Origin of the sequence: Streptomyces canarius, assembly GCF_014650735.1 — a bacterium.
Lineage (GTDB): Bacteria > Actinomycetota > Actinomycetes > Streptomycetales > Streptomycetaceae > Streptomyces > Streptomyces olivaceoviridis.
The window spans coordinates 113,099-170,769 of record NZ_BMVN01000013.1 but is presented as its reverse complement, the minus strand read 5'-3'; the positions used below and the strand labels follow the sequence as shown (position 1 = coordinate 170,769).

Sequence of the window (57,671 nt, the reverse complement as noted above, 5' to 3'; positions counted from 1 at the left end):
CCTCCAGCTCATGCAGGAAGAAGAAGGCGTCGTCCTCCGGGTTCTCCCCCCGGGAATGGACGTCCGGCCCCTTATAGCCGGGCAATGCTTGGAGCAGGCCCTCGCGCAGGGTGCGAAAGAATCTTTCGACTGGCCCTTTGTCGCGGCCCGTCCGTAGCCTCGCAGGCTGGATCGAGATGCCCATCCGCCGGCAGACGCTGGTCAGATGCTCGGAGTCGTACTGCTTTCCGTGGTCGATGACCAGGGTTTCCGGAACCAGAATGGGTCCAGCTGCACCAGCCCCTTCGGCGACAGCCGTATCCACGAGGACCGTCCGAGGGATGCCGTGCTCGGGCCAGACCGCGTAGCGCGGCCAGTCCTTCCCAGCCGGCCTGGGCCGGAACGACTGGTAGAGCACCGCGCTGACGTCCACCGCCTTCGTCGACACCGGGGTGAGGCGGATGCCGGTGATGCAGCGGGTGTACCAGTCCATACCGACGCTGAGCTCAGCCTGCACCCATCGAAGCGTGAACGGGTCGAAGGCGAAAACGTCCAGCCGGGTGGAGTCCATCAGGAGGTACTCGCCCGGCCTGGTCGGCCGCAACTTGCCATAAGGCTCACTTGGCCGGCCAGCGATGTCCCGGTTCCGCTTCGCACTCAGCCGGAAGAGCGGGTGCTGGTCCTCCAACTCCTCAAGCAGCCGGAAGGCCGTAGCCCGGCTGGGTTGCGGGACGACATCCGGGCCGAACCGTGCGACCACCCGTGCTCGGGTCCGCTCGATCACCAGCGTGCGGGACGGCTTGGACTCCTTGGCGTGCTCGACCATAACCTCCGTGGCTGTCTCCACCCACCGGTCATCCAGTTTCGTGACCCGCCCACGTGCGGGTCGCCCGGCAGCCGCCAAGCCCGCCTCGCCGCCACGGCGAAAGTCCCGAACCCAGCGCTCGACGGTACGAACGGTGATGCCGAGTTCAGCGGCCTTGCTCGCGTAGCGCTCGCCGAGCGAGAGGTCAGGCGAGTATTCCGGCCTCGGCTCGCCTTCCGCTGCCAGCTCGGGAGCACCCGAACGGTAACCAGTGAGGACCTCCCGGACATGGCCTGCCCGCACTCGTAGTCCGTCTTGCTCGGCTTTCGACAGCTGGCTCAGCACGACACCAGCGACGTCTTCGTCGTCGTCACCGGACGGGCCCGGAGCATCCGGGATCACACGAACTCGATCAGACAGCAGCAGCTCCTTCACTGCCAGTCTCAGCAGCTTCCCGCGGCCGTTCTTCAGTACCGCCTCGTTGCCGTTCGCGGTGATCGCCAGCTCGATGACCTCAACGGTCTCGCCGTCATAGCGGAACCGTGTACCAACCCCCACGCGGACTCCGGCCCAGCTCACTTCGAAGCCTTCAGAACGTGATGACCGCTGAGCGGGGTAGTCAAGTCGGTGACCAGCTCACCACGCCAGAGAAGGTGAAGGACCCCAGCACGGACCTCCTCCGGTTCCCGTCCGGCGAGTGCGTCATCGAGTTCGCCAAGTGTCCGGCAATCCAGCTCCATCGCTCGAAGTTCGTCGAGCAGGAGACCATCGAAAAGCCAGTCACGTCGGTACCCGGCGAGGAACCGAAGGTTCTCGAGTTCCGCCGGCGCAGGTTCGCTCCACACGACGTATCGCCATCCGCGTGTCTCCACCAGCCGCCGCGTCCAGTCGAAAGTGAACGCCACCTCTGGCTTGGCCACCCGGTGCCTCGGCTTGACGTCGACCACGACCGGACCGTCCTCGCTGATCAGCAGATAGTCCGGAATGTGTTTGCGAGCCTTGCCTTCCACCTCGGCTTTCAGCAGGAAGGGCTGAGCAAGGATGCGGCGGACGGATGGGTCGAAGTCGTCAAACAGCAGTCGAGCAAGTTCAAGCCGCGACTCGTAGATCACGTGGTCACGCATGGTCGAGGACCAGTAGGTGCCCGAGTAGTGCTTCTGGCCGTCGTACCACCGGAATGTCCGCCATGGAGACGCTGTCGCTAACGTCGCGCTGCTGACGCTCTCCCATGGCTCGTCTTCGAACCCTCGGCCCGATGTACGGAAACACACCACTGCCGACTCAACTGGCACGAGCACCCCCACTCCCGCAGCATCAGGTTCGATGCGATCAAGCAGTCGGTGACAGCCTGGGCCGTACGGCAGTACATGCACCAAGAGAGCTTGGAACGTCCACACGTTTGAGCGAATTCGACCTCAAGAGCCTGGCCAATCTCACGGCAATGTCGTATCCGACATCCATCCGACATCGATCGTGAGATTCCGACACGGGAAATGAGGCCCTACAGCCCGGTGGATCAGGTCTGGGCCATGTCCACGAAGCGCGAGTAGTGGCCCTGGAAGGCGACCGTGATCGTCGCCGTCGGGCCGTTTCGGTGCTTGGCGACGATCAGGTCCGCCTCGCCCGCGCGCGGCGACTCCTTCTCGTACGCGTCCTCACGGTGCAGCAGGATGACCATGTCGGCGTCCTGCTCGATGGAGCCGGACTCACGCAGGTCGGAGACCATCGGCTTCTTGTCGGTGCGCTGCTCGGGACCACGGTTGAGCTGCGAGAGCGCGATGACCGGGATCTCCAGCTCCTTCGCGAGCAGCTTGAGGTTACGGGACATGTCCGAGACCTCCTGCTGACGGCTCTCGGCGCGCTTGGAGCCACCGGACTGCATCAGCTGGAGGTAGTCGATGACGACCAGCTTCAGGTCGTTGCGCTGCTTCAGGCGCCGGCATTTGGCTCGGATCTCCATCATCGACAGGTTCGGGGAGTCGTCGATGTACAGCGGCGCGGCCGACACGTCCGGCATGCGGCGGGCGAGCCGCGTCCAGTCCTCGTCGGTCATCGTGCCGGACCGCATGTGGTGCAGGGCGACCCGGGCCTCGGCGGACAGCAGGCGCATCGCGATCTCGTTGCGGCCCATTTCGAGCGAGAAGATGACGCTCGGGAGGTTGTGCTTGATGGAGGCGGCCCGCGCGAAGTCCAGGGCGAGGGTCGACTTGCCCATGGCGGGGCGGGCCGCGATGACGATCATCTGGCCCGGGTGGAGGCCGTTCGTCAGCGAGTCGAAGTCCGTGAAGCCTGTGGGCACACCTGTCATCTCGCCGCTGCGCGAACCGATCGCCTCGATCTCGTCGAGGGCGCCTTCCATGATGTCGCCGAGCGGGAGGTAGTCCTCGCTGGTGCGTTGCTCGGTGACGGCGTAGATCTCGGCCTGAGCACGGTTGACGATCTCGTCCACGTCTCCGTCGGCCGCGTATCCCATCTGCGTGATGCGCGTACCGGCCTCGACCAGGCGGCGCAGGACGGCCCGCTCGTGGACGATCTCCGCGTAGTACTCCGCGTTGGCAGCCGTCGGCACGGTCTGGACGAGGCTGTGCAGATACGCGGCGCCGCCGACCTTGTTGATCTCACCACGCTTGGTGAGTTCGGCGGCGATGGTGATCGGGTCCGCCGGCTCGCCCTTGGCGTAGACGTCCAGGATGGCCTGGTAGATCGTCTCGTGCGCGGGCTTGTAGAAGTCGTGGCCCTTGAGGATCTCGACGACATCGGCGATGGCGTCCTTGGACAGCAGCATGCCACCCAGCACGGACTGCTCGGCGTCCAGATCCTGTGGCGGCACCCGCTCGAAGGACGAACCCCCGCCGTCCCAGGCGCCGTTCTCCCGGCCTCGGTCGTGCTGCTCGTCACGCCCCCGGCCGACGTCAGCGCGCCGGCGGGAGGCCGGCAGACGATCACTGGGCCCGCTGTCGGCCCATGGATCGTCCAAGGGCTCGGAAATGCTCACCGAGCCACCTCCTCCCGTCCGCACGGCGGACCTCGCCGTGTCCTCTTTTGTACGGCACGGCACTGACAAACAAGACGCCCAACTCCGGTTCTCGCGCGTCGGGTTTGTGACGGTTCCCCGGCCCGAAGAAGGACGTCTTCGGGGCCCGGCGAGGGAGCGGGCGCCGGACCACCGTAGGCCCGTCGGCACCGTCAGCCAATCTGGTTATCCACAGGCCATGTGGACGACGGCCCGGATGCTGTGGAGAACTCGCCGAAACCTGTGCACGACCCGGTGGAAAGCCCTGTGAACAAGCCCTCGATCCCCTCAAGACCAAGCCTGTGACCTGCACATTTATGATCCACCGGCTGTGCAGAGAAAAAACTTCCCCAGTCGGGCCAAGATCGCTTCGAACGGCATCCGAAAGGACACGGCTCGCGATCAAAAGTAAGGACTGCAGGCCGCTTGCATCTCTTACCTGTGGACGATTACATTGATGCCCATGACACAGGCTCCAGAGATCCCCAAGGCCACCCTGCGTCGGCACGACCGAGAAATCGTCGCGCTGGCCGTCCCGGCCTTCGGCGCCCTCGTCGCCGAGCCTCTCTTCGTCATGGCGGACAGTGCGATCGTCGGCCATCTCGGGACCGCTCAACTCGCCGGTCTCGCCGTCGCTTCGGCGCTCCTCACCACCGCCGTGAGTGTCTTCGTCTTCCTCGCCTACGCCACCACGGCCGGCGTGTCCCGCCACGTCGGCGCCGGTGATCTCCCGGCAGCCATCCGTCAGGGCATGGACGGCATCTGGCTGGCGCTCTTGCTCGGCATCGCCGTCATCGCCGTCGTCCTGCCCCTCGCACCCGGCATCGTGGACCTCTTCGGCGCCTCCCCGACCGCGGCCCCCTACGCCATCACCTATCTGCGCGTCTCCGCACTGGGCATCCCGGCCATGCTCATCGTCCTGGCCGCGACCGGAGTGCTGCGCGGCCTCCAGGACACCAGGACCCCGCTCTACGTCGCCGTCGCGGGATTCGTCGCCAACGCCGCGCTCAACGTGGGGCTCGTCTACGGTGCCGGGCTCGGTATCGCCGGTTCGGCCTGGGGCACGGTCATCGCACAGTGCGGCATGGCGGCCGTCTACCTGACCGTCGTCGTCCGTGGGGCCCATCGGCACGGCGCCTCTCTCCGGCCGGATGCCGCCGGCATCCGGGCCTCGGCTCAGGCCGGCGTCCCTCTGCTGGTCCGCACACTGTCCCTGCGGGCGATCCTCATGATCGCCACAGCGGTCGCGGCCCGTCTCGGCGACGCCGACATCGCCGGGCACCAGATCGTCCTGTCCCTGTGGAGCCTGTTGTCCTTCGCCCTCGACGCGATAGCGATCGCGGGACAGGCCATCATCGGCCGCTACCTCGGAGCGGACGACGCCCAGGGAGCCCGTGAAGCCTGCCGTCGCATGGTCCACTGGGGCGTCGCGACCGGAGTCCTGCTGGGCCTCCTCGTGGTGGCCGCACGACCGCTCTTCCTGCCACTGTTCACCAGCGACTCCCTGGTGAAGGACGCCGCTCTGCCGGCCCTGCTGCTCGTGGCGCTGTCGCAGCCCGTCTGCGGCATCGTCTTCGTCCTCGACGGGGTCCTCATGGGCGCGGGGGACGGCCCGTATCTGGCCTGGGCCATGGTCGTCACCCTGTTGGTGTTCGCTCCCGCGGCCCTGCTCGTTCCCACGTTCGGCGGCGGACTCACCGCCCTTTGGGCTGCGATGACGTTGATGATGGCGGTCCGGATGCTGACCCTGTGGCTGCGGACCCGCTCGGGCCGATGGGTCGTGACGGGCGCGACCCGCTGACCGTTTCACGTGAAACATGCCACCGTCCCGGTGACGGTAGCCCGGTCGTGGAAGCCCGGTCTGGAGAGCCCTGGACAGGGGAAAGGGGCCGCGCCCAATGAAGGGTGCGGCCCCTTTACCGGCTCAAGCGAGCACGGCGATCACGCGGCGATCAGGCCGCGACGACCTCGACGTTGACCTTGGCGGCAACCTCGGGGTGCAGACGCACGGACGTCTCGTGGGCGCCCAGGGTCTTGATCGGAGCGGACAGCTCGATGCGGCGCTTGTCGACCTCGGGGCCACCGGAAGCCTTGATCGCGGACGCGATGTCGGCCGGGGTGACGGAACCGAAGAGACGGCCGGCGTCGCCGGAGCGGACGGCCAGACGGACCTTCACGCCCTCGAGCTGGGCCTTGACCTGGTTGGCCTGCTCGATGGTCTGGATCTCGTGGATCTTGCGAGCACGGCGGATCTGCTCGACGTCCTTCTCGCCACCCTTGGTCCAGCGGATAGCGAACTTCCGCGGGATCAGGTAGTTGCGAGCGTAACCGTCCTTGACGTCGACGACGTCGCCCGCGGCACCGAGGCCGGTGACCTCGTGGGTGAGGATGATCTTCATGAGTCGGTCACCCTTCCCTTATCGCGCGGTGGACGTGTAGGGCAGCAGCGCCATCTCACGGCTGTTCTTGACGGCCGTGGCGACGTCACGCTGGTGCTGCGTGCAGTTGCCGGTCACGCGGCGGGCACGGATCTTGCCGCGGTCGGAAATGAACTTCCGCAGCATGTTCGTGTCCTTGTAGTCCACGTACGTGACCTTGTCCTTGCAGAAAGCGCAGACCTTCTTCTTCGGCTTGCGCACAGGCGGCTTCGCCATGGTGTTTCTCCTGTGTGATCAAGAAGTTGGGATACGACCCGCCCTCGACCCGGACCGGCCCGGAAGGCCTGGCCCGAAGGCTTAGAAGGGGGGCTCGTCCGAGTAGCCGCCACCGCCGCCGGAGCCTCCGCCCCAGCCGCCGCCACCCTGGTTGCCACCGGCGGGAGCGCCGGTCGCCCACGGGTCGTCAGCCGGAGCGCCGCCGCCCTGCTGGCCGCCACCGGGGCCACCGCCCCAGCCGCCGCCAGCCTGGCCGCCACCGCCGCCGTAACCGCCCTGGCCACCGCGAGCGCCACCGGCGGTCTTGGTGACCTTGGCCGTGGCGTTGCGCAGGCTGGGGCCGACTTCCTCGACGTCCAGCTCGTAGACCGTGCGCTTGACGCCCTCACGGTCCTCGTAGGACCGCTGCTTCAGCCGGCCCTGCACGATGACGCGCATGCCTCGCTGGAGCGACTCGGCGACGTTCTCCGCCGCCTGGCGCCAGACCGAGCAGGTCAGGAAGAGGCTCTCGCCGTCCTTCCACTCGTTCGTCTGGCGGTCGAAGGTGCGGGGAGTGGACGCGACGCGGAACTTCGCGACCGCCGCACCGGACGGGGTGAAGCGCAGCTCGGGGTCGTCGACAAGATTGCCGATGACCGTGATGACGGTCTCGCCTGCCATGGGGGAACCTCTCGGCGGGTTTGCTGCTCTGGCTGCTTGTTGCTGCTACTCGAATCCCGAGATCAGCTGAGCGGGGAAGCTCAGTGGGTCTCGGGGCGGAGGACCTTGGTCCGGAGGACCGACTCGTTCAGGTTCATCTGGCGGTCGAGCTCCTTGACGACCGCAGGCTCGGCCTGCAGGTCGATGACCGAGTAGATGCCCTCGGGCTTCTTCTTGATCTCGTAGGCGAGACGACGACGGCCCCAGGTGTCGACCTTCTCAACCTTGCCGCCGCCGTCACGGACGACGGACAGGAAGTTCTCGATCAGCGGGGAGACAGCGCGCTCCTCGAGATCGGGGTCGAGGATGACCATCACCTCGTAGTGACGCATGTGGAACCCACCTCCTTTGGACTCAGCGGCCACGGTCGTTCCGTGGCAGGAGGGTTGTGATGCGTACGCAACGGTATCGGCCGCCACTGACAATCGGGTTCCTTCAGGGAAGCCGGCAGTGTGACCCGGGCAGGTCTGGGCAGACACCAGTGCAGACGGTACAGACTACCCGCACCCACGCTTCCGGTTGAAATCCGGCCGTCGACCCCGACAATCTGTACACATCGGGTGTGTACGGCGCTACGATGCGCCGCCTTCCGCAGGAGGTGCCCATGGCACAGGCATTGCGACCCAACACCGCCGGTTCCCTCTTCGCCACGGACGGCAAGCCCCATCCCCTTCAGGACACCCTGATGGCGGTGACGTTCGCCCTCGGCCTGCTGTCCTTCATCACGTCCTTCTTCCACAGCCTTCACCTGTTGACCTCGTGGGCAGGCCTGGTGGCACTGGCCACGGGCGTGTACGGACAGTGGATCTCGGTGACCACGCGGCAGCGGTTCGGCCTGATCCTGGGTCTCGGCGCCGCCGGAGTCGGTTTCCTGATCGGCATGGCCCACGGCGGCCTGTTCGGCGGGATCATCAGCTGACTCCACCGGGCTCAAAGCCCCGTACGCCCAGTCGGGGCGCTCGCAAGGCGCAGTAGGCTTCGGCGCGAGAGCCGGAGCCCCTGTACCCATGGGGACACACCAGCCCGAGGAGCGCCCCGAATGAGCCTGACCCTGAGGACCATCAGTCGCGAGCAGCATCTGGCCTTCATCCAGAGCCTGCCGGCGGCGAGCCACATGCAGGTCCCGGCCTGGGCAGATGTGAAGGCGGAGTGGCGCTCGGAGAACCTGGGCTGGTTCGACAAAAGCGGCCAGATGGTCGGCGTGGGCCTGGTCCTCTACCGCCAGCTGCCCAAGATCAAGCGCTACCTCGCCTATCTGCCCGAGGGTCCGGTCATCAACTGGTACGCGCCGAACCTGGACGACTGGATCCAGCCGATGCTGGCGCATCTGAAGCAGCAGGGCGCCTTCTCCGTGAAGATGGGCCCGCCGGTGATCATCCGCCGCTGGAACGCTGACACGATCAAGAGGGGCATCCAGGACCCGGACGTCAAGCGTCTGCGCGACCTGGAGGCCGACTTCATCGAGCCGCGCGCCTTCGAGGTGGCCGACAAGCTGCGCCGCATGGGCTGGCAGCAGGGTGAGGACGGCGGCGCCGGCTTCGGCGACGTGCAGCCCCGCTACGTCTACCAGGTGCCGCTGGCGAACCGCTCCCTGGAAGAGGTCCACAAGAACTTCAACCAGCTGTGGCGCCGCAACATCAAGAAGGCCGAGAAGGCCGGCGTCGAGGTCGTCCAGGGCGGCTACCAGGACCTGCCCGAGTGGCAGCGGCTGTACGAGATCACGGCCGTCCGCGACCACTTCCGGCCCCGCCCGCTGTCGTACTTCCAGCGCATGTGGACGGCCCTCAACACCGAGGACCCCAACCGCATGCGGCTGTACTTCGCCCGCCACAACGGGGTGAACCTCTCGGCGGCGACGATGCTGATCGTCGGCGGGCACGTCTGGTACTCCTACGGCGCCTCCGACAACATCGGCCGCGAGGTCCGGCCGTCCAACGCCATGCAGTGGCGGATGCTGCGCGACGCCTACGCGCTCGGCGCCACCGTCTACGACCTGCGCGGCATCTCTGACTCGCTGGACGAGACCGACCACCTCTTCGGCCTCATCCAGTTCAAGGTCGGCACCGGCGGCCAGGCCGCCGAGTACCTCGGCGAGTGGGACTTCCCGCTGAACAAGCTGCTCCACAAGGCGCTCGACATCTACATGTCGCGACGCTGAGCCGCGCGGGCGTTTGATTCCATAGCCTTCGCAGCTCTCACACCTCTGATCCACCGCAGCTACGAGAAAGGTTCCGGGTCCGGCCATGGCGCTCACGCTCTACGTCGACACCGCGCGCTGGCGGGCGCACCACAAGCACGTGCAGGAACAGTTCCCGGGACTCGTCCCGGTCTGCAAGGGCAACGGCTACGGCTTCGGGCACGAACGGCTGTCGGAGGAGGCCACACGGCTCGGTGCCGACCTGCTCGCCGTCGGCACGACCTACGAGGCCGCGCGCATCAAGGACTTCTTCAGCGGTGACCTCCTGGTGCTCACGCCGTACCGGCGTGGCGAGGAGCCCGTGCCGCTGCCCGACCGGGTCGTCCGCTCGGTGTCGTCGATCGACGGCGTGTACGGCCTCGTGGGTGCCCGTGTCGTCATCGAGGTGATGTCCTCGATGAAGCGGCACGGCATCAGCGAGCACGATCTGCCCCAGCTGCACCAGGCCATAGAGAACGTCCGGCTGGAGGGCTTCGCCATCCACCTGCCGCTGGACCGCACCGACGGCTCGGACGCCGTCGAGGAGGTCATCGGCTGGATGGACCGGCTGCGCGCGGCACGGCTGCCGCTGCACACGATGTTCGTCAGCCACCTCAAGGCGGACGATCTGGCCCGGCTCCAGCAGCAGTTCCCGCAGACCCGGTTCCGCGCCCGCATCGGCACGCGGCTGTGGCTGGGGGACCACGATGCCACCGAGTACCGCGGTGCCGTCCTGGACGTCACGCGTGTGGCGAAGGGCGACCGGTTCGGCTACCGGCAGCAGAAGGCGGCCTCGGACGGCTTCCTGGTGGTCGTGGCGGGCGGAACGTCGCACGGCGTGGGTCTGGAGGCCCCGAAGGCCCTGCACGGCGTCATGCCGCGCGCCAAGGGCGTCGCCCGGGCCGGGCTCGCCACGGTCAACCGGAATCTCTCCCCGTTCGTCTGGGGCGGCAAGCAGCGCTGGTTCGCCGAGCCGCCGCACATGCAGGTGTCGATCCTGTTCGTGCCCTCGGACGCCCCCGAGCCGAAGGTCGGCGACGAACTGGTGGCCCATCTGCGGCACACCACGACCCAGTTCGACCGTCTCGTGGACCGCTGAGCCCAGAACGCCGAGAAGGCCGTATCCGGTACTCCCGGACACGGCCTTCTGTGTGCACCGCCTGCCGCGTGCCTATGAGGCGTGCCGCGTACGGAGGAGGCGTGGCGCGTGTTCGCTCAGAGCGAACGATCGTCGTGGGGCAGCGTCTCCGGCCGGCCCCAGTCCACCTGAGGCCCCTCGAAGTCGGCGGCGTCGCGCGGCGTATGGGCTCCCGCGCCGAGCACGAACACGTCCTCCGCGCCGTCGAGCACTCCGCCCGACGGGTCGTCGTCACCGGACCGGCGCACCACGTCCCGCTCCGGCATGAGGATGTCCCGTACGACGACGGCGCACAGGTACAACGTGCCCAGCAGGTGCACGACGATCGCCCAGTGGTAGCCCTGCGTGGGCAGGCCCTTGTGGGCATCTCCGCTGGTCGTGTAGGCGAGGTACAGCCAGATCCCCAGGAAGTACGCCACCTCGCACGCCTGCCAGATCAGGAAGTCCCGCCACTTGGGCCGGGCGAGGACCACCAGCGGCACCAGCCACAGGACGTACTGCGGGGAGTAGACCTTGTTGGTGAGGATGAAGGCGGCCACCATCAGGAAGGCCAGCTGGGCGAAGCGCGGCCGGCGCGGGGCGACGAACGTCAGCGCGGCGATGCCGAGGAAACACAGCACCACGAGCACCGTGGCCGCGGTGTTGACGAACTCGGTGGTGGGCGGGTTGCTGGAGTTCTGCGCCCAGATCAGCCAGAAGGAGCCGAAGTCGACACCGCGTTCCTTGCTGAAGGTGTAGAACTTCGCCCAGCCCTCACGGATGTGGAAGCCCGTCGCGTCGTGCGTGATCATCACGGGCAGGTTCACCACGAGCCAGGCGACCACCGCGCCGCAGACGGCCTGGAAGAACGCGCGCCACTTGCCCGCCCGCCAGCACAGCACCAGCAGCGGCCCCAGCAGCAGGACGGGATACAGCTTGGCGGCCGTGGCGAGGCCCAGGAGGACACCGAAGGCGAGGGCGCGGCCCCGGGACCACATGAGCATCGCGGCGGCCGTCAGCGCGACGGCCAGCAGGTCCCAGTTGATGGTCGCGGTCAGCGCGAGGGCGGGCGCCAGGGCGACCAGGAGACCGTCCCAGGGGCGCCGGCGGTGGGTGCGGGCCACGCACACGGCGATGACGGCGGCGCACACCATCAGCATCCCTGCGTTGACGAACCAGTACCACTGCTCCTGGTGCTGGATGCTGCCGCTGTGCGGGGTCAGCCAGGAGGCCACCTCCATGAACACGCCGGTGAGCACCGGGTATTCGAGGTAGTCCATGTCGCCGGGAAGCTTGTCGAAGTACGGCACGAGATGGTCGGCGAACCCGCGGCCCTGGTAGAGGTGCGGGATGTCCGAGTAGCAGGCGTGCGTGTACTGACTGCTCGCTCCGAAGAACCAGCCGCTGTGGTAGCAGGGCGCCTTCTGGACCAGGCCGAGGGCGAACATGCCGATCGCCACGAGCGCCACGATCCGCACGGGGGTCCACCAGGAGGTTCCCAGCAGGGCGTGCCGCCCCAGAGGACCGCCGATCAGCTCACTGCCGGCGGCGGCGACCTCGTCCTCCCTGGTCGGCTGCACCGGCTCGGCCACGGCGGATCGCACGGACTCGGGCTCGTGCATGCTCGCGGGCGTCATCTCTGCACTGGGCATGGGACACATCCTGCCGTACCCGGCTGGGAAAACACCGAGGGCCGCCGCACCCGGTGGGTGCGGCGGCCCATGTTTCACGTGAAACACCCTCGGTGGGCGATATGGTCGCCAACCGGTCGGATCGCCGGGCTAGCCGGTCTGGCTCCCGAAGAAGCCCCCGTTCCCGTTCCCGTTCCCGTTGCCCCGGGTGTCACCGGTCCCGGTCGTGTCCGTGACCGAGGGTGACGGCGACTCGCCTCCGCCCCCGTCGACACCACCTGTGTCCACGCCTCCGGCGCCATTGCCGTTGGCCCCGCCATTGCCGTTGCAGTTCGGGTCCCAGCCGAGCTGGCAGGACTCGCTCACCGACGGAGACGGTGAGGTGGTCGTCTTGCTCGGCGTCGGGCTCGGCGTGTCACTGGGCGTCGGGCTCGGCGTGATGGTGACGCTCGGGGTCGGGGAGGGAGCACCCACCTCGTCCTGGACCTTGCCGATCTCGGTGGGGTCCGGGAAGCCCGGGTCGTTCTTGCCCTTGAGCGCGTCCTTCATGTACTCGGTCCACACCTGGGTCGGGATGTCACCACCGTGGATGGAGTCCACGCCCGCCGTACCGTTCATGGACAGCAGCTCGTGGTCCTTGGGGTTCTCGCGGAACATCGCGACCGAGGTCGACAGCTGCTGGGTGTAGCCGACGAACCAGGCCGACTTGTTGCTGTCGGTGGTACCGGTCTTGCCGGCCGCGGTACGTCCCAGGGCCTTGGCGTTCTGACCGGTACCGTTCTGGATCACGTTCTCCAGGGTGTCCGTGACGTTGTTGGCCACGTTCTCCGGCATCGCCTGCTTCCGCTCGGGCTTGGTGAAGCCCGGCAGTTCCTGGCCGTCCTTCTTGACGCTCGTCACCGAGTACGGATCCGCGTGCTGGCCGGAGCCGGCGAACGTCGCGTAGGCGTCCGCCATGCGGATCGCGCTCGGCGTCGAGGTGCCGATGGCGAAGGACGGGTTGAGGTCGGCGAAGCTTGCGTCGAGGATGCCGGAGGCCTTCGCGACCTCTCGGACCTTCGACATCCCCACGTCCATGCCGAGCTGCACGAACGGGGTGTTGATGGACTGCTCCATGGCCTTGCGCAGCGTGATGTAGCCCCATGGCTTGGGGCCCTCGTTGCGCTGGTAGAAGACCGAGCCGTCCTTCTTCAGGACGTAGCTTCCGTCCTGGTTCCTCACCTTGAGCTTGTCGTTGCCGTTGTACTTGCTCAGCGGCGAGATGCCCTCACCGTCAGACTTGTAGGTGCCGTACTCCATCGCCGCGGCCAGGACGAACGGCTTCCACGTCGAGCCGACGGGGACACCGGAAGTGTCGGCGTTGTTGGTGAAGTGTCCGTTCTCGTAACCGTCACCGCCGTAGAGCGCGACGATCGCACCGTCCTTCGGCCTCACCGATGCCGCGCCGAACTGGACGTACTTATCCAGATCGCGATGCTTCGGGTCGAGACGCTCCTTCTCGACCTTCTTCACGGCGGCACTCAGGGCGTTCACGCTCTTCTTGTCGAAGGTCGTGTAGATCTGGTACCCGCCCTGGTCGAACTGCGCCTCGGTGATTTTGGAGTGGTTCAGGACGTACTTCTTGGCCGTGTCGACGAGGTAGCTGATCTGGCCGGTCATGCCCTTGGTCGCCTTGCGGTCCTGGGGCTTGGGGTACTCCTTGATGGCTTCCTGGTACTGGACGTCCGAGAGGTGCTTGTCGTTGTGCATCTCGCCGAGAATCCAGCGCCAGCGCTTCTCGGAACGCTCCCGGTTGTCCTTCGCGTTCGCCGAGGGGTCGAGGTCCGCGTTGCCGGCCGGGTCGTAGTACGTCGGACCCTTCAGCAGCGCCGCCAGGAAGGCGCACTCACTCGGCTTGAGGTCGAGCGCGTCCTTGCCGTAGTAGGTGCGCGCGGCGGCCTGGATGCCGTAGGCGCCACGGCCGTAGTACGAGGTGTTCAGATAGCCCTGAAGGATCTCCTTCTTGTCGAGCCTCGTCCCCACCTTTATGGAGATGAACATCTCCTTGAACTTGCGGGTGACGGTCTGTTCCTGGCTCAGGTAGGTGTTCTTCACGAACTGCTGGGTGATCGTCGAGCCACCCTGCGTCTGACCGCCCCGGGCCATGTTGCCCAGGGCTCGGGCGATACCCATCGGGTCGACGCCCGAGTCCTGGTAGAAGCTCTTGTTCTCCGCCGAGATCACCGCCCACTGCATGGCCTCGGGGATCTTGTCGATGGTGACGTTCTGCCGGTTCACCCCGGTGCCCGTCGCCACCATCTGGCTGCCGTCGGCCCAGTAGTAGACGTTGTTCTGCGACCTGGCCGCGTCGTTCTCGTTCGGGATCGAGACCATCGCGTAGCCGACGCCGACCATCACCACCAGGCTGCCGACGAAGCCGATGAACAGCCCGCTGACCAGCTTCCAGGACGGCACCCAGCGCTGCCAGCCGTACTTGCCGGCCCTCGGGTAGTCGATGAACCGCTTCTTGCCGGGTGCGGTCGACGCGCGACCGCCGCCGCGCCCGGGACCGGTCGGGCCGCCCGGGCCGCCGCGCCGGCCGCCGGCGTTGTCGGCCGCTCTGCGTCGGCCGCCTCTCTGCGCGGCACGGCGGGCCTCGGCACGGCCGCCGTAGGAACGCTCCTCACCTCCCGGGTCCGTGGACTCCGACCCCGGGGAACGGGACCCATAAGAGTCGGCAGGGGACCCGGTGGCGCCTCGCGGTGCCGCACGGCGGCCGGAGGACGAGCCGGACTGGCCGCGTCGGGCCGCGGCACGTCCGCCTCCCTGCGGCTGCGGCGGTTTGCGACGGTGCTCGCTCATCGAACGATTACTCCTCGGGCAGGCGCACCCGTGCGCGCCTGGAACGGCGGCTGATTTCCGGTCCCCCCGAAGTACGGATGTGGTCGGTCCTGCATTCACCCGTACTGCACCAGGGACGAAGACGCTCCCCAGGCATCACGCGGTTCCCGGTGGTGTCATGCCGCACAGACTACGCACCACCAAAACGCGCCGAGCCCCGAAGTTCACCCCAAAACAGGCAAGTTGCCTCCAATGAAACGGTGATGTGATCCCGTTCACCACTGCCCCTCTTGTCGCGTGCGGTAGGCCGTTCTATCGTGCTGATGTATCGAGTCGATACATCAGCACGAGATAAAGACGCCGCCGAGCGGTGCGAGACCTGCGGGACGGTCCTGCGGGGCCGAGAGGAGGCGACGATGAGCCGGCGCTCCGGCATCCTTGAGTTCGCCGTGCTCGGCCTGCTCCGGGAGTCCCCGATGCACGGCTACGAGCTGCGCAAACGACTCAACACGTCACTGGGTGTGTTCCGCGCGTTCAGCTACGGGACGCTGTACCCCTGCCTCAAGACGCTGGTCGCCAACGGCTGGCTGATCGAGGAACCCGGGAACACCCACGACGACGCACTCGCCGCTCCCCTCGCCGGACGCCGCGCCAAGATCGTTTACCGGCTGACCGCGGAAGGCAAGGAGCACTTCGAGGAACTGCTCTCGCAGACCGGTCCCGACGCGTACGAGGACGAGCACTTCGCCGCACGGTTCGCCTTCTTCGGGCAGACCTCGCGCGATGTGCGCATGCGCGTCCTGGAGGGCCGGCGCAGCCGCCTGGAGGAACGCCTGGAGAAGATGCGCGCCTCCCTGGCGCGCACCCGGGAGCGCCTCGACGACTACACGCTTGAGCTCCAGCGCCACGGGATGGAGTCCGTGGAGCGCGAAGTGCGCTGGCTGAACGAGCTCATCGAGAGCGAGCGGGCCGGGCGGGACCTGAGGGGTTCCGAGTCCGGGGGGTCCGCTCAGCAGGACACCACCACTGGATCGACGGGCGGCCTGCCCCGTCCCGGGGACACCCCGCGGACGGATACGCCCGACGACACCGCCACGTGAGTCCCAGTCAGGGCCTCACTCGTACACACAGGGAGCAACCGGAATGGGTTCGGTTCGCGTAGCCATCGTCGGCGTGGGCAACTGCGCCGCGTCGCTGGTGCAGGGAGTCGAGTACTACAAGGACGCCGACCCGGCGTCCAAGGTCCCCGGCCTGATGCACGTGCAGTTCGGTGACTACCACGTCCGCGACGTCGAGTTCGTCGCCGCGTTCGACGTCGACGCCAAGAAGGTCGGCCTTGACCTCGCGGACGCCATCGGCGCCTCCGAGAACAACACGATCAAGATCTGCGACGTGCCCACCACCGGTGTCACCGTCCAGCGCGGCCACACCCTCGACGGCCTCGGCAAGTACTACCGCGCCACCATCGAGGAGTCGGACGCCGAGCCGGTCGACGTCGTCCAGATCCTGAAGGACAAGCAGGTCGACGTCCTGGTCTGCTACCTGCCCGTCGGTTCCGAGGACGCGGCGAAGTTCTACGCCCAGTGCGCCATCGACGCCAAGGTCGCCTTCGTCAACGCCCTCCCGGTCTTCATCGCCGGCACCAAGGAGTGGGCGGACAAGTTCACCGAGGCCGGTGTGCCGATCGTCGGTGACGACATCAAGTCCCAGGTCGGCGCCACCATCACGCACCGCGTCATGGCGAAGCTGTTCGAGGACCGCGGTGTCATCCTCGACCGCACGATGCAGCTGAACGTCGGCGGCAACATGGACTTCAAGAACATGCTGGAGCGCGAGCGCCTGGAGTCCAAGAAGATCTCCAAGACGCAGGCCGTCACCTCCCAGATCCCCGACCGGGACCTCGGCGAGAAGAACGTCCACATCGGCCCGTCCGACTACGTGGCCTGGCTGGACGACCGCAAGTGGGCCTACGTCCGACTGGAGGGTCGCGCCTTCGGCGACGTCCCGCTGAACCTGGAGTACAAGCTGGAGGTCTGGGACTCCCCGAACTCCGCCGGTGTCATCATCGACGCGCTGCGCGCCGCGAAGATCGCCAAGGACCGCGGCATCGGTGGCCCGATCCTGTCCGCCTCCTCGTACTTCATGAAGTCCCCGCCGGTCCAGTACTTCGACGACGAGGCCCGCGAGAACGTCGAGAAGTTCATCCGCGGCGAGGTCGAGCGCTAAGACGCCCGGCGCCGCTCGCACGAGAACGCTCCTGCCAGGGCTGTGAAGGTCCCCGGGTCCCGCGACCCGGGGACCTTCCGCATGTGTGAGGGTGTGATCCATGCCCGTCGTCCGTGACCTGCGCGTCCTGCTGCGCCTGGGGAACTTCCGGCGCCTGCTGTACGTCCGCCTCCTGTCCCAGGGCGCCGACGGCGTCTACCAGGTCGCACTCGCCGCATACGTCGTCTTCTCCCCGGAGAAGCAGACCTCGGCCGCCGCGATCGCCTCGGCGATGGCGGTCCTGCTGCTCCCCTATTCACTGGTCGGACCGTTCGCCGGTGTCCTGCTGGACCGCTGGCGACGCCGGCAGGTCTTCGTGTACGGCAATCTGCTGCGCGCCCTGCTGGCCGCGGTCACCGCCGCACTGATGCTCGGCCACGCTCCGGACTGGCTCTTCTACGTGTCCGCGCTGTGCGTCACGGCCGTCAACCGCTTCGTCCTCGCGGGGCTGTCCGCCGCTCTGCCACGGGTCGTCGACACCGAGCGCCTGGTACTGGCCAACTCCCTCTCCCCGACCGCCGGCACCCTCGCCGCGACGATCGGCGGAGCCCTGGCCTTCGGCGTGCGGATCGTGGCATCGGACTCCGACGCGGCGGTGGTGGTACTCGGCGCCTTCCTGTACCTGTGCGCGAGTCTCGCGTCCCTCCGCATGGCACCCGGCCTGCTCGGCCCCGACCGGCACCCGGGCCGGCCTCGTCTCGGCGTGGCGCTCGCCACGACGGCACGCGAGCTGCTGGCGGCCATGGTGCACCTGGCCGCGCCGAGGCGCCGGGAAGCGGCCTGGGCTCTGGGCGCGATGACGCTGATGCGCTTCTGTTACGGCGCCCTCCTCGTCCTGCTGCTCATGCTCTGCCGCTACGCCCTGGCCGACACCCCCGAGGAAGGGCTGCGCCTCCTCGGGCCGGCGCTGGCATTGTCCGGCGCGGGATTCTTCGCGGCGGCCGTGGTGACGCCGTGGGCGGCGGGGCGGCTCGGCCCCATCCGCTGGATCATGGTGTGCTCGGGCGCGGCCATGGTGCTGGAACCCGCCCTGGGCCTGCCCTTCGCCACCGGCCCGCTCATGGTCGCGGCCTTCGTTCTCGGCCTGATCACCCAGGGCGCGAAGATCGCCACGGACACGATCGTCCAGTCCTGCGTCGAGGACGGCTTCCGTGGCCGGGTCTTCTCCGTGTACGACGTGCTCTTCAACGTCGCTTTCGTCGGTGCCGCGGGAGTGGCGGCCCTGATGCTTCCACCAGACGGCCGCTCGACCGTGCTGGTGACTCTCGTCGCCGTCATCTATGGCGTGATCGCCGCCGGACTGGCTCGCTTCGCGCGCCGCTAGTACAGAACAAGGGGCGATGTTTCACGTGAAACATCGCCCCTCAGTGTCTCCGTCCCCGACGACTGTTTCACGTGAAACATCGTCCGGACCGACTCAGCTCTGCTCGGCCCACCACTCCTTGAGCGCCGCCACCGCAGTGTCGCGCTCCATCGGCCCGTTCTCCAGGCGCAGCTCCAGCATGTGCTTGTACGCCTTGCCGACGGCCGGGCCGGGACCGATCCCCAGGATCTCCATGATCTGGTTGCCGTCGAGGTCGGGGCGGATCGCGTCGAGCTCCTCCTGCTCCTGAAGCTGGGCGATCCGCTCCTCCAGGCCGTCGTAGGCCCGGGACAGTACCACCGCCTTGCGCTTGTTGCGCGTGGTGCAGTCGGAACGGGTCAGCTTGTGCAGGCGGTCCAGCAGCGGGCCCGCGTCACGGACGTACCGGCGGACCGCCGAGTCCGTCCACTCCCCGGTTCCGTAGCCGTGGAAGCGCAGGTGAAGTTCGACCAGCCGTGAGACGTCCTTCACCAGCTCGTTGGAGTACTTCAAGGCGGTCATGCGCTTCTTGGTCATCTTGGCGCCGACCACCTCGTGGTGGTGGAAGGAGACCCGGCCGTCCTGCTCGAAGCGGCGGGTGCGCGGCTTGCCGATGTCGTGCAGCAGCGCGGCCAGACGGAGGGTGAGATCCGGGCCGTCCTCCTCCAGTGCGATCGCCTGCTCCAGGACGATCAGCGTGTGCTCGTAGACGTCCTTGTGCCGGTGATGCTCGTCCCTCTCCAGCCGCAGCGCCGGCAGCTCGGGCAGGACATGCCCGGCGAGCCCGGTGTCGACGAGCAGGCTCAGACCCTTGCGCGGGTGCGCGGAGAGGATCAGCTTGTTCAGTTCGTCCCGGACCCGCTCGGCCGAGACGATCTCGATCCGACCGGCCATCTCCGTCATGGCGGTGACGACCTCGGGGGCGACCTCGAAGTCCAGCTGGGCAGCGAACCGGGCGGCCCGCATCATGCGCAGGGGATCGTCCGAGAACGACTCCTCGGGCGTACCCGGCGTCCGCAGGACACGCGCCGCGAGATCTTCCAGTCCGCCATGCGGGTCGATGAACTCCTTCGCCGGCAGCGCCACGGCCATCGCGTTGACCGTGAAGTCGCGGCGGACCAGATCCTCCTCGATGGAGTCGCCGTACGACACCTCCGGCTTGCGCGAGGTGCGGTCGTAGGCCTCGGACCGGTAGGTGGTGATCTCGATCTGGTAGCCGCCCTTGTGCGCGCCGACCGTGCCGAAGGCGATGCCCACCTCCCAGACGGCGTCCGCCCAGGGCCGGACGATCTTCAGTACGTCCTCGGGACGGGCGTCGGTGGTGAAGTCCAGGTCGTTGCCGAGCCGGCCGAGCAACGCGTCGCGGACCGATCCGCCGACCAGGGCGAGCGAGAAGCCCGCTTCCTGGAATCGGCGGGCGAGGTCGTCGGCGACCGGGGCCACCCGCAGCAGCTCGGCGACCGCGCGCTGCTGCGCCTGGCTCAGGGCGGAGGGAGTGTCTTCGTTCGGGTTCGGCACAACAGAAGAGGGTACGTGCCCCGCGCGACCAGAGGCGCCCCCATAACGGTGCGGACACCTCCCGCCATACACGTGCAAGCGCTGCTCTTGCGGCGTACGGCCGCTCTCCCCTCGATACTGGATATAGGGGACGGGTCACGGTTGTCCTTCGATCTTGTGGAGGAGACCGCGGCACTTCCCTTCAGCGCGCATCGTTACCATGCGTGGACGCACATTCCGACGACCACTGACGACGACGAGGGACGGGCGAGCGCGTGGCCGAGGCGGCTGACTTCCAGGGGACCAGTGCCTCACCTGCCCGCCGGTGGCTGCGGCGCGCCGGAACACTGCTCGCCGGGGCACCACTGCTGGCCGGTCTGCTCCAGCTGCCCGCCGCCGGGCCCGCGCAGGCCGACTCGTCCGGCACGGTGTCCGTCTCCCTGGACTCGCTCAGCCCCAGTGCCCCCACGGACGGCGACACGGTGACCGTCTCGGGCACGGTGACGAACAACGGCAAGCAGGCCGTCACCGACGCCCATGTGGGTCTGCGGGTCGGCCCCCAGCTGACGAGCCGCTCGGAGATCGATTCCGTCGCCCGGCACTCCGACGAGCCGCAGAGCGGCACCGGCACGGAGGTCGGCGACAAGTACGAGGAGAAGTTCGACAAGCTGGCCCCCGGGGTCGCCGAGCACTTCACGATCTCCGTGCCCGTGGACAAGCTCGACCTCGGCGACGACGGGGTCTACGAGTTCGACGTCACCCTGTCCGGCCAAACCTCCGCCCAGGCGTGGGACCAGGTGCTCGGCATCCAGCGGACGTTCCTGCCGTGGCAGCCGTCGGAGGCCGACACCAAGACCAAGACGTCGTTCCTGTGGCCGCTGATCTCCACGGCCCACCTGACGGCGAAGACGGGCGCGGGCGAGCTACAGACGCCGGAGTTCCTCGACGACGACCTCGCCAAGGAGCTGGCCCCCGGTGGCCGGCTGGCCCAGATGGTGGACCTGGGCAAGGACCTCGACGTCACCTGGGTGATCGACCCCGACCTGCTCGCCTCGGTCGACGCGATGGCCGCGGGCAACTACCGGCTCCAGGCGGCCGACGGCACCAGCACGCCCGGCCCGCGCGAACACCAGGCGGTCGCCAAGCAGTGGCTGGCGGCCCTCCAGAAGGCGGTGGCCGGCAAGGAGGTCGTCGCCCTGCCGTTCGGCGACCCGGACCTGGCCTCGCTGGCGCACAACGGCACCAGCGTCACCGGCTCGCTCAGCCACCTCAAGGACGCCACCGACGTCGCCGCGATCACCGTGAAGACCGTGCTCCATGTCACACCGAGCACCGACTTCGCCTGGCCGGTGGACGGCGCCGTGGACCCGTCGATCATGAAGGTGGCGACCTCCGCCGGCGCCGACCGGGTGATCGCCCGCAGCGACAGCCTCCAGGAGACCGGCGGACTGCCGTACACGCCGTCCGCCGCCCGCCCGGTCGGCGGAGGCACCACGGCGGTCGTCGCCGACGCCCGGCTGTCCACGGCGTTCGAGGGCGACCTCACGAAGGCGGGCGCGGCCACCCTCGCCGTCCAGCGGTTCCTGGCCCAGAGCCTGTCGCTGAACGCACAGACGGACAAGCAGCGCAGCATCGTCGTCGCCCCGCAGCGCATGCCCACGGCGAGCCAGGCGCAGGCGATGGCGACGGCGCTGAAGGCGCTCCAGGGCGGCACCTGGTCCCAGTCACAGGACCTCTCCGCGGCGGCCAAGGACAAGCCCGACCCGGGCGCCACCACGCGCATCCCCCCGCGGTCCGCCTACCCCTCCTCGCTGCGCCGGCAGGAACTGCCGAAGGCGGTCTTCGACCAGATCGCCCGCACCCAGGACAAGCTCGACAACTTCCGGGTGATCCTCTCCGACCAGTCCCGCGTGGTCACGCCCTTCGGGCGGGCCATAAACCGCGAGATGTCCACGTCCTGGCGGGGCAGGCGCGGCGAGGCGGTCGGCTATCGCGACGGCGTGGAGGCCTGGATCGACGACCTGACCGAACAGGTCAAGCTGATCGACAAGTCCGAGACCAAGCTCTCGGGGCGGAGCGCCACCATCCCGGTGACCGTCCAGAACAACCTCGTCCAGCCCGTGGGTCACCTGGTGCTGCGCCTCACCTCGACCATGCCGACCCGCCTGAAGATCGGTGGCAAGGCCTACGACGAGCAGCCCGTGGAAGTCTCCGGCGGGCACAGCCAGTCGGTGAAGTTCACCACCTCGGCCAACGCCAACGGCCGGGTGACGGTCCTCGCCCAGCTGTACACCGAGGACGGCCAGCCCTACGGCGACGCCGTCAGCTTCGACGTGAAGGTCACCGAGGTCACGCCCACCGTGATGCTGGTCATCGGCGGCGGCGTCCTGCTCCTGGTGCTCGCCGGCTTCCGCATGTACACCCAGCGCAAGCGCGCGGCCGCCCGGCAGGCCGACGAGGACGGCCCCGGAACAGCGGGGGAGGACACGGGCGAGCCCGGGAACCCGGAGGCGCCCGGCGACCGTCTCCCGGAAGAGTCCGACTCCACCCCCAGGGCAGACGGTCCCGAGCAGCCGAGTGACCCTGCACCGGACACCGCACCGGAAAGCGCCGACCCGTCCGGGACGGGTGAGAGAGTGGACCGTTGAGCGATGTCGTGGCCGGTGGGCCCGGGACGATGAGGTGGGGTAAGCATGAACGCGCCGTACGACGGTGACCGCGGTCAGGGCGCGGCCGGCTCGGGCTACCCCGAGCCGCCGCCCGAGCCCGGCCAGGTGCCGCCGCAGCACGCGGCGGACATGTATCTCCAGGACGCCTACGAGCAGGACCCCTACCGGGCGCACGACCTGGCCGCCCAGGACCCGGTCGCCGAGGCACTGTACGACCGTGCCGCGCACCCGCCGCCGCCCCCCGGCACGTACGACCAGCAGCAGCCGCTGTACGCCCCGCCCGCCCAGTCGCCCTACGCGCCCGACCCCAACGTGTGGGCGCAGACCCCGGCGCCTGAGCCGGGGAACACGACCCCGTACCTGCCGTACGGCGAAGACCCGCGCACGACCCGGTTCGTGGGCGTGGACGATCTGGTCACGCACTCCGGCGAGGAGTACCACGAGCCGGACGCCTTCGCGCACCTCTTCAAGGACCAGCAGCACAGCGGCGCCCACACGCCCATGGATCCCCCGGCCGTTCCGGGACCTGCCGCGGCGCCGGGCGGTGGTTACGGCCCTGCCGGCCAGTACCCGCCCCCGCACGGTCACAGCCCGCAGCAGGGCCACCCGTACGCCGGCGCCGGGTACCCGGCCGGCCCGTCCGCCACCGGATACGCGGCACATTCCCAGGTCCCCGCTCCGGCCGCCGCTCCGGGCCCCGCAGGCCCGCCCGGGGTCATCGAGCCGGAAGCCACCACGGCCGGCGACACGGCCGCTCCCGCCAAGAAGGGCGGGCGGGCCGCCGGGCTGCTGAAGTCCAGTGCGGTCATGGCGGCGGGCACGATGGTCTCCCGTCTCACCGGCTTCGTCCGCTCCGCGCTGATCGCCGCCTCGCTGGGCCTCGGCTTCCTCGCCGACTCCTTCCAGGTGGCCTACCAGCTGCCGACGATGATCTACATCCTCACCGTCGGCGGCGGCCTGAACTCCGTGTTCGTGCCCCAGCTGGTGCGCTCCATGAAGGAGGACGAGGACGGCGGCGAGGCCTTCGCCAACCGGCTGCTGACCCTCGTGATGGTGGCCCTGGCCGCCCTGACCGGACTCGCGCTGTTCGCCGCGCCGCTGCTGGTGCGCCTGCTGGCCGCCCCGGTGGCCGACGACCCGGCGGCGAACGAGGTCGCGGTCACCTTCACCCGTTACTTCCTGCCCTCGATCTTCTTCATGGGTATCCATGTGGTGATGGGTCAGATCCTCAACGCGCGCGGGAAGTTCGGCGCGATGATGTGGACCCCGGTCCTGAACAACATCGTCATCATCGTGACGCTCGGCATGTTCATCTGGGTCTACGGCACCGCCGCGAACTCGCACATGACGGTCCAGAACATCCCGCCGGAGGGCCAGCGCCTGCTCGGCGTCGGCGTGCTGCTCGGCCTGGTCGTCCAGGCCCTGGCGATGATCCCCTACCTGCGCGAGACCGGCTTCCGGGTCCGGCTGCGCTTCGACTGGCGGGGTCACGGCCTGGGCAAGGCCGCGATGCTCGCCAAGTGGACGGTCCTGTTCGTCCTCGCCAACCAGGCGGGCGCCATGGTCGTCACCCAGTTGTCCACCGCCGCCGGCAAGGACTCCGGGGTCAAGGGCACCGGCTTCGCCGCCTACGCCAACGCCCAGCTGATCTGGGGCCTGCCGCAGGCCATCATCACCGTCTCCCTGATGGCCGCCCTGCTGCCGCGCATCTCGCGCTCGGCCGCCGAGGGCGACGCGGGCGCCGTCCGCGACGACATCTCCCAGGGGCTGCGCACCACCGCGGTCGCCATCGTGCCGATCGCCTTCGGGTTCGTCTCGCTCGGCATCCCGATGTGCACGCTGATCTTCGGCTCCGCCGGTACCGGCGCGGCCACCAACATGGGCTACATGCTGATGGCCTTCGCCCTCGGTCTGATCCCCTACTCCGTGCAGTACGTCGTCCTGCGCGCCTTCTACGCCTACGAGGACACCCGCACCCCCTTCTACAACACGGTCATCGTGGCCGTGGTCAACGCCGGAGCCTCGGCCCTGTGCTACTTCCTGCTGCCGTCGCGCTGGGCCGTCGCCGGCATGGCCGCCGCCTACGGCCTCGCCTACGCCATCGGGGTGGGCGTCGCCTGGCGCCGACTGCGCCAGCGGCTGGGCGGGGACCTGGACGGCTCCCGCGTGCTGCGCACCTACGCGCGACTGGGTATCGCCTCGGTTCCGGCGGCCCTCCTCAGCGGCGCGGCCTGCTACGGCATCGGACACACCCTCGGCCTGGGCGTCGTCGGCTCCTTCGCCGCGCTGCTCGCCGGTGGTGTCGTTCTGTTCGGCGTCTTCTTCCTCGCCGCCCGCCGGATGCGCATCGAGGAACTCAACTCGCTCGTCGGTATGGTGCGCGGGCGTCTGGGGCGTTGAGGCGAGGGTAGGCGCACAACCATCGTCCGCCGCTGTGTGTCGTGCATAGCGGCGGACTGTGGGCACAATTGGTTTCGGCGTCGGACAGCGTGCAACGGATGGGGAGGCAGGGACGACGGTGGCGGAACGGAGCACGGCTGCCGTCGACGTGGCAGACAACAGCGGTGAGCAGCCGCTGACCGCCAAGGCGGACCAGTCCACGGCCGACGGGGTGGCCAAGAACCCGGAGCGGGACACGGACAGCGTGGAGGCACAGGGGAGCGGCGGAACCGAAGGTCCCGGACGGAAGGCCTCGCCTCCGGAGTTGCACAGCGGTCACAAGCTCGCCAGACGCTACCGACTGGAGGAGTGCGTCACCCGTCTGGACGGATTCAGCAGTTGGCGTGCGGTCGACGAGAAACTCCGTCGTGCCGTCGGCGTCCACGTACTGCCCGCGGACCACCCCCGGGCCCGTTCCGTCCTCGCCGCCGCCCGTTCCTCGGCGCTCCTCGGCGATCCGCGCTTCGTACAGGTCCTCGACGCCGTCGAGGAGAACGACCTCGTCTACGTCGTCCACGAGTGGCTGCCCGACGCCACCGAACTCTCCACGTTGCTCGCCGTCGGCCCGCTGGAGCCGCACGACGCCTACCAGATGGTCAGTCAGGTTGCCTCCGCCATGGCCGCCGCGCACCGGGAGGGTCTCGCCCATCTGCGGCTGAACCCGAATGCCGTGCTGCGCGCCTCCACCGGCCAGTGGCGCATCCGTGGTCTCGCCGTGAACGCCGCCTTGCGGGGCATCACCTCCGACACCCCGCAGCGCACCGACACCGAGGCGATCGGCGCCCTGCTGTACGCGGCGCTGACCCAGCGCTGGCCCTACGAGAGCGACGCCTACGGTCTGTCCGGTCTCCCCAAGGACATCGGCCTCATCCCTCCGGACCAGGTGCGCGCCGGTGTGCACCGCGGCCTGTCCGAACTCGCCATGCGCGCCCTCGTCAACGACGGTGCCACGGCGTCCCGTCACGAGGCTCCGTGCACCACGCCGGAGGAGCTGGTGAAGGCGATCGGTGAGATGCCGCGCATCCGCCCGCCCGAGCCGGCGTTCACGGCCCCGCCGGAGTACCAGCGCACGACCTATCAGCAGGGCACCTACGGCCGCCCGGCCCCGCACCCGGGGGGCACGCAGCCGATCGCTCCCCCGCCGCCCCCGCTCCAGAGCCGCACCGGGAAGGCCCTGAAGTGGGCGGTCTCGGCCCTGCTCATCGCCGCACTGGGACTGGGCAGCTGGCAGCTGGCGGACGCTCTGATGGACCGGAACGGGAAGTCGGACGACACCAACAAGAGCCAGACGACGGACGGCGGCGACAAGAACGCCGTGAAGCCGAAGCCGACTCCGATAAAGATCCAGAACGGCCAGGAGTTCGTCGCGAAGGGCGACGCCCAGAGTCCCGGTAACGTCGCCAAGACGTACGACGGCGACGCCTCGACGTACTGGAAGACCAAGAGCTTCAACGAAGGTCCGACGATCGCGCCGTTCAAGCCGGGCGTCGGCATCGTGTACGACCTCGGCTCGGCCAAGGAGCTCGGCGCGGCCACCATCGACCTCCGCTACGGCGGTGACCACACGACGGTCGAGCTGTACGCCGCGGATTCGCTGTCCCCGGCCTCGCTGGATTCCATGACGAAGATCGGCAGCGTCACGACGACGGGCACCACGGCCACGGTGAAGGTCAGCAAGCCGGTCAAGACGCAGTACGTTCTCGTCTGGCTGACGGCCGTGCCCAACTCGGGGTACGACTCCACCCTGTACGCCAGCGCCGGCTACAAGCAGGCCATCGGCGAAGTGAAGTTCACGGGCTGACGTCTCACCCGGACCGGAGGGGCAGATGGCGGAGGGTGCCGGATACGACGGAGTGGGCGACCGCGACCTGCTCGCTCGCCACGTGGAAGGCGACCCCGAGGCCTTCGGTGAGATCGTGCGGCGCCACCGGGGCCGGCTCTGGGCGGTCGCCCTGCGGACCCTGGGGGACCGCGAGGAGGCCGCTGACGCGGTCCAGGACGCCCTGGTGTCGGCCTACCGGGCCGCCCACACCTTCCGGGGACAGTCGGCCGTCACGACGTGGCTGCACCGGATCACGGTGAACGCCTGCCTGGACCGGGCCCGTAAGGCGGCCTCGCGGAAGACGGCTCCGGTCGACGACACCGAGCGGCTGGAGCAGTTGCTGGAGCCGTACGAGTCCGCCTCGGCGCCGGCCGAGCGGAAGGACGTGCACCGACAGCTCCTCGAAGCGCTCGGCACCCTTCCGCCCGAGCAGCGGGCCGCTCTGGTCCTGGTGGACATGCAGGGCTACCCGGTGGCGGAGGCCGCGCGAATCCTCGATGTCCCGACGGGAACGGTGAAGAGCCGGTGCGCCCGGGGCAGGGCAAGGCTGCTGCCCCTGCTCACGCATCTACGGCCCGAAGGCACTCCGGCGGCGCGATCGGCCGGTGCCCCAGGCGGGAAAGAGAGCGGCCCGGAACGGAACCGGGGGCAGGGGTCATCCGTCCCACCGGCGACGGGGTCCCCGAGTGGACCTCCCAGGGACGCGGGACCGAGCGATACAGCCGTAGTGAAGGGCGGAGGTGGGCGAGCGTGACTTCCACGACAGACACGGCCGGGCACCCGGACGTCGCGGAGATCTCCGACCTCACCGAGGGCCTCCTTCCGCCGGATCGCAGCACCGACGTACGGAGCCATCTGGACGTGTGCGAGGCGTGCGCGGACGTTTATACGTCACTGGAGGAGATCCGGGGCCTGCTCGGATCGGTGCCGGCGCCGGAGCGCATGCCGGACGATGTGGTCGAGCGCATCGACGTCGCCCTCGCAGCCGAGGCACCACTGAACGCGGACGGCGAGGACGTCGCAGGCGATGTTTCACGTGAAACGTCGCCCCTTACTGCCCCTCCCGGTGCACACCCTGCCGTCCACTCCACTGTTCCTGCCACTGATCACCCCGCCGACCGCCCCGCAGGGCGCCCGCGCGCGGGGACCGGGCCCGGACGCAAGGGGGCACAGCATGGGCGACGCCGTGGCCGGCTCGTCCTGGGCGCCGTTCTCACCGCCGCGGTACTGGGGGCCGGAGGGCTGATCGTGAAGTCGCTCGGGGGCACCGCCGACCACACGGCCGCCCACGGGACACCGACCGCCTCCGCCGACACCTTCTCCGGCGACAGCGTGCAGAACCAGGTGCACGCCCTCCTCACCACCAAGAAAAGTCTGCTGACGGACAGCGCGAAGCCTCGGCTGGAAGGTGACGGCGGGTCGGACACGCCCGGCTCGACCGGGGGCCCCAACACACTCCTCCAGACCACGGTTCCGGTCCCCGACTGTGTCCGGCAAGTGCTCAACCAGGGCGCCGACGTCCTGGGCGCCAAGACGGGAACGTACGCGGGGAAGCCCGCCTATCTCGTCGTCGTGGCCGACACACACGACAGCAAGCGGGTCACCGCCTATGTGGTCGACGCGGCCTGTGTGCACCAGCAGACGGCTTCGGCCGGCACGGTCCTGCTGAAGCAGTCCGTCGCGCGTCACTGAGCCGGCTGGAACACTCCTTCGGTCGTTCCTGGGCATGCGTGTGCCGGGGCACACCGGGAATGCAGGGCCCGTAGGATCCGTTGGGTGGGGTGAGAGTCCCGAAAGGGGCTCTCACCGGTCGACTGACGCAGACCAGAGACGAGGAATCAAGCCGTGAGCGACGTCCGTAACGTGATCATCATCGGCTCCGGGCCCGCAGGCTACACGGCGGCGCTCTACACCGCCCGTGCGTCGCTGAAGCCCCTGGTGTTCGAAGGCGCCGTCACCGCAGGTGGCGCGCTGATGAACACCACCGAGGTGGAGAACTTCCCGGGCTTCCGCGACGGCATCATGGGCCCCGAGCTCATGGACAACATGCGCGCCCAGGCCGAACGATTCGGTGCCGAGCTGATCCCGGACGACATCGTCTCCGTCGACCTGACCGGTGAGATCAAGACCGTCACCGACACCGCGGGCACGGTCCACCGGGCGAAGGCCGTCATCGTCACCACCGGCTCCCAGCACCGGAAGCTGGGCCTGCCGAACGAGGACACGCTCTCCGGCCGTGGCGTCTCCTGGTGCGCCACCTGTGACGGGTTCTTCTTCAAGGACCAGGACATCGTCGTGATCGGCGGTGGCGACACCGCGATGGAGGAGGCCACCTTCCTCTCGCGGTTCGCCAGGTCCGTGACGATCGTCCACCGCCGGGACACCCTGCGCGCCTCCAAGGCGATGCAGGAGCGCGCCTTCGGTGACCCGAAGATCAAGTTCGTCTGGGACAGCGAGGTCGCCGAGATCCAGGGCGACCAGAAGCTCTCCGGCCTGAAGCTGCGGAACGTCAAGACCGGCGAGCTGTCCGACCTGCCCGCGACGGGCCTGTTCATCGCGATCGGCCACGACCCGCGCACCGAGTTGTTCAAGGGCCAGCTGGACCTGGACGAGGAGGGCTACCTGAAGGTCGACTCCCCGTCCACCCGCACCAACGTGACCGGTGTCTTCGCCGCCGGTGACGTGGTGGACCACACCTACCGCCAGGCGATCACCGCGGCCGGGACCGGCTGCTCCGCCGCCCTGGACGCCGAGCGCTTCCTCGCCGCCCTCGCGGACGAGGAGAAGGCGGAGCCCGAGAAGACCGCCGTCTGACCTTCCCTCTCCCTCACCCCACCGCACGACCAAGGTAAGGAGCCCACCGTGGCCGGCAACCTGAAGACTGTGACCGACGACTCCTTCGATCAGGAGGTCCTCAAGAGCGACAAGCCCGTCCTCGTGGACTTCTGGGCGGCGTGGTGCGGCCCGTGCCGTCAGATCGCCCCGTCCCTGGAGGCGATCGCCGCCGAGCACGGCGACAAGATCGAGATCGTCAAGCTCAACATCGATGAGAACCCGGGCACGGCCGCCAAGTACGGCGTCATGTCCATCCCGACCCTGAACGTCTACCAGGGCGGCGAGGTTGCCAAGACCATCGTCGGCGCCAAGCCCAAGGCCGCGCTTCTCCGTGACCTCGAAGAGTTCATCACCAAGTGACGTTTCACGTGAAACATGAAGGGGCCGACCCGCAATGGTCGGCCCCTTCATGTTGAGCCCTCTCCACTACAGCGGCCTCAGCGCGGGTTCCTTCTGGACCGCCCCCAGGAGCCGGTCGAGCGCCATCTCCACGTCTTCCTTCCAGGAGAGCGTGGACCGCAACTCCAGCCGCAGCCGGGGATGCGTGGGGTGCTGCCGGACCGTCTTGAAGCCCACGGCCAGCAGATGCTCGGCGGGCAACAGACAGGCGGGCTCCTTCCAGCGGGAGTCGCCGAACGCCTCGATCGCCCTGAAGCCCCGGCGCAGCAGATCCTTGGCGACCGTCTGCACCAGCACCCGGCCCAACCCCTGCCCCTGGTATCCCGGCATGACGAAGCCGGTCATCAGCTGGACGGCGTCCGGCGAGACCGGGCTCGTGGGGAAGGCCGTCGAACGAGGGACATAGGCCGGCGGGGCGTACAGCACGAAGCCCGCCGGTACGTCATCGACGTACACCACCCGGCCGCACGAACCCCAGTCCAGCAGGACGGCCGAGATCCAGGACTCCTTCTCCAGCGCGGCCCTGCCCGTCTTCACAGCCTCTTCGCCGCTGACAGGGTCCAGCTCCCAGAAGACACACGAACGACAACGGTGGGGAAGGTCCTGAAGGTTGTCCAGTGTGAGCGGCACGAGCCGACGCCCCATGAAGGCTGATCCTCGCTTCCTTCGCCCGCCGCATCGCGAGCGGCTGCCCCCGTCTCTCCACTCACAGATGCAGACGCTGTCCGGTGGATGCTCTATCTGATCGCATCGTATCCACGATCGGATTCACTCGATACCGCCTCAAAGCAAAGAGCGGACCGTGTTCCGGTACACACCGGACACGGTCCGCTCCGCTGCTCCACGGGACGGCATCGCCCGAGGATCAGTCCTGCGTCTCCTCGCCGTCGCTCTCCAGAAGGCTCTTCTGGAGAGCCAGCTTCTCGCCCGGGGCGAGCGTGCTGAGGATCCTCTCCAGATCATCCGCGGAGGCGAACTCCACGGTGATCTTGCCCTTCTTCTGGCCCAGCTCGACCTTTACCCGCGTCTCGAAGCGGTCCGAGAGCCGCGTGGCCAGTTCGCTCAGCGCCGGCGAAGGCACCGACCCGGCCCGGGGCCCCCGGGAGCGCGAGGCCTTCTGAGGCCGCGAGCCCATCAGCGTCACGATCTCTTCCACGGAGCGGACCGACAGTCCCTCGGCCACGATCCGGTGCGCCAGCCGGTCCTGCTCCTCAGAGTCCTCGACGGCCAGCAGCGCCCGCGCGTGGCCGGCCGAGAGCACTCCGGCCGCCACCCGCTTCTGGACGGTCGGCGACAGCTTCAGCAGACGCAGAGTGTTGGAGACCTGCGGACGGGACCGACCGATCCGGTCGGCCAGCTGGTCGTGCGTGCAGTTGAAGTCCTTCAGCAGCTGATCGTAGGCAGCGGCCTCTTCGATCGGGTTCAGCTGCGCGCGGTGCAGGTTCTCCAGCAGCGCGTCCAGGAGGAGCTTCTCGTCGTCCGTGGCCCGGACGATGGCCGGGATGGCTTCCAGGCCGGCCTCACGGCAGGCGCGCCAGCGCCGCTCGCCCATGATCAGCTCATAGCGACCGGGACCCAGCTGCCGCACCACGACGGGCTGGAGGAGACCGACCTCCTTGATGGAGGTGACCAGTTCCTGGAGCGCGTCCTCGTCGAAGATCTCACGCGGCTGGCGTGGGTTCGGCGTGATGGCGTCGAGGGGGATCTCGGCGAAGTGGGCCCCCATCGGGGGCGCGGGCACCTCGACGGCCGGGTTCGCCGGAGCCACCTCGGTCTCCTGTGCAACCGGCGGCAGCGTGGCCACCTTCGCCGCTGCCACCCCGCGGTCGGTCGTCAGCACCGGAACGGCTCCGGGGGAGCTGGTTCCTCCGCCCCCCATCGCCGCCGGAGCCGGCGCCTTCTCCGTCGGGGCAGCAGGGATCAGTGCGCCGAGACCACGGCCCAGACCCCTCCGTCGCTCGCTCACTGGATCCCCTCCACCATGCTCTGGTCTTTCTGAGCGCCGATATGGGCCTGGCTCGCGTCATAGCTGACGCCGATGCCCTTCAGCGCGATTTCTCGGGCGGCCTCAAGATACGAGAGGGCGCCGCTCGATCCTGGATCGTAAGTCAGCACCGTCTGCCCGTAACTCGGTGCCTCGGAGATACGGACGGAGCGGGGAATGCTCGTCCGTAGCACCTCGTCACCGAAGTGGCTGCGCACCTCCTCCGCGACCTGGGAAGCAAGGCGCGTCCGGCCGTCGTACATGGTGAGCAGGATGGTCGACACATGCAGGGCGGGGTTGAGGTGCCCCCGCACCAGGTCGACGTTGCGCAGGAGTTGGCCGAGTCCCTCCAGCGCGTAGTACTCGCACTGGATCGGGATGAGTACCTCGGCACCCGCGACAAGCGCGTTGACCGTCAACAGGCCGAGCGAGGGCGGGCAGTCGATGAGGATGTAGTCCAACGGCTGCTCATACGCCTGGATGGCCCGCTGGAGCCGGCTCTCGCGGGCCACCAGGGACACCAACTCGATCTCCGCACCGGCGAGATCGATGGTGGCGGGGGCGCAGAAGAGACCTTCGACATCTACGACGGGCTGGACGACCTCAGCGAGAGGCTTGCTTTCGACCAGCACATCGTAGATGGAAGGAACGTCGGCGTGGTGGTCGATCCCGAGGGCTGTCGATGCGTTGCCCTGCGGGTCGAGGTCGATCACCAGGACGCGGGCACCGTGCAGAGCCAGCGAAGCGGCAAGGTTGACGGTCGTCGTCGTCTTGCCCACGCCACCCTTCTGGTTGGCGACCACGATGACTCTGGTCTGCTCCGGTCGAGGCAGGCCTTCGCCGGCGCGGCCGAGAGCCTCCACCGCCAGTTGGGCCGCACGACCGATGGGAGTGTCGTCCATCGGAGGCGGTGTTTCACGTGAAACATCCGCCCCCATCGACTCGGTGCGGGGACCGGGGACCGGATCGGTCATCGGTCCCGCGATGTTGGCGTCGGACCGCAAGGATTCACTCTCCTCGACTTCAGGCTCGCAATGAACAGAGCCTCCCATGTCTTCGGGGTCATGAACCAGTGAGGCCGGGTCTTCTGTGGAGAAATCCACCTCTGTGGACAACTCCGTGCCCCTGGAGGGGGACGGAGTTGTCGGGGATGGGGCCGGAGTGTCCGGGGCGGGGACCTCTCCGAGGGAACCGAGAGGCTTTCGGTCGCGCGGTTCGGCCGCAGCGCGGCCACGACTGATGATGCCGTGCAACAGTGAGCGACGTTTCACGTGAAACACGATGCACAGCGGCTGGGACCGGATCGTCGCGACACTCCGGCTTGCGCGGGTTTGGCAGCTTGTGTGGAGTACGTCTCGTCGTCAGGACGGATCAGCGGCGTCGGCGCGCCCGTCCCGTCCGGGCCGCCTTCGCCCGCTTGGCGGCGAAGCGCACACCGCCCGGGCTCTCACCGACCTCAACCCGCACCACCGTCGACAGCGGATCCACAATGCCCTCACCCACGTGGAGGATGGACGTCTCCACCGCGCCGAGCTTGCTGAGCGCGGCAGCGGATGCCTTCAGCTCCTCCTCGGCGGTGTCGCCCTTGAGCGCGAGCATCTCGCCGTACGGCCGCAGCAGCGGAATGCCCCAGGCGGCCAGGCGGTCGAGCGGAGCCACGGCCCGGGCGGTCACCACATGGACCGGCGGGAGCTTGCCCAGGACCTCCTCGGCACGGCCGCGCACCACGGTGACGTGGTCCAGGCCGAGCAGTTCGACGACCTCCGTGAGGAAGTTGGTGCGCCGCAGCAAGGGCTCCAGCAGCGTGATGTTCAGGTCGTCGCGGACCAGGGCCAGCGGGATGCCCGGCAGCCCGGCGCCGGAGCCGACATCGCAGACCGTCACTGCCTCGGGGACGGCCTCGGAGAGCACCGCGCAGTTCAGGATGTGCCGCTCCCACAGACGGGGCACTTCCCGCGGGCCGATCAGGCCGCGCTGCACGCCCGCCTCGGCGAGCAGTTCCGCATAGCGGACCGCATCGGCGAAGCGATCACCAAACACTTCGCGCGCCTGCTCGGGCGCGGGGGGAAGCTCCGCTGCCTCCGTCACGGGGACCGTCCTTCCGTACAGCGCCGGCGCTTCGCGCACCGGCCACCAGAACTACCAGGCTGACAAAGTTCGGCCCCGCCTGCTCAACAGACGGGGCCGGTGGAATGGGAGAGCCGATCAGGCGGGCAGCACGACGACGAAGCGCTGCGGCTCCTCGCCCTCGGACTCGCTGCGCAGCCCTGCGGCCTTGACCGCGTCGTGCACGACCTTGCGCTCGAACGGGGTCATCGGCTTCAGCTTCACGGGCTCGCCGGTGCTCTTGACGTCGGCGGCGGCCTTGGCGCCCAGCTCGGACAGCTCGGACCGCTTCTTCGCCCGGTACCCCGCGATGTCCAGCATCAGCCGGCTGCGGTCGCCGGTCTCCCGGTGCACCGCCAGGCGCGTCAGCTCCTGGAGCGCCTCCAGCACCTCGCCGTCCCGGCCGACCAGCTTCTGAAGGTCGCGCCCGCCGGTGTCGCTGATGATCGACACGGAGGCGCGGTCGGCCTCGACGTCCATGTCGATGTCGCCGTCGAGGTCGGCGATGTCCAGCAGACCCTCCAGGTAGTCCGCCGCGATCTCACCCTCCTGCTCCAGGCGGGTGAGGGTGTCTGCACCCTCGGCAGCGGCGGAGGTGGTGCCTTCCGTCACGGGATGGGCTCCTTCTTACTTCTTGGACGGGGACTTGGGCCGCTGCGGGCCACCCTTGCGCTGGCCGGACTGGGCCTTGCTGCGGGTGCCGGAGCCGGGCTTCTGGGGCTGTTTGGCAGCGGCGGGCTTGGCGTCCTGCGGCTCGTCGGACTTCTCCAGCGAGGTGGGCTCACCCGCCTGCTTGGGCCCGGACTGGCGCTGGGCCTTGGTCTGACGCTTGGGCTGCTGGCGCCGGGCGGCGGCGGCTGCGGTGGTGTCGACGGGCGCACCGTCCTCGGTCTGCGCCGCGGCCTGGACCGTGCTCTTCACCACGGTGCCGTCGCTCTGGGCGGAGAGGCCGGCCTTGGTCAGCGCGTTGATGAACTTGCGCTCGAACTCGTTGCGGTCGCGTCCCTTGGCGACGATCGCCTTGACGATGGTCTTCTCGCTCCGGCGGCTGACCTTGCCGTGGTGCGTGACGTGCTTGGTCAGACGCTCCAGGTAGGCGGCCTGGGCCTTGGAACCCGGAGTCGGGTTGTTGTGGATGACGTACATCTGCTGGCCCATGGTCCACACGTTGGTGGTCAGCCAGTAGACGAGGACACCGACCGGGAAGTTGATACCGAAGACGGCGAACATGATGGGGAAGACGTACATCAGCATCTTCTGCTGCTGCATGAACGGCGTCTTCACCGTCGTGTCGACGTTCTTCGTCATCAGCTGGCGCTGCGTGTAGAACTGCGACGCCGACATCAGGACGATCATGATCACGGTCACGACACGGACGTCGGTGACCGAGGCGCCCAGGGCGTGGATCGTGTCGGAGCCGTCCTTGAACTTCGCGGCGAGCGGGGCCCCGAAGATGTGCGCCTTACGGGCACTGGCCAGCAGCGAGTCGTTGATGACGCCGATGGTGTGGCCCGACGCGATGCCGTTGAGCACGTGGTACAGGGCGAAGAAGAACGGGGACTGCGCCAGGATGGGAAGGCACGAGGAGAGCGGGTTGGTGCCCGACTCCTTGTACAGCTTCATCATCTCTTCGGACTGACGCTGCTTGTCGTTCTTGTAGCGCTCCTGGATCTTCTTCATCTCGGGCTGGAGCGTCTGCATGGCCCGGGTCGCCTTGATCTGCTTCACGAAGAGCGGGATCAGGCAGATGCGGATCAGGATCACCAGGGACACGATGGACAGGCCCCAGGCCCACCCGGTGTCAGGGCCGAAGAGGGCGCCGTAGACCGTGTGGAACTGGACGATGACCCATGAGACGGGTGTTGTGATGAAGCTGAAGAGGCTGGCAATCGTGTCCACTAATCATGCTCCTTGGGCATGGGACGAGGTCTCTGCGGCCGGGCTCGGAGGAAGCTCGGAAGCAGGCTTCTCGGGCTTCGCTTCGGTGGCCGGTTCGGCGGCGGAGGGCCCGCCCCTGCGTGCGCGCCACGCGTTGCGCAGCATTTCGTGCCACCGCGGGCGCTTACGCGGCGGAACATGGTCCACACCGCCCAGCGACCACGGATTGCACCGGAGGATGCGCCAGGCGGTGAGTGCCGTTCCCTTGATCGCACCGTGCCGGTCGATGGCCGTGTAGCCGTAGTGGGAGCACGACGGGTAGTACTTGCACACCGGCCCCAGCAGCGGACTGATCGTCCACTGGTAGAGCTTGATCAGAGCCAGCAGCGGGTACTTCATCGCGCGCCCCCTCCCAGCAGCCGCTGAAGGGCGGCATCCAGGTCTCGGGCCAGCTGTGCGTGGTCGGCGTCGCCCGCTCCGGGCAGCGCTCGTACGACTACCAGGCTACCGGGGGGAAACAGGGCGACCCGGTCACGCATCAGATGGCGCAGTCTGCGCTTCACTGTGTTGCGCACGACCGCGCCACCCACGGCCTTGCTCACGACGAAACCCGCACGCGTCGGGGGAGCGCTCTCCCCAGGCGCGTGCGGGTCCGTTGCACCGCTTCGAAGGTGGACGACGAGGGTCGGGCGTCCGGCCCGACGACCTCGTCGTACCGCGGTCGCGAAGTCCTCGCGCCGCCTCAGCCGGTTCTCGGTGGGCAGCACGACGTCATGACCTGATCGGGATCAGGCGGACAGGCGGGCGCGACCCTTGCTACGGCGGGACGCGAGAATCGCGCGGCCGGCACGGGTGCGCATACGCAGCCGGAAGCCGTGGGTCTTCGCGCGACGACGGTTGTTCGGCTGGAAGGTGCGCTTGCTCACTCGGGGGCTCCAGAAGAAATCGGTAGTGGCGGGGTGCCGTCCTGGCTGTCACCGTGCGCCCACGAGTAGCTCGCGTCACGCCCGAGTGCACCGCTTCCCGATCACCTGAAGTGATCTGTGCCCATCGGAGGCAGGCGGCAGCAGCCATCGACAACTCGACCTGGTTACGGTACGCGGGGCTGAGCCATCCGGTCAAACCGAGGGTCGCCGAGGGACACTATCCACAGGCTGGGGACAACAACTTGAACCGCACCCGCCGCGCTGACTACCGTGGCTGAACTCCGATTCGTTCCCTTATCCCCGCCCGACCTGATTTTCATCCCGACCCGTCCCTGAACCACACGTTCGTGGGACCTGTGAGAGAGCGTGCCCTGTGGCTGACGTACCTGCCGATCTTGCCGCAGTGTGGCCACGAGTACTGGAGCAGCTCCTCGGAGAGGGCCGCGGACAGGGTGTGGAGGCGAAGGACGAGCACTGGATCCGGCGCTGCCAGCCGCTCGCGCTGGTCGCGGACACCGCCCTGCTCGCCGTGCCGAACGAATTCGCGAAGGGCGTCCTGGAAGGCCGCCTGGCACCGATCGTCAGCGAGACACTGAGCCGGGAGTGCGGCCGCCCCATCCGGATCGCGATCACCGTGGACGACTCGGCGGGCGAGCCGCCGGCACCGACCGCGCCCCCCGCGCAGCAGACCCCGAAGCCGCGCTACGAGGAACCGGAACTTCCCGCGGGGCCCTATGAGGGCTACGGCCGCCACCGCGGCGACCGCCCGGGCGGCGACCCGCGCGAGCAGCTGCCGCCCGCCCGCCCGGACCAGCTCCCCACCGCCCGCCCGGCCTACCCGTCCGAGTACCAGCGCCCCGAGCCCGGCGCCTGGCCGCGCCCCGGCCAGGACGAGTACGGCTGGCAGCAGCCCCGGCTCGGCTTCCCCGAGCGGGACCCGTACGCCTCGCCGTCGTCCCAGGACGGCTACGGCTCCGGCGCGGACGCGTACGGCTCGCCGTCGCAGGACTACCGCCCGCAGGGCATGGACCGGCCTCCGTACGAGCAGCAGCGCGGCGACTACGACAGCCCGCGCGCGGACTACGAGCCGTCCCGCCCGGACTACGACTCCCCGCGCGCGGACTACGAACCGTCCCGGCCCGAGTACGACCAGCGTGAACCGGTCCGCCGTGAGCTGCACGAGCCGCCGGTGCACCGCGGCGGTCACGGCCGCCCGGACGTGCCCTCGGCGGGCGCCCCCGGACCGCTGGCCGCGCAGCCCGCGCCGACGAGCGGCCCCGGTGAGCCGACCGCCCGGCTGAACCCGAAGTACCTGTTCGACACGTTCGTCATCGGCGCCTCCAACCGGTTCGCGCACGCGGCGGCGGTCGCGGTCGCCGAGGCTCCGGCGAAGGCCTACAACCCCCTGTTCATCTACGGGGAGTCGGGGCTCGGCAAGACGCACCTGCTGCACGCCATCGGGCACTACGCGCGCAGCCTCTACCCGGGCACGCGCGTGCGGTACGTGAGCTCGGAGGAGTTCACCAACGAGTTCATCAACTCCATCCGCGACGGCAAGGGCGACAGCTTCCGCAAGCGCTACCGGGAGATGGACATCCTGCTCGTCGACGACATCCAGTTCCTCGCGGACAAGGAGTCGACGCAGGAGGAGTTCTTCCACACCTTCAACACGCTCCACAACGCCAACAAGCAGATCGTGCTCTCCAGCGACCGGCCGCCCAAGCAGCTGGTCACGCTGGAGGACCGGCTGCGGAACCGGTTCGAGTGGGGCCTCATCACCGACGTCCAGCCGCCCGAGCTGGAGACGCGCATCGCGATCCTCCGGAAGAAGGCGGTGCAGGAGCAGCTCAACGCCCCGCCGGAGGTGCTGGAGTTCATCGCCTCCCGGATCTCACGGAACATCCGTGAGCTGGAGGGCGCGCTGATCCGGGTGACGGCGTTCGCCTCGCTCAACCGGCAGCCGGTGGACCTGGGCCTGACGGAGATCGTCCTGAAGGACCTGATCCCCGGGGGCGAGGACTCGACGCCGGAGATCACCGCGCCGGCCATCATGGCGGCAACGGCGGACTACTTCGGGCTCACGGTCGAGGACCTGTGCGGCAGCTCGCGAGGCCGTCAGCTGGTCACCGCGCGGCAGATCGCAATGTACCTGTGCCGGGAGCTGACGGATCTGTCGCTGCCGAAGATCGGGGCGCAGTTCGGTGGGCGGGACCACACGACCGTCATGCACGCCGACCGCAAGATCCGGGCGCTGATGGCCGAGCGGCGGTCGATCTACAACCAGGTGACCGAGCTGACCAACCGGATCAAGAACGGCTGACCGGCGGCCCACGCCGGCCGTACGCGGCACCGAGGCGCCTTCGGGACGGAGATCCCGGGGGCGCCTCTTCGCGTCCCCGTCGGCCGTTCCCCGCTTCCGGTGGACGGGCTGAGCGGGCGGGTGGGATCACCCTCCGCCGCCGACGGCACGGCTCCCGGGAGGCCGACGGTGCGGCCTGCGGTGGCCATGCGGGCACGGCCGCCCGCCATCCGGTGTTCGATTACTCGCCTGGTTACGGCCACTCTCCACAGATTCGGTGACTTTCTTCCGTCCACATCCTGGGGACTGCGGAGTTGTCCCGAACTGTGTCCACAGGCACGCCTCGTCCACGGCTTCCGCCCAGCTCAGAGGCCTGTGGAATCGTGGACGAACGATCTCCACAGACTGTGGACAACGCGGAGATCCACAGCCTGTGCACGGAGTTGTCCACCGGCGACCCACAGGCTGGGGGCAGTTGTCCCCAGCGATCCCCAGCTTCTCCACAGCGCTGTCCACTGTTCGGCAACCCGGCGCACCCGCTCACCGCGTCGAGTGAAAGCCGTCACAGGAAGCTGCCGGATTGGGGTGTGGGAAACCTGGGTATTCCTGGGGACACAGCTGGGGAGAACTGCCCTCAGCCTGTGGGCGACGTGTGCAGAACTTTCCGTTCTCCACAGACAGCCCCGGTTGTCCACTGCCTCCACCCACAGGACCGGTGGACAAAATATCCGCGCTGAGCTGGGCAAACGTGGTTATCCACGGTATCCACAGGCCCTACTACTACTCCCGACTAGAGAGAGCTCGGCAATCGTTTCGAAGCGGGGCCTGTGCACAACTCGCTGTCTCGGGCCCGGCTGCCCCTCGGTCGGACTTGACCCCAACGGGCACCTACTGTCAGTGCCGTGCGTCAGACTGGTTCCGGTGTCCTTCCCGTCGCAGAGGGCGGTGACACCGAGTCGGAGGACTCAGCAGCAACGGCAGCATCAGGAGGCGGCTTACGGTGAAGATCCGGGTGGAACGCGACGTACTCGCGGAGGCAGTGGCGTGGGCCGCACGCAGCCTCCCGGCCCGTCCGCCGGCGCCTGTCCTCGCCGGCCTGCTGCTGAAGGCCGAGGACGGCCAGCTCAGCCTGTCCAGCTTCGACTACGAGGTCTCCGCGCGGGTGAGCGTCGAGGCGGAGGTCGAGGAGGAGGGCACCGTCCTCGTCTCCGGCCGGCTGCTCGCCGACATCTCCCGCGCCCTGCCCAACCGGCCGGTGGAGATTTCCACAGACGGTGTACGGGTCACCGTGACGTGCGGCTCCTCCCGGTTCACCCTCCACACCCTGCCTGTGGAGGAGTACCCGTCGCTGCCGCAGATGCCGAACGCGACCGGCACCGTCCCCGGTGAGGTCTTCGCCGCCGCCGTCTCCCAGGTGGCCATCGCGGCCGGCCGGGACGACACGCTCCCGGTGCTCACCGGTGTGCGCATCGAGATCGAGGGCGACACGGTCACCCTGGCCTCCACCGACCGCTACCGCTTCGCGGTCCGCGAGTTCCTGTGGAAGCCGGAGAACCCCGACGCGTCCGCGGTCGCCCTGGTCCCGGCGAAGACGCTGCTGGACACCGCGAAGTCGCTGGGCGCCGGGGACAGCGTCACGCTGGCGCTGTCCGGGTCCGGTGCCGGTGAGGGCCTGATCGGTTTCGAGGGCGCCGGGCGGCGGACGACCACGCGCCTGCTCGAAGGCGACCTGCCCAAGTACCGCACGCTGTTCCCGACCGAGTTCAACTCCATCGCCGTGATCGAGACCGCGCCGTTCGTGGAGGCCGTCAAGCGCGTGGCGCTGGTCGCCGAGCGGAACACCCCGGTGCGGCTCAGCTTCGAGCAGGGTGTGCTGATCCTGGAGGCCGGGTCGAGCGACGACGCACAGGCTGTGGAAAGGGTGGACGCCCAGCTGGACGGCGATGACATCTCCATCGCCTTCAACCCGACGTTCCTGCTGGACGGTCTGAGCGCGATCGACTCGCCGGTGGCGCAGCTGTCGTTCACCACGTCCACGAAGCCGGCGCTGCTGAGCGGCAAGCCGGCGGTGGACGCGGAGGCCGACGAGGCGTACAAGTACCTGATCATGCCGGTGCGGCTCAGCGGCTGACCGCTGTCCGCAGCTGTGCACGGTGCCGGGTGCCGCAGGGGCGCCCGGCACCGCGGTCGGCCGGACGGGTGGGCGCCGGCCGCGCGGCTACGGCGGCACGAATCCGTGGACGAGGCCGTTCTCGCAGGTGAGCGGCTATGCCCACAGCTGTGCATGAGCGTCCGGGTTTAGGCTCGGCTCGGCATCTCCGGTGCCTCTCACGCCACACAGCGACCTAAGGAACACAACTGATGGAGCTCGGTCTCGTCGGCCTCGGCAAGATGGGCGGCAACATGCGCGAGCGGATCCGCCGCGCGGGCCACACCGTCATCGGATACGACCGCAACGCGGACCTCGCGGATGTCCACAGCCTGGAAGAGCTCGTGGGCAAGCTCAAGGGCCCGCGCGTGGTCTGGGTGATGGTCCCGGCCGGTGAGCCCACCCAGTCGACCATCGACCAGCTGGCCGAGTTGCTGGAGCCCGGCGACGTGGTCGTGGACGGCGGCAACTCCCGCTGGACGGACGACGAGAGGCACGCCGAGGAACTGGCCGCCAAGGGCATAGGCTTCGTCGACTGCGGTGTCTCCGGGGGCGTGTGGGGCCTGGAGAACGGGTACGCGCTGATGTACGGCGGCGACGCCGAGAACGTCGCCAAGGTGCAGCCGGTCTTCGACGCGCTGAAGCCGGAGGGCGACTTCGGTTCGGTGCACGCGGGCAAGGTCGGTGCGGGCCACTTCGCGAAGATGGTCCACAACGGCATCGAGTACGCCATGATGCAGGCCTACGCCGAGGGCTGGGAGCTGCTGGAGAAGGTCGACTCCGTCACGGACGTCCGTGAGGTCTTCCGCTCCTGGCAGGAGGGCACGGTCATCCGCTCCTGGCTGCTGGACCTCGCGGTGAACGCCCTCGACGAGGACGAGCACCTGGACGGTCTGCGCGGTTACGCGCAGGACTCGGGTGAGGGACGCTGGACCGTGGAGGCCGCGATCGACAACGCGGTGCCGCTGCCGGCGATCACCGCGTCGCTGTTCGCGCGGTTCGCCTCCCGCCAGGAGGACTCGCCGCAGATGAAGATGATCGCCGCGCTGCGCAACCAGTTCGGCGGTCACGCGGTGGAGAAGAAGTAATCCACAGGGTCGCTCCGCGATCCACAAGCCTGAGGGAGGTCGGCGGTCCCGCCATGCACGTCACGCATCTGTCGCTCGCCGACTTCCGCTCGTACGCCCGGGCCGAGGTCCCGCTCGACCCGGGCGTCACCGCCTTCGTCGGCCCCAACGGACAGGGCAAGACCAACCTCGTGGAGGCGGTCGGATACCTGGCGACCCTCGGCAGCCACCGGGTGGCCTCCGACGCCCCCCTGGTCCGCATGGGCGCCGAGCGGGCGGTGGTGCGGGCGCAGGTCCGGCAGGGCGACCGGCAGCAGCTCATCGAGCTGGAGGTGAACCCGGGCAAGGCCAACCGCGCCCGCATCAACCGGTCCTCGCAGGTCAGACCGCGGGATGTGCTGGGGATCGTCCGGACCGTGCTGTTCGCGCCCGAGGACCTCGCGCTCGTCAAGGGCGACCCGGGCGAGCGGCGGCGGTTCCTCGACGAGCTGATCACCGCGCGGTCCCCGCGGATGGCGGGTGTGCGCTCGGACTACGAGCGGGTGCTCAAGCAGCGCAACACCCTGTTGAAGACGGCCGCGCTGGCCCGCCGGCACGGTGGGCGGTCCATGGATCTGTCCACGCTCGACGTGTGGGACCAGCATCTCGCGCGCGCGGGCGCGGAGCTGCTCGCCCAGCGGATGGATCTCATCGCCGCGCTGTGCCCGCTCGCCGACAAGGCGTACGAACAGCTCGCTCCCGGCGGTGGTCCGGTCGCGCTGGAGTACAAGCCGTCGGCGCCCGGTGAGGCGCACACGCGCGAGGACCTCTACGCCCAGCTGACGGCGGCCCTCTCCCAGGCGCGCAAGCAGGAGATCGAGCGGGGCGTCACCCTGGTGGGACCGCACCGGGACGATCTGCTCCTCAAACTCGGTCAGCTGCCCGCCAAGGGCTACGCCTCGCACGGCGAGTCCTGGTCCTACGCGCTCGCGCTGCGGCTGGCCTCCTACGACCTGCTGCGCGCCGAGGGCAACGAGCCGGTGCTGATCCTGGACGACGTCTTCGCCGAGCTGGACGCCCGCCGCCGGGAGCGGCTGGCGGAGCTGGTCGCGCCCGGTGAGCAGGTGCTGGTCACCGCCGCCGTGGACGACGACGTACCCGCTGTGCTGGCCGGCGCGCGGTACGCGGTGGCCGGCGGGACGGTGGAGCGCGTATGAGCACCGAAGAGCCGGGCCCGAGCACCCCGAACCCCCGGAAGACGGGTGCCCGGGGCGGCGACGAGCCCTCCGGCGTCGACCTCGCGCGCGTGGCGTTGCGCGCGGCGAAGGAGCAGGCACGCGCGCGGGGGGACGCGGCGCGGCAGAAGAAGCAGGCGCGGCGCGGCGGCGGCCTGCGCTCCGGGGCACGCGCCGACGGGCGCGACCCGATGGCGCTGGGCGCGGCGATCAACCGGCTGATCACCGAGCGCGGCTGGGAGAAGCCGGCCGCGGTGGGCGGGGTGATGGGCCGCTGGCCGCAGATCGTCGGCGAGGACCTGGCCAAGCACTGCGTGCCGCAGCGGTACGACGAGGACGAGCGGGTGCTGACCGTCCAGTGCGACTCGACGGCCTGGGCGACCCAGCTCCGGGTGCTCGCCCCCACCCTGGTCGCGCGGATCAACGAGGACCTCGGGCACGGCAGCGTACGGATCATCAAGGTGCTGAATCCGGGCGGCCAGGCCCGCCGCTACGGCCCGCTGCGGGCTCCGGGGAGCACCGGACCCGGCGACACCTACGGGTGATGTACCTCACGTCGGGCGTCCGGCCCGGCGTGCCGCCGTACCCCCGTCCACAGGTGTGGATCACCGCTGCGGGGTGCCCCGGAACCCCCGGCGACCGGCCTCGGATCGCCATCTGACCCGTCGGTAGCCACGGGTTGACGGCTCGAAGCGCTGAGTGCCGCTGTGAGCCGCTTGGAGCCCCCTTCCGTATATCGGTACCCGGCGGAGACCGGTTGAGGGCGGCACATGGGAGCTCAGGTGCCCGCAAACCCCCATCGATGTCAGTGCTACCGGTAGACTGGAAGACAATCCCGCCCCAACGTGGGGACCGCCCGGGAAAAGCTGAGCAACGCTGATCAAGGCTTACCAACGCAACATGCCGCAGCCGCTCCGGCAACCTGCCGACGAGCCCGGCTCGTGCTGTGCCAGAAAGGGCGCTTCGTGGCCGATTCCGGCAACCCCAACGAGAACATCCCGTCCACCGATGCCGGCGTGAACGCCGAGGCCACGGAGTCCGCCGCGGCCTCCGCGTCCTACGACGCCAGCGCCATCACCGTGCTCGAAGGGCTGGACGCGGTCCGCAAGCGGCCCGGCATGTACATCGGCTCCACGGGCGAGCGCGGACTGCACCACCTGGTGTACGAGGTCGTCGACAACTCGGTCGACGAGGCGCTGGCCGGTTACGCGGACACCATCGACGTGACGATCCTCGCCGACGGCGGCGTGCGCGTCGTCGACAACGGCCGTGGCATCCCGGTGGGCATCGTGCCCTCCGAGGGCAAGCCGGCCGTCGAGGTCGTGCTCACCGTGCTGCACGCGGGCGGCAAGTTCGGCGGCGGCGGGTACGCCGTCTCCGGCGGTCTGCACGGTGTCGGTGTGTCCGTCGTCAACGCGCTGTCCACCAAGGTCGCCGTCGAGGTGAGGACCGACGGCCACCGCTGGACGCAGGACTACAAGATGGGCGTCCCGACGGCGCCGCTGGTCAAGCACGAGGCGGTGCAGGAGACCGGTACGTCGGTCACCTTCTGGGCCGACCCGGAGATCTTCGAGACCACCGAGTACTCCTTCGAGACGCTGTCCCGGCGTTTCCAGGAGATGGCGTTCCTCAACAAGGGCCTGACGATCCGGCTCACCGACGAGCGCGAGTCGGCGAAGGCCACGAGCGGCGCGGACGAGGCGGGTGCGGACGAGAAGGCCGAGGTCAAGACCGTCACGTACCACTACGAGGGCGGCATCGTCGACTTCGTGAAGTACCTCAACTCCCGCAAGGGAGAGGCGGTGCACCCCACGGTCGTCTCGCTGGAGGCCGAGGACAAGGACAAGAGCCTGTCCCTCGAGGTCGCCATGCAGTGGAACAGCGGCTACACCGAGGGCGTGTACTCCTTCGCGAACATCATCCACACCCACGAGGGCGGCACGCACGAGGAGGGCTTCCGCGCGGCCCTCACCAGCCTCATCAACAAGTACGCGCGCGACAAGAAGCTGCTGCGCGAGAAGGACGACAACCTCACCGGTGACGACATCCGTGAGGGTCTGACCGCGATCATCTCGGTCAAGCTGAGCGAGCCGCAGTTCGAGGGCCAGACGAAGACCAAGCTGGGCAACACGGAGGCGAAGACCTTCGTGCAGAAGGCGGTCTACGAGCACCTCAACGACTGGCTGGACCGTAACCCGGTCGAGGCCGCGGACATCATCCGCAAGGGCATCCAGGCGGCCACCGCGCGCGTGGCGGCCCGCAAGGCCCGTGACCTGACCCGGCGCAAGGGGCTGCTGGAGTCGGCGTCGCTGCCGGGCAAGCTGGCCGACTGCCAGTCCAACGACCCGGCCAAGTGCGAGATCTTCATCGTCGAGGGCGACTCCGCCGGCGGCTCGGCCAAGTCCGGCCGGAACCCGCAGTACCAGGCGATCCTCCCGATCCGCGGCAAGATCCTGAACGTGGAGAAGGCCCGGATCGACAAGATCCTCCAGAACCAGGAGATCCAGGCGCTGATCTCGGCCTTCGGCACGGGTGTGCACGAGGACTTCGACATCGAGAAGCTCCGCTACCACAAGATCATCCTGATGGCGGACGCCGACGTCGATGGCCAGCACATCAGCACCCTGCTGCTGACCTTCCTGTTCCGCTTCATGCGGCCGCTGGTCGAGGCCGGGCACGTGTACCTGTCCCGCCCCCCGCTGTACAAGATCAAGTGGGGCCGTGACGACGTGGAGTACGCCTACTCGGACCGCGAGCGCGACGCGCTGATCGAGATGGGCCGCCAGCGTGGCAAGCGCGTCCGCGAGGACTCGATCCAGCGCTTCAAGGGTCTCGGCGAGATGAACGCCGAGGAGCTGCGCGTGACCACCATGGACCAGGAGCACCGGGTCCTCGGCCAGGTCACCCTGGACGACGCCGCCCAGGCCGACGACCTGTTCTCGGTCCTCATGGGCGAGGACGTCGAGGCCCGTCGCCAGTTCATCCAGCGCAACGCCAAGGACGTCCGCTTCCTCGACATCTGAGTCGGTCTCAGCTGACCGCACCAGGAAGGATCTTCACCAGCAATGGCCGACGAGAACACTCCCGTCACCCCCGAAGAGGGCGGCGAACTCGTGATGCGTGTCGAGCCCGTCGGGCTTGAGACGGAGATGCAGCGCTCGTACCTGGACTACGCGATGTCCGTCATCGTGTCCCGTGCGCTGCCCGACGTCCGGGACGGTCTCAAGCCCGTCCACCGCCGTGTGCTGTACGCGATGTACGACGGCGGCTACCGCCCCGAGCGCGGCTTCTACAAGTGCGCCCGTGTCGTCGGCGACGTCATGGGCAACTACCACCCGCACGGTGACTCCTCCATCTACGACGCCCTGGTGCGCCTCGCCCAGCCGTGGTCGATGCGGATGCCGCTGGTGGACTCCAACGGCAACTTCGGCTCCCCGGGCAACGACCCCGCGGCGGCCATGCGCTACACCGAGTGCAAGATGGCGCCGCTGTCGATGGAGATGGTCCGGGACATCGACGAGGAGACCGTCGACTTCACGGACAACTACGACGGCCGCTCCCAGGAGCCGACCGTCCTGCCGGCCCGCTTCCCGAACCTGCTGATCAACGGCTCGGCCGGTATCGCGGTCGGCATGGCCACCAACATCCCGCCGCACAACCTGCGCGAGGTCGCGGCCGGCGCCCAGTGGTACCTGGAGAACCCCGAGGTCTCGCACGAGGAGCTGCTGGACGCGCTCATGGAGCGCATCAAGGGCCCCGACTTCCCGACCGGCGCCCTGGTGGTGGGCCGCAAGGGCATCGAGGAGGCGTACCGCACCGGGCGCGGCTCCATCACGATGCGCGCGGTGGTCGAGGTCGAGGAGATCCAGGGCCGCCAGTGCCTGGTGGTGACCGAGCTGCCGTACCAGGTGAACCCGGACAACCTGGCGCAGAAGATCGCCGACCTGGTGAAGGACGGCAAGATCGGCGGCATCGCGGACGTCCGCGACGAGACCAGCTCGCGCACCGGCCAGCGCCTGGTGATCGTCCTGAAGCGGGACGCGGTCGCCAAGGTCGTGCTGAACAACCTGTACAAGCACACGGACCTCCAGACGAACTTCGGCGCCAACATGCTGGCGCTGGTCGACGGCGTGCCGCGCACCCTGTCCCTGGACGCGTTCATCCGCCACTGGGTGACGCACCAGATCGAGGTCATCGTCCGCCGGACCCGGTTCCGGCTGCGCAAGGCCGAGGAGCGCGCCCACATCCTGCGCGGTCTGCTGAAGGCCCTGGACGCCATCGACGAGGTCATCGCGCTGATCCGGCGCAGTGAGACCGTCGAGATCGCGCGCAGCGGCCTGATGGGCCTCCTGGAGATCGACGAGATCCAGGCGAACGCCATCCTTGAGATGCAGCTGCGCCGGCTGGCGGCCCTGGAGCGGCAGAAGATCGTCCAGGAGCACGACGAACTCCAGGCGAAGATCAACGAGTACAACGAGATCCTCGCCTCGCCGGTGCGCCAGCGCGGGATCGTCAGCGAGGAGCTGGCCGCGATCGTCGAGAAGTACGGCGACGACCGCCAGACCAAGCTGATCCCGTACGAGGGCGACATGTCCATCGAGGACCTGATCGCCGAGGAGGACATCGTCGTCACCGTCACGCGCGGCGGCTACGTCAAGCGGACGAAGACGGACGACTACCGGGCGCAGAAGCGCGGCGGCAAGGGCGTGCGCGGCACGAAGCTGAAGGAAGACGACATCGTCGACCACTTCTTCGTCTCCACCACGCACCACTGGCTGCTGTTCTTCACCAACAAGGGCCGGGTGTACCGGGCGAAGGCGTACGAGCTGCCCGAGGCCGGCCGGGACGCGCGCGGCCAGCACGTGGCGAACCTGCTCGCCTTCCAGCCGGACGAGGCGATCGCCGAGATCCTGGCGATCCGTGACTACGAGGCGGCGCCGTACCTGGTGCTGGCCACCAAGTCGGGGTTGGTCAAGAAGACGCCACTGAAGGATTACGATTCGCCTCGCTCCGGCGGTGTCATCGCCATCAACCTGCGGGAACGCGAGGACGGTTCGGACGACGAGCTGATCGGCGCCGAGCTGGTCTCGGCGGACGACGATCTGCTGCTGATCAGCAAGAAGGCACAGTCGATCCGGTTCACCGCCTCGGACGATTCCCTGCGCCCGATGGGCCGCGCCACCTCCGGCGTCAAGGGGATGAGTTTCCGGGAGGGCGACGAGCTTCTCTCGATGAATGTGGTGCGACCCGGTACGTTCGTGTTCACTGCCACCGACGGTGGGTACGCGAAGCGGACCGTCGTCGACGAGTACCGCGTCCAGGGCCGCGGCGGCCTCGGCATCAAGGCCGCCAAGATCGTGGAGGACCGTGGTTCGCTCGTCGGCGCGCTGATCGTCGAGGAGAACGACGAAATCCTCGCGATCACCCTCTCCGGCGGTGTGATTCGCACGCGAGTCAGCGAGGTCAGGGAGACGGGCCGTGACACCATGGGCGTCCAACTGATCAATCTGGGCAAGCGCGATGCCGTGGTCGGTATCGCACGTAACGCCGAAGCGGGGCGCGAGGCGGAGGAAGTCGACGGCGACGTGGCCGTGGACGAGACCGCCGAGGGTGCCGCGATCACCGGCACGGACGAGGGTGAGGCACCCTCGGCCGAGTAGCACGAGGAGTGAGTCAGCGTGAGCGGAGCCACGGGCGCCGGATCGGCCGGTACCTCCACGGGTACGGAAACGGACGGCGGCGGCCGTGGCTCCGCCGCGAACGCGCTGCCCGCGGGGAATGCGCCCGCCGGTGGTGCGCACGACCCGCAGACGACGAACCTGAAGCCGGTGAAGGTGTCCGAGACGGACTCTTCCCGTACGTCTGGATCCCAGGGGGGAACTGTGACGGACACCCGAGGCCCGGCCGCGTCCGGTGAGGCGCGGCCGGCGTCGCCGCTTCCCGGGGAGCGGCGCCCGGAGCAGGCCGACGGGCCCTACCACCCGCCGCAGGCCTATCCGGCGCAGGCGCCCGCCGGCGCGACGCGCAAGCCGCGCACGGGTGTGCGGACGGCGCCGCGGACCCGCAAGGCGCGGCTGCGGGTGGCCAAGGCCGACCCGTGGTCGGTGATGAAGGTCAGCTTCCTGCTCTCCATCGCGCTCGGCATCTGCACGGTCGTCGCCTCGGCGGTGCTGTGGATGGTCATGGACGCGATGGGCGTGTTCTCGACGGTCGGCGGCACGATCTCGGAGGCGACCGGCTCGAACGAGGCGAACGGCTTCGACCTCCAGGCGTTCCTGTCGCTCCCCCACGTCCTGACGTTCGCGGCGATCATCGCGGTCATCGACGTGGTCCTGGCCACGGCGCTCGCGACGCTCGGCGCGTTCATCTACAACCTCTCCGCGGGGTTCGTGGGCGGGATCGAGCTGACGCTGGCGGAGGACGAGTGACCCGTGGACCAGCGGCGTTCCGACGGTCCCCCGACAACCGATTTTGGGACTGACGCGGTCGTGCGCTAATCTTCAGGAGTCAGCGCGCGGGACACACACCGCAGAGCGCGGCGGGGCTATAGCTCAGTTGGTTAGAGCGCATCCCTGATAAGGATGAGGCCACAGGTTCAAATCCTGTTAGCCCCACCAGCGAGAAGACCCCCGGTCCAGCAGGACCGGGGGTCTTCTGCTGTTCGGGGGTGGCGGGGGTTCGGGGCAAGAAAAAGGCCCGACCGCTGGCGACGGGGGATGCACCAGCGATCGGGCTATGGCCAAGGGTAACAAGGTTGTCGGTTGTGTGGGGCCAAGTACGGGGGGAATCCCGCAGGTTGGCCGATCATCGACCGCACGGGGGGTCGTAGCCCAGGCGCGGCAGGTACTCGTGCCAGCGCTGGGGGGTCAGGACTCCTCGCGTGACCGAGCAGATGTGCCGGATCGCCGTGTCGGCGTCCAGGCTCCACAGCCGGACCGTGTCGGCGCCGCTGGAGACGCCCAGGACGTGGCTCTCGGGGCTGAAGATGAGGAAGTTGCCGGTCTTGGCGTTGGGGCTCATCGACTGGCCGATGGGGGTCGCCGAGGCGGGGTCGGTGACGTTCCACAGGCGGACCGTGTTGTCGCTGCCGCCGCTGGCCAGGGTGTCGCCGCCGGCGCTGAACGTCAGGGACGTGACCGCCTCGGTGTGGCCGGTGAGCGGCTTGCCCAGGGGTTCGGCGTGCGCGGGGTCGCTGGTGTTCCACAGGCGGACGGTGTCGTCGTCGCTGCCGCTGGCCAGCGTGCGGCCGTCCGGACCGAAGGCGAGCGCGTTGACCGGGCCGGAGTGGTCGGTGAGCGGCGTGCCCAGCGGGCGGGTGTGCGCGCGGTCGGTCACGTTCCACAGCCGGATCGTGCTGTCCGCGCTGCCGCTGGCCAGCGTGTGGCCGTCCGGGCTGAAGACGAGGCTGTTGATGTAGCCCCGGTGGCCGGTGAGGGGGCTGCCGAGCGGGGCCGGGCGGCCCGGGTCGGTCACGTCCCACAGCTGGACGGTGCGGTCGTCGTAGGCGGTGGCCAGGGTGCGGCCGTCCGGGCTGTAGGCGAGCGCGTCGGAGCCCATGAAGCGGGTGCGCAGGTGCAGCGGCGGGCCGGCGGCGACCGGGTGGGCGGGATCGGTGACGTTCCACAGGTGGACCGTCCGGACGCCGGTGAGGACGGCGAGCGTGCGTCCGTCGGGGGAGAACATCAGGGAGCGCTCGTCGCCGTCGGCCCGCATGAACGGCTCGCCGAGCAGAACGGGCCGGCCGGGCCGCGTCACGTTCCACAGCCGCAGCCTGCCGTCCCGGGCGGCCGTGGCCAGCACCCGGCCGTCCGGGCGGAACGCTCCGCTCCGGCCGATCATGTCCGAGGTCGGGACCGACCACAGGCGCACCTTGCCGTCCCCGCTGCCGGTGGCGAGGGTACGGCCGTCCGGGCGGAACCCCAGGGCGTACATCTCACCGCTGCTCCCCGCCAGCGGCTCGCCGACCTGGGACGGGGAGCCCGGGTCGCTGACGTTCCACAGGCTCGCCGTGCTGTCCGCGCTCGCGGCGGCGAGCCGGACGCCGTCCGGGCTGAACGCCACCGACCAGACCGGGCCGGTGTGGCCGGTCAGCGGCGAGCCGACCGCCGCGGCGCGGGCGGGGTCGGCCACGTCCCACAGCCGGATGGTGTCGTCCGCGCTGCCGCTGGCCAGGGTGCGCCCGTCGGGGCTGAAGGCCACCGAGTGCACGAGGTCCGTGTGCCCCCGCAGCGTCCTGACCGGCTGCGGCCGGCGCGGCGCGGAGACGTCCCACAGCCGGATCGTGTCGTCGTCGCCGCCCGTCGCGAGCGTCCGCCCGTCCGGGGCGAACGCCACACAGCGCACCGCGGCGCCGTGCCCGCGCAGGGTGGCGAGGGCACCGGGCCGGCGCGGGTCGGTGACGTCCCACAGCCGCACGGTACGGTCCTCGCCGGCCGTCGCCAGCGTGCGCCCGTCGGGACTGAAGGCCACCAGGTAGATCGTGCCCTGGTGGCCGGCGAGCGGCGTGCCCAGCGGGCGGGCGTGCGCGGGGTCGGACACGTCCCACAGCCGGACCGTGCCGTCGTCGCCGGCGCTGGCCAGGGTGCGGCCGTCCGGGCTGAAGACGGCACTGCTCACCCAGCTGGTGTGGCCGGTCAGGGGCGCGCCGAGCGGGGCCGGGCGGTTCGGGTCGGTCACGTCCCACAGCCGGACCGTGCGGTCGTAGCCGGCCGTCGCCAGCGTGTTGCCGTCCGGGCTGAAGGAGGTGAGGTAGACGGCGCCGGTGTGGCCGGACAGCGGGGTGGCCAGCGGCGCGTTCACGATCGAGATCAGACGGCTGTACGTGCCCTCGTCGCCGGGGCGGAGCTGGTGCGCGACCAGGTCGAGCTGGGCGGCCAGGGACGGATCGGTGTGCTGGACCCGGTCGGCCTCGGCGAGCACCTGCTCGAACACGGCGTCGTCCCGCTGCTTCCAGGCGATCACCGCCGTACCGGCCGCGAGCACGGCCAGCGCCACCAGCGCCGCGACCGCGGCCCGGCTCAGCCACACCGAGCGCTTGCGCAGCCGCACCGAGGCGGCCAGGAACTCCACCGCGCTCCGGGTCAGGTACGTGTCCCCGGCCGACCGGGCCCAGCCGCGGGCCTGCTCCAGCCGCGACCCCCGGTACAGCAGCGAGCTGTCCCGGCCCGAGTCCTCCCAGGCCCGGCCGTCCTCCTCCAGCCGCTGGCGCAGCAGATGGTCGCCCCGGCCCTCGTCGATCCAGTGCCGCAGCCGGGGCCAGGCGTGCAGCAGCGCCTCGTGGGTGATCTCCACGGTGTCCGCGTCCAGCGTCACCAGCCGGGCCCGCACCAGGGCCTCCAGCGACTCCTCCGTCTTGCCGGGGTCCGACGACTCCTCCGCCAGCTGCCGCCGGGTGCCGCGCCGGCGGGTGGCCTGGGTGTCCTCGCCCAGCCGGACCAGCCGCAGCAGGAGCAGCCGGGCGGCGGCACGGGCCGCCGGGTCCAGCCGGGACCAGGCGCGCTCGGCGGTCGCCGCGACCGCGCCCTGGATGCCGCCCGCCGCGCGGTAGCCGGCCAGTGTCAGCCGGCCGGCCTTCCGGCGCTGCCAGGTGGCCAGCAGGGCGTGCGAGAGCAGCGGCAGCACGCCCGCGTCGTGCGCGCCGCGCGGGCCGTCGGCGCTCACCTCGCGCACGATCAGCTCGGCGAGGCCCGGCTCCAGCTCCAGCCCCACCGCCTTGGCCGGACCGGTCACCGCCTCGCGCAGTTCGGTGCTGGTCAGCGGGCCGAGCACCATGTGCCGGTGCTGGAGCGCGTCGGCCAGTTCCGGGTAGCCGAGGCACTGCTCGTAGAAGTCGGCTCGGATGCCGAGGACGACCCGGACGGGCGCGGATCCGGCGGCGCCGGGGGGCGGGGTGCAGGCGGCGTGCAGGAAGTGGACGAAGACGCGCCGGTCCGCCTCGTCGGCGCAGAGGGTGAACGCCTCCTCGAACTGGTCCACGATGACGACCGGCCGGTCGTCCGGGCCCGTCGCGCGGTCCGCCCAGGCCGCGACCGCCTCGCGTACGGCCCGGGTGATGTGCGGGGCGTCGCAGCCCGGCAGCGCCGGGTTCCGTGCCGCCTCCCGCTCGGCCCTGCGGGCGTCGGCGGCGACGGCGGCGAGACCGGGGACCCGGCGGACCAGCTCGCCCAGCGGATCGGCACCGGGGACGAACTGGAGGACGGGGCCGGGCGGGTCGGCGGGACGGTCGCCGGTGTCATCGGTGGAAGGGTCACCGGGGTGGTCGGTGGAAGGGGTACCGGGCTGGTCGGAGTGGTCCGGGGGCGGAGGTGCGGGGAACTGGGCGGGGGGCTCTCCGGTGGGTGCCCCCTCCCGCCGGGGAGGGACCGTCCCGTCGGCTGCCGACCCCTTGCCGCCCGCGCCCGCGTTCCCGGCCCCGCCATGAGCCCCCGTGCCGTAAGCCCCCGCACCCGCGTCCCCAGCTCCGGCGTGATCCCCCGCGCCCAGGGCCCCGCCCCGGACCGCCGGGACCAGGCCGGCGTTCAGCAGGGAGGACTTTCCGGCTCCCGAGGCGCCGACCAGCATGACCAGACCGCCGGACCGCTCGGCCGCGCGGAGCTGGGCGACGAGGGCCTTCGTGCTCCGCTCCCGGCCGAAGAACCACCGGGCGTCCTCCCGCCGGTACGGGGCCAGCCCCCGGTACGGACACACGCCACCGGCGACGGGCGGGGCCTGGGCCGGTGGCCGCCGGTTCTCCTCCGAGGGCGGCGCGGGCCGGTCGCCGGCCGGTCCGGCCACCGCCAGCTCCCACAGCCGCTGCCAGTGGGCGAGGTCGTACAGGCCGGCGGAGACCGGGGCGGGACGCAGCCGCCGCGCGTCCGGGATCAGGATGTGCAGGACCGCCGCGAGGGCGGCGAACTGGGCCGGTACGTTCCTGGCCCGGCGCCAGTCGCTGATCCGCTGCGCGGACACCCGTACCGGCCGGCCGCGCTCATCGATCCGCTGGAGCCGTACGACCGCTTCCGAGACGCTCTTGAGGGGAGGATTTCCGGCCTCCTTGTACAGCAGCGCGAGGCGCTCGGCGAAGGCTGTGCGTGCCCCTGAGTCGGAACTCAAGGTCCCACCCCTTACTTTCCTCCGCGTGTGACGTCCGGACCGGAAAACTCACCTTATACGCCTGACCTGCGGTTAAGGGCCGGACCGGAGACCGGAACCTCCTCCGCGGTGGCGACAGATGGCAGGATCCGAACCCGGTAGCGGACCCGTCACACACCGTCCGGACAGGCCACCGGCCCAGCGCTCGGAGAGACAGCCCATGGCACCGAACGTTCTCGGTCAAAGTCGGCCGCCTCGCACCGCGCCGCGCCGACCCGCGCGCAGCCCCGGAAGCCGTCCCCGTTCTTCGACCCGCGCCGCCCCGCCGACTTGGCGCGGGTCGAAAGCCCCGCACCGTTCGGCACCGGTCCTCACAGGGGAGGGACCGGTGCCGAACGGGCGGGAACCTGGCCATCTGACGGTACGTCGGCTACGGTCGGCTCGCCCGCCGTTCCCGAAGGGGTGAGTGCCATGGAGATGCAGCGTCCCCGGTGCCCGCGACCGCCTGGCGAACCACGCTGGGTCGCGATGTTCCACGAGCCCGCCCGGGACTCCTGGACAGTGGGCGCGCAGTCCCCGTACCGGGCTCCCGTGCTGTACGCCGTCGACGACATGACCCGGACCGCGCGGGCGCGCGGGGACGAGGTGACGGTCGCGCTCTGGGGCCCCGAGGACGGCGCCTGGCACCTCTTCGACACCCCGTCCGCCAAGGCCCCCGCCCCCGCACCGCAGCGGCCCGTGCCCGGCTCACCGGAACCGGCCCGGCTCGCGGAACGCATGACGGACCGCCGGCACCAGGTGCTGATGGCCGGGCTGGGCAAGGCGGGCCTGTACGACCTGGGTCCCGAGGACGACGAGGCGGTCCGCACCCTGGCCGACCGGCTCGACGAACCGACGGTCCGCCGGGTGGCCCACTGGCTGGCGGAGGCGGGCGGGCAGCGGTAGTCGCGAGCCGGCCCGGTGGTCCGGTTCAGGAGGCGCGCGGCCGGGCAGTGACGTCCTGAAGAACGCCGGAAGGTCACCGCCCACGACTGGAGGACGGATGAAGGTCTCCGTCGACCGCTCCCTGTGCTACGGCTCCGCCGAGTGCGCGCACCGGGCGCCGGCCGTGTTCGCGTTCGAGGACGGGTACGGCGTCGTACGGCCCGGCGGAGCGGACGCGGCCGAGGACCCGCCGGTCCGGGAGGCGATCCTGGAGGCCGCCGAGAAGTGCCCGTCGCAGGCGATCGTCCTCACCGAGTAGTGCGGCGGACCTCACCTGGCAGACCTCACCGAGCGGCGGAAGGAGCCGGTGGATAGGTCCAGCCGAAGGCGGCGAGCGCGCGCGCCCGGGCCTCCGCGACGGCCATGCGGGCCGCGCGCTCGGCGGGGTCGACATGGGCCGCCTGCCCCGTGACCTGGCCCTCCCACTTGCGGTACAGCAGACCGGGCTCCGCCGAGAACCAGCCGCGGCTCACCGCGTCCAGCGCCAGCAGCAGGCCGGTGTCCTCCGAGGCCGGCAGCGCCATCCAGCCGCCCAGCGCGGTGAGCAGTTCCCGCCGCACGCACAGGCCCGCCGGGTGGACCGGGGCCAGGAAGCCGTTCCGCTTCCAGCGGTCGAGGACGGTACCGCGCTCGATCGGGCCTTCGTCGGGATCGCCGGGGAAGGCGGCCGTGGAGCCGTCGGGCAGCAGGTCGAGGACGCGACACGTCGTCCAGCCGACGGTGTGGTCCGCCTCCAGCACGGCCAGGTCGCGGGCGAGCGCGCCCGGCATGAGCTGGTCGTCGGCGTCGAGCACCTTGACGTACGCGCCCCCGGCGCGTGCCAGCGCGATCGTCCGGGCGACCCCGGGCCCGCCCGGCCGGCCCTGGCGGAAGCTCACGCGGGCGTCGTCCGGGACGTGGGGGCGGACCGCGTCCGTCGTGCCGTCCTCCTGGACGACCCACTCCCACTCCCAGCCGGCGGGCAGCCGCTGTGCGCACAGCGACGTGTACGCGTCCGCCAGGAACCGGGCGGACGGGCCGTGGACAGCGGTGACTACGGTGACGCGCCGGTTCACGGCAGCGCTCACCACCTTTCCGTGGGGTGCGGGTCGTTGCCGTACGAGGATGACCTACCGGGAAACGCGCGAGACCCCCGGCCGAACCCGGCCGGGGGTCTGTTCGTGTCGACTGGTGCGTACGCAAGTCGCCGTGCGGTCGAGACGTTGCGGTACTGCGGTGGGGGAGGATCAGCAGTCGAGGGAGTCCGAGAGGTGCTGGTCGTGGGTCCTGGTCTCCGTCTGCTCCGGTACCCGCGGCTGCGATTCCGTCTGTGTCCCGTCGAGGGTGTCGAGGGCGCGGTGCCGGCAGCTCGGTGTCTTGCCGTGGGCCTCGGCCCGGATCCGCTGCTTCATCGTGGGGGGCAGGGCCCTGGCATGGGACCAGGCCCAGTGGCGCATCGCCGGGATCGTCGGGGTGGTGCGGTGCGCGGTGCCGGTGCCGGTGCTCGGGGTCTCGGTCCGGGGTGCGGCCGCGGCGGCGGTCGTGGTGGCGGCGGAGACGAGTCCGAGCGCCGTGCACAGCGCGAGGAAGGTGGTGACGATGGCGGTCCACAGCTTCATGACCTTGTTCTGGGCGGTCATGGCCCCTCACTTTCGGGTTGGGCGATTTGCGTACTTTCCTCATGATGTGTATGTGGGCCGGGAAGTGGTGGACCGACGCCCGTGGCGCGTCGATGTTCAGATCAACACCACTCGGACGGGTGCACGGGGGAGGGGAACCTGTGCCGCTGCCGAGGCGGCAGTCCGGGCCCCGACGCAGGTCACCGATCGATATCGGTCGGTGTGTATAGTCGG

At 69.5% G+C, this 57,671-nt stretch carries 46 protein-coding genes and 1 tRNA gene (1 of these 47 cut by a window edge); 25 read left to right on the top strand and 22 right to left on the bottom strand.

Going from position 1 to position 57,671, the window contains the following annotated elements; all coding sequences use genetic code 11:
* From IE294_RS20440 to dnaB, 3 genes are all read right to left on the bottom strand, one after another.
* Nucleotides 1-1,342 carry the 5' portion of a TnsB C-terminal domain-containing protein gene (locus tag IE294_RS20440; RefSeq protein ID WP_494487332.1) on the bottom strand. 767 nt of this gene lie to the left of the window's left edge, so 1,342 of the gene's 2,109 nt are visible here — the first part of the coding sequence; it begins with the start codon at nucleotides 1,340-1,342; the stop codon falls past the left edge of the window.
* A gap of 17 nt (nucleotides 1,343-1,359) precedes the next feature.
* Entirely contained in the window at nucleotides 1,360-2,055 is a 696-nt protein-coding gene (locus IE294_RS20435) for a TnsA-like heteromeric transposase endonuclease subunit (RefSeq protein ID WP_229917248.1), read from the bottom strand.
* Nucleotides 2,056-2,300: 245 nt separating this feature from the next.
* Nucleotides 2,301-3,779: a replicative DNA helicase gene (dnaB, locus tag IE294_RS20430; RefSeq protein ID WP_189888154.1), complete on the bottom strand. Its 1,479-nt coding sequence runs from the start codon at nucleotides 3,777-3,779 to the stop codon at nucleotides 2,301-2,303.
* A 481-nt stretch (nucleotides 3,780-4,260) separates the two neighbouring features.
* Between dnaB and IE294_RS20425 the strand changes: the two genes are divergently transcribed.
* Nucleotides 4,261-5,598, top strand: coding sequence for an MATE family efflux transporter (locus tag IE294_RS20425; RefSeq protein WP_189888152.1), 1,338 nt, complete (start codon nucleotides 4,261-4,263; stop codon nucleotides 5,596-5,598).
* Between the two features lie 151 nt (nucleotides 5,599-5,749).
* Here the strand turns inward: IE294_RS20425 and rplI are convergent, their stop codons facing one another.
* From rplI to rpsF, 4 genes are all read right to left on the bottom strand, one after another.
* Complete coding sequence (gene rplI / locus IE294_RS20420) at nucleotides 5,750-6,196, bottom strand: 50S ribosomal protein L9 (protein ID WP_189818463.1); 447 nt, start codon at nucleotides 6,194-6,196, stop codon at nucleotides 5,750-5,752.
* Nucleotides 6,197-6,214: 18 nt separating this feature from the next.
* A complete protein-coding gene (gene rpsR, locus IE294_RS20415) occupies nucleotides 6,215-6,451 on the bottom strand; it encodes a 30S ribosomal protein S18 (protein ID WP_003949403.1) in 237 nt (78 codons plus the stop codon).
* Between the two features lie 81 nt (nucleotides 6,452-6,532).
* A complete protein-coding gene (locus tag IE294_RS20410) occupies nucleotides 6,533-7,111 on the bottom strand; it encodes a single-stranded DNA-binding protein (protein WP_189888150.1) in 579 nt (192 codons plus the stop codon).
* An 80-nt stretch (nucleotides 7,112-7,191) separates the two neighbouring features.
* Entirely contained in the window at nucleotides 7,192-7,482 is a 291-nt protein-coding gene (gene rpsF, locus IE294_RS20405) for a 30S ribosomal protein S6 (RefSeq protein WP_014673750.1), read from the bottom strand.
* A gap of 272 nt (nucleotides 7,483-7,754) precedes the next feature.
* On the opposite strand from rpsF, the gene IE294_RS20400 reads away from it, so the two are divergent.
* The 3 genes from IE294_RS20400 (at nucleotide 7,755) to IE294_RS20390 (ending at nucleotide 10,425) form a co-directional block, all read left to right on the top strand.
* Nucleotides 7,755-8,069, top strand: coding sequence for a hypothetical protein (locus IE294_RS20400; RefSeq protein WP_189888148.1), 315 nt, complete (start codon nucleotides 7,755-7,757; stop codon nucleotides 8,067-8,069).
* A gap of 120 nt (nucleotides 8,070-8,189) precedes the next feature.
* The gene (locus tag IE294_RS20395; RefSeq protein ID WP_189888146.1) at nucleotides 8,190-9,308 is read left to right on the top strand and encodes a lipid II:glycine glycyltransferase FemX; all 1,119 of its coding nucleotides are present in this window, start codon (nucleotides 8,190-8,192) and stop codon (nucleotides 9,306-9,308) included.
* A gap of 85 nt (nucleotides 9,309-9,393) precedes the next feature.
* Entirely contained in the window at nucleotides 9,394-10,425 is a 1,032-nt protein-coding gene (locus tag IE294_RS20390) for an alanine racemase (RefSeq protein WP_030640115.1), read from the top strand.
* A gap of 116 nt (nucleotides 10,426-10,541) precedes the next feature.
* On the opposite strand, the gene IE294_RS20385 is transcribed toward IE294_RS20390, so the two are convergent.
* Both IE294_RS20385 and IE294_RS20380 read right to left on the bottom strand, forming a co-directional pair.
* Complete coding sequence (locus tag IE294_RS20385; RefSeq protein WP_189888144.1) at nucleotides 10,542-12,095, bottom strand: glycosyltransferase family 87 protein; 1,554 nt, start codon at nucleotides 12,093-12,095, stop codon at nucleotides 10,542-10,544.
* Nucleotides 12,096-12,224: 129 nt separating this feature from the next.
* Nucleotides 12,225-14,915, bottom strand: coding sequence for a transglycosylase domain-containing protein (locus IE294_RS20380; protein ID WP_373315834.1), 2,691 nt, complete (start codon nucleotides 14,913-14,915; stop codon nucleotides 12,225-12,227).
* A gap of 395 nt (nucleotides 14,916-15,310) precedes the next feature.
* Between IE294_RS20380 and IE294_RS20375 the strand changes: the two genes are divergently transcribed.
* The 3 genes from IE294_RS20375 to IE294_RS20365 all read left to right on the top strand — a co-directional run bounded on the left by IE294_RS20375 (nucleotide 15,311) and on the right by IE294_RS20365 (nucleotide 18,483).
* Entirely contained in the window at nucleotides 15,311-15,994 is a 684-nt protein-coding gene (locus IE294_RS20375) for a PadR family transcriptional regulator (RefSeq protein ID WP_014673756.1), read from the top strand.
* A 43-nt stretch (nucleotides 15,995-16,037) separates the two neighbouring features.
* Nucleotides 16,038-17,120 (top strand): inositol-3-phosphate synthase, encoded by a 1,083-nt coding sequence (locus IE294_RS20370; protein WP_030640124.1) that lies wholly within the window; start codon nucleotides 16,038-16,040, stop codon nucleotides 17,118-17,120.
* 100 nt (nucleotides 17,121-17,220) lie between these two features.
* On the top strand, nucleotides 17,221-18,483 hold the full coding sequence (locus IE294_RS20365) for an MFS transporter (RefSeq protein ID WP_189888142.1): 1,263 nt from the start codon (nucleotides 17,221-17,223) through the stop codon (nucleotides 18,481-18,483).
* Nucleotides 18,484-18,576: 93 nt separating this feature from the next.
* Here IE294_RS20365 and IE294_RS20360 read toward each other — a convergent pair whose 3' ends face one another.
* Nucleotides 18,577-20,019 (bottom strand): CCA tRNA nucleotidyltransferase, encoded by a 1,443-nt coding sequence (locus IE294_RS20360; protein WP_189888140.1) that lies wholly within the window; start codon nucleotides 20,017-20,019, stop codon nucleotides 18,577-18,579.
* 254 nt (nucleotides 20,020-20,273) lie between these two features.
* Between IE294_RS20360 and IE294_RS20355 the strand changes: the two genes are divergently transcribed.
* From IE294_RS20355 to trxA, 7 genes are all read left to right on the top strand, one after another.
* Entirely contained in the window at nucleotides 20,274-22,646 is a 2,373-nt protein-coding gene (locus tag IE294_RS20355) for a DUF6049 family protein (protein WP_189888138.1), read from the top strand.
* Nucleotides 22,647-22,691: 45 nt separating this feature from the next.
* Complete coding sequence (gene murJ, locus IE294_RS20350; RefSeq protein WP_189888136.1) at nucleotides 22,692-25,067, top strand: murein biosynthesis integral membrane protein MurJ; 2,376 nt, start codon at nucleotides 22,692-22,694, stop codon at nucleotides 25,065-25,067.
* 118 nt (nucleotides 25,068-25,185) lie between these two features.
* Nucleotides 25,186-26,907: a protein kinase family protein gene (locus tag IE294_RS20345; protein ID WP_189888134.1), complete on the top strand. Its 1,722-nt coding sequence runs from the start codon at nucleotides 25,186-25,188 to the stop codon at nucleotides 26,905-26,907.
* 25 nt (nucleotides 26,908-26,932) lie between these two features.
* Nucleotides 26,933-27,682: an RNA polymerase sigma factor SigM gene (gene sigM / locus IE294_RS20340; protein ID WP_189888132.1), complete on the top strand. Its 750-nt coding sequence runs from the start codon at nucleotides 26,933-26,935 to the stop codon at nucleotides 27,680-27,682.
* The gene (locus IE294_RS47680; RefSeq protein ID WP_229917239.1) at nucleotides 27,679-28,620 is read left to right on the top strand and encodes an RsmA family anti-sigma factor; all 942 of its coding nucleotides are present in this window, start codon (nucleotides 27,679-27,681) and stop codon (nucleotides 28,618-28,620) included. The genes sigM and IE294_RS47680 overlap by 4 nt, the downstream gene beginning before the upstream one ends.
* A gap of 153 nt (nucleotides 28,621-28,773) precedes the next feature.
* Nucleotides 28,774-29,742 carry a thioredoxin-disulfide reductase gene (trxB, locus tag IE294_RS20330; protein WP_189888130.1) on the top strand — a complete coding sequence of 323 codons (969 nt, stop codon included), beginning with the start codon at nucleotides 28,774-28,776 and terminating at the stop codon, nucleotides 29,740-29,742.
* Between the two features lie 48 nt (nucleotides 29,743-29,790).
* Entirely contained in the window at nucleotides 29,791-30,123 is a 333-nt protein-coding gene (trxA, locus tag IE294_RS20325; protein ID WP_014673766.1) for a thioredoxin, read from the top strand.
* 66 nt (nucleotides 30,124-30,189) lie between these two features.
* Here the strand turns inward: trxA and IE294_RS20320 are convergent, their stop codons facing one another.
* From IE294_RS20320 to rpmH, 9 genes are all read right to left on the bottom strand, one after another.
* Nucleotides 30,190-30,807 carry a GNAT family N-acetyltransferase gene (locus tag IE294_RS20320; protein WP_189888128.1) on the bottom strand — a complete coding sequence of 206 codons (618 nt, stop codon included), beginning with the start codon at nucleotides 30,805-30,807 and terminating at the stop codon, nucleotides 30,190-30,192.
* Between the two features lie 220 nt (nucleotides 30,808-31,027).
* A complete protein-coding gene (locus IE294_RS20315) occupies nucleotides 31,028-32,128 on the bottom strand; it encodes a ParB/RepB/Spo0J family partition protein (RefSeq protein WP_189888125.1) in 1,101 nt (366 codons plus the stop codon).
* The gene (locus tag IE294_RS20310) at nucleotides 32,125-33,198 is read right to left on the bottom strand and encodes a ParA family protein (protein WP_079082346.1); all 1,074 of its coding nucleotides are present in this window, start codon (nucleotides 33,196-33,198) and stop codon (nucleotides 32,125-32,127) included. The genes IE294_RS20315 and IE294_RS20310 overlap by 4 nt, the downstream gene beginning before the upstream one ends.
* 319 nt (nucleotides 33,199-33,517) lie before the next feature.
* Entirely contained in the window at nucleotides 33,518-34,234 is a 717-nt protein-coding gene (gene rsmG / locus IE294_RS20305; protein ID WP_189888123.1) for a 16S rRNA (guanine(527)-N(7))-methyltransferase RsmG, read from the bottom strand.
* A 117-nt stretch (nucleotides 34,235-34,351) separates the two neighbouring features.
* Complete coding sequence (locus IE294_RS20300; RefSeq protein ID WP_189888121.1) at nucleotides 34,352-34,864, bottom strand: Jag family protein; 513 nt, start codon at nucleotides 34,862-34,864, stop codon at nucleotides 34,352-34,354.
* Between the two features lie 15 nt (nucleotides 34,865-34,879).
* Nucleotides 34,880-36,151 carry a membrane protein insertase YidC gene (gene yidC / locus IE294_RS20295; RefSeq protein ID WP_189888119.1) on the bottom strand — a complete coding sequence of 424 codons (1,272 nt, stop codon included), beginning with the start codon at nucleotides 36,149-36,151 and terminating at the stop codon, nucleotides 34,880-34,882.
* A 3-nt stretch (nucleotides 36,152-36,154) separates the two neighbouring features.
* Entirely contained in the window at nucleotides 36,155-36,529 is a 375-nt protein-coding gene (yidD, locus tag IE294_RS20290) for a membrane protein insertion efficiency factor YidD (protein WP_030640154.1), read from the bottom strand.
* Nucleotides 36,526-36,897, bottom strand: coding sequence for a ribonuclease P protein component (gene rnpA / locus IE294_RS20285; RefSeq protein ID WP_078611778.1), 372 nt, complete (start codon nucleotides 36,895-36,897; stop codon nucleotides 36,526-36,528). Before rnpA ends, yidD begins: the two co-directional genes overlap by 4 nt.
* A 21-nt stretch (nucleotides 36,898-36,918) precedes the next feature.
* Nucleotides 36,919-37,056 (bottom strand): 50S ribosomal protein L34, encoded by a 138-nt coding sequence (gene rpmH, locus IE294_RS20280; protein ID WP_003956500.1) that lies wholly within the window; start codon nucleotides 37,054-37,056, stop codon nucleotides 36,919-36,921.
* Between the two features lie 373 nt (nucleotides 37,057-37,429).
* On the opposite strand from rpmH, the gene dnaA reads away from it, so the two are divergent.
* From dnaA to IE294_RS20235, 9 genes are all read left to right on the top strand, one after another.
* Nucleotides 37,430-39,376: a chromosomal replication initiator protein DnaA gene (dnaA, locus tag IE294_RS20275; protein ID WP_189888117.1), complete on the top strand. Its 1,947-nt coding sequence runs from the start codon at nucleotides 37,430-37,432 to the stop codon at nucleotides 39,374-39,376.
* Nucleotides 39,377-40,355: 979 nt separating this feature from the next.
* Entirely contained in the window at nucleotides 40,356-41,486 is a 1,131-nt protein-coding gene (gene dnaN / locus IE294_RS20270) for a DNA polymerase III subunit beta (RefSeq protein WP_189888115.1), read from the top strand.
* A 230-nt stretch (nucleotides 41,487-41,716) separates the two neighbouring features.
* On the top strand, nucleotides 41,717-42,592 hold the full coding sequence (gnd, locus tag IE294_RS20265) for a phosphogluconate dehydrogenase (NAD(+)-dependent, decarboxylating) (protein WP_014673776.1): 876 nt from the start codon (nucleotides 41,717-41,719) through the stop codon (nucleotides 42,590-42,592).
* 53 nt (nucleotides 42,593-42,645) lie between these two features.
* Nucleotides 42,646-43,767: a DNA replication/repair protein RecF gene (recF, locus tag IE294_RS20260; RefSeq protein WP_189888112.1), complete on the top strand. Its 1,122-nt coding sequence runs from the start codon at nucleotides 42,646-42,648 to the stop codon at nucleotides 43,765-43,767.
* On the top strand, nucleotides 43,764-44,330 hold the full coding sequence (locus IE294_RS20255) for a DciA family protein (protein WP_189888109.1): 567 nt from the start codon (nucleotides 43,764-43,766) through the stop codon (nucleotides 44,328-44,330). Before recF ends, IE294_RS20255 begins: the two co-directional genes overlap by 4 nt.
* A 396-nt stretch (nucleotides 44,331-44,726) precedes the next feature.
* Nucleotides 44,727-46,808 carry a DNA topoisomerase (ATP-hydrolyzing) subunit B gene (gyrB, locus tag IE294_RS20250; RefSeq protein WP_189888107.1) on the top strand — a complete coding sequence of 694 codons (2,082 nt, stop codon included), beginning with the start codon at nucleotides 44,727-44,729 and terminating at the stop codon, nucleotides 46,806-46,808.
* Between the two features lie 42 nt (nucleotides 46,809-46,850).
* Nucleotides 46,851-49,445: a DNA gyrase subunit A gene (gyrA, locus tag IE294_RS20245; RefSeq protein WP_189888104.1), complete on the top strand. Its 2,595-nt coding sequence runs from the start codon at nucleotides 46,851-46,853 to the stop codon at nucleotides 49,443-49,445.
* 18 nt (nucleotides 49,446-49,463) lie between these two features.
* Nucleotides 49,464-50,213, top strand: coding sequence for a DUF3566 domain-containing protein (locus IE294_RS20240; RefSeq protein ID WP_189888101.1), 750 nt, complete (start codon nucleotides 49,464-49,466; stop codon nucleotides 50,211-50,213).
* A gap of 112 nt (nucleotides 50,214-50,325) precedes the next feature.
* Nucleotides 50,326-50,402: transfer RNA gene (locus tag IE294_RS20235), tRNA-Ile, on the top strand.
* A gap of 187 nt (nucleotides 50,403-50,589) precedes the next feature.
* Here the strand turns inward: IE294_RS20235 and IE294_RS20230 are convergent.
* Nucleotides 50,590-54,876, bottom strand: a complete 4,287-nt coding sequence (locus IE294_RS20230; protein WP_189888099.1) for an nSTAND1 domain-containing NTPase — start codon at nucleotides 54,874-54,876, stop codon at nucleotides 50,590-50,592.
* A 507-nt stretch (nucleotides 54,877-55,383) separates the two neighbouring features.
* Here IE294_RS20230 and IE294_RS20225 point away from each other — a divergent pair.
* The gene (locus IE294_RS20225) at nucleotides 55,384-55,800 is read left to right on the top strand and encodes a hypothetical protein (protein ID WP_189888288.1); all 417 of its coding nucleotides are present in this window, start codon (nucleotides 55,384-55,386) and stop codon (nucleotides 55,798-55,800) included.
* A 97-nt stretch (nucleotides 55,801-55,897) separates the two neighbouring features.
* Complete coding sequence (locus IE294_RS20220) at nucleotides 55,898-56,098, top strand: ferredoxin (RefSeq protein WP_189888095.1); 201 nt, start codon at nucleotides 55,898-55,900, stop codon at nucleotides 56,096-56,098.
* Nucleotides 56,099-56,123: 25 nt separating this feature from the next.
* On the opposite strand, the gene IE294_RS20215 is transcribed toward IE294_RS20220, so the two are convergent.
* Both IE294_RS20215 and IE294_RS20210 read right to left on the bottom strand, forming a co-directional pair.
* Nucleotides 56,124-56,906, bottom strand: a complete 783-nt coding sequence (locus IE294_RS20215) for a glycosyltransferase family 2 protein (RefSeq protein ID WP_229917237.1) — start codon at nucleotides 56,904-56,906, stop codon at nucleotides 56,124-56,126.
* 159 nt (nucleotides 56,907-57,065) lie between these two features.
* Nucleotides 57,066-57,458, bottom strand: coding sequence for a DUF6344 domain-containing protein (locus IE294_RS20210; protein WP_189888093.1), 393 nt, complete (start codon nucleotides 57,456-57,458; stop codon nucleotides 57,066-57,068).
* Nucleotides 57,459-57,671: the final 213 nt, after the last annotated feature.

Excerpts from the sequence above, each read along its gene's own strand:
- IE294_RS20210 (WP_189888093.1), bottom strand. The coding sequence starts at position 57,458 with ATGACCGCCCAGAACAAGGTCATGAAGCTGTGGACCGCCATCGTCACC.
- gyrA (WP_189888104.1), top strand. The coding sequence starts at position 46,851 with ATGGCCGACGAGAACACTCCCGTCACCCCCGAAGAGGGCGGCGAACTC.
- IE294_RS20385 (WP_189888144.1), bottom strand. The coding sequence starts at position 12,095 with ATGCCCAGTGCAGAGATGACGCCCGCGAGCATGCACGAGCCCGAGTCC.
- IE294_RS20375 (WP_014673756.1), top strand. The coding sequence starts at position 15,311 with ATGAGCCGGCGCTCCGGCATCCTTGAGTTCGCCGTGCTCGGCCTGCTC.
- yidD (WP_030640154.1), bottom strand. The coding sequence starts at position 36,529 with ATGAAGTACCCGCTGCTGGCTCTGATCAAGCTCTACCAGTGGACGATC.
- IE294_RS20225 (WP_189888288.1), top strand. The coding sequence starts at position 55,384 with ATGTTCCACGAGCCCGCCCGGGACTCCTGGACAGTGGGCGCGCAGTCC.
- IE294_RS20380 (WP_373315834.1), bottom strand. The coding sequence starts at position 14,915 with ATGAGCGAGCACCGTCGCAAACCGCCGCAGCCGCAGGGAGGCGGACGT.
- IE294_RS20320 (WP_189888128.1), bottom strand. The coding sequence starts at position 30,807 with ATGGGGCGTCGGCTCGTGCCGCTCACACTGGACAACCTTCAGGACCTT.
- IE294_RS20390 (WP_030640115.1), top strand. The coding sequence starts at position 9,394 with ATGGCGCTCACGCTCTACGTCGACACCGCGCGCTGGCGGGCGCACCAC.
- IE294_RS20255 (WP_189888109.1), top strand. The coding sequence starts at position 43,764 with ATGAGCACCGAAGAGCCGGGCCCGAGCACCCCGAACCCCCGGAAGACG.
- IE294_RS20400 (WP_189888148.1), top strand. The coding sequence starts at position 7,755 with ATGGCACAGGCATTGCGACCCAACACCGCCGGTTCCCTCTTCGCCACG.
- IE294_RS20220 (WP_189888095.1), top strand. The coding sequence starts at position 55,898 with ATGAAGGTCTCCGTCGACCGCTCCCTGTGCTACGGCTCCGCCGAGTGC.
- IE294_RS20410 (WP_189888150.1), bottom strand. The coding sequence starts at position 7,111 with ATGGCAGGCGAGACCGTCATCACGGTCATCGGCAATCTTGTCGACGAC.
- sigM (WP_189888132.1), top strand. The coding sequence starts at position 26,933 with ATGGCGGAGGGTGCCGGATACGACGGAGTGGGCGACCGCGACCTGCTC.
- IE294_RS20365 (WP_189888142.1), top strand. The coding sequence starts at position 17,221 with ATGCCCGTCGTCCGTGACCTGCGCGTCCTGCTGCGCCTGGGGAACTTC.
- murJ (WP_189888136.1), top strand. The coding sequence starts at position 22,692 with ATGAACGCGCCGTACGACGGTGACCGCGGTCAGGGCGCGGCCGGCTCG.
- rplI (WP_189818463.1), bottom strand. The coding sequence starts at position 6,196 with ATGAAGATCATCCTCACCCACGAGGTCACCGGCCTCGGTGCCGCGGGC.
- recF (WP_189888112.1), top strand. The coding sequence starts at position 42,646 with ATGCACGTCACGCATCTGTCGCTCGCCGACTTCCGCTCGTACGCCCGG.
- IE294_RS20370 (WP_030640124.1), top strand. The coding sequence starts at position 16,038 with ATGGGTTCGGTTCGCGTAGCCATCGTCGGCGTGGGCAACTGCGCCGCG.
- rpsR (WP_003949403.1), bottom strand. The coding sequence starts at position 6,451 with ATGGCGAAGCCGCCTGTGCGCAAGCCGAAGAAGAAGGTCTGCGCTTTC.
- IE294_RS20425 (WP_189888152.1), top strand. The coding sequence starts at position 4,261 with ATGACACAGGCTCCAGAGATCCCCAAGGCCACCCTGCGTCGGCACGAC.
- IE294_RS20310 (WP_079082346.1), bottom strand. The coding sequence starts at position 33,198 with ATGGGAGGCTCTGTTCATTGCGAGCCTGAAGTCGAGGAGAGTGAATCC.
- gnd (WP_014673776.1), top strand. The coding sequence starts at position 41,717 with ATGGAGCTCGGTCTCGTCGGCCTCGGCAAGATGGGCGGCAACATGCGC.
- rpsF (WP_014673750.1), bottom strand. The coding sequence starts at position 7,482 with ATGCGTCACTACGAGGTGATGGTCATCCTCGACCCCGATCTCGAGGAG.
- IE294_RS20395 (WP_189888146.1), top strand. The coding sequence starts at position 8,190 with ATGAGCCTGACCCTGAGGACCATCAGTCGCGAGCAGCATCTGGCCTTC.